This window comes from Streptomyces sp. NPDC048419, from assembly GCF_043200415.1.
Classification (GTDB): Bacteria; Actinomycetota; Actinomycetes; order Streptomycetales; family Streptomycetaceae; genus Streptomyces.
This window is the reverse complement of record NZ_JBICXT010000003.1, coordinates 289,887-345,383: the sequence shown is the minus strand read 5'-3', so window position 1 is coordinate 345,383 and position 55,497 is coordinate 289,887. Positions and strand designations below refer to the sequence as shown.

Below are 55,497 nucleotides of genomic sequence, written 5' to 3'. Positions count from 1 at the left end.
GCCGGTCGTAAACACTCCTATCCCCGCGGTTCGCGCGTCGCAACCTCCGGTGCGAGCAATCGACGCAGACATCCCAGGCATCTGGAACGTTCCGGGCCGAGACTGCCCTGTGAGATACCCAACTCCCCCGCGATTTCCCGGTATGTCGGGTCCTTCGGGGACAGCAGCGCCTCCAGCAGCCGCGGGCAGCGGCCGGGCAGCCTGCGGACCGCCTCGCGCAGGGCAAGGCGGCGGGCGGCGGCGAGGGCCAGCTGTTCGGGCTCGCGGTCGAGGTCGTCCGCGGGCTCGATGTCGTACGGCCGCTCGAAGTGGGTCGTACGACGGCTGCGGCGGGCCTCGGAGCGGACGGCGCTGCGCAGCCAGCCGTGCGGGTCGCGGGGCGGCCCGTCCACCTCGAGGTGCTCCAGGAGGCGGAGCCAGACCGCCTGTTCCAGGTCGCCCGGCTCGGCCCCCGAGGCATGTGCCTCCGCGAAGGCCTCGGCGGTGAGCAGCGGGCGCAGGGCGGCGACGAGGTCGGGTGTCATATGCGACACGACGCGGCCGCCCGGGCAGGAGGTTGCCCGGGCGGCCGCCGATCACCCCAACCGGGGTCCAGGGCTCAGCCGTTGACGAAGTCCTGGCGGGCCAGCACGCCGGTGTCCGCGTTGTCGGTGAAGACGCCGTCGATGCCGGTGGCGAAGTACGTCCTGAAGGCGCCGAAGGCGTCGCCGTACCCGTCGGCGTCCGTGCCCTTGCGGAACTCCTTGGGCAGGAAGGGGTTCTCGTTGCGCATGGTGTACGGGTGCAGGATCAGCCCGACCTTGTGCGCGTCCGCGACGAGGGTGGTCCGGTTGCCGAGGCTGCCGTCGGCGTTCTTCGTGATGACCAGGTCGAGGGTCGGGCCGATGCCCTGCGCGTAGCCCGCGATCTCCCTGAGGCCCTTGGGGGTGATCAGGTCCGCGACGGTGCGCGGGTCACCGGTCTCGACGAAGTCCCAGGGGCGGCTGTCCGCGGTGGACAGCAGGACGACGAGCGGGTTGTCCACGAGCGTGTTCAGCCGCTGGATGCTGGTCGGCTCGAAGGACTGCAGGATGACCGGGGAGTTCCGCTTGTCCTTGCCGTGCTTGCGCAGCAGCTTGGCGACCCGCTCCTCCAGGCCCAGGCCCAGCTTGCGGAAGTAGGTGGGGTGCTTGGTCTCCGGGTAGATGAAGACCTGCTTGCCGCGCTTACGGGTCTGCTCATCCTGCCATTTCAGGACTTCCTCGAAGGTGGGGATCTCCCAGCGGCCGTTGTAGAGCGTGTTGTGCGGGCGGTTGGCCGGAATGCGCTCGATCGCGCGCAGCGTCTTCAGCTCGGCCAGCGTGAAGTCCTCGGTGAACCAGCCGGTGGTGGAGACGCCGTCCAGCACCTTGGTGGTCTTGCGGCCGGCGAACTCGGGGTGGTCGGCGACGTTCGTGGTGCCGCCGATCTCCGGCTCGTGCCGGCAGACCAGATGGCCGTCCTTGGTGGGGCACAGATCGCCGGCCTCGACGATGTCGGCGCCGAGGTCCAGGGCCAGCTCGTAGGAGCCGAAGGTGTGCTCGGGACGGTAGCCGCCGACGCCGCGGTGACCGATGATCGTGGGCCTGGGCAGGCTCTTCAGCCCGCCGCTGCCCGCCCGGCCGGCGTCGGCCGCTCTCGCCGTGCCGGACAGGCCGAGTACCGCTCCGCCCGCGCCCAGCACCGCCGCGCCGAGGAGCGCACGCCGCCCGGTGCTCTGCGCCTGCTCGTCCTGCGATCCCATGAACGCCTCCCCTGAATCGTCGAGTTCGTCGATGCGGGCCGATCGTAGGGGCGTGGACATGACGCAAGGGAGACCTTGGCCGGAACACGCGGGTGACTCGGGATGTCGCACGGGAACCCGAAGGAAAGTGCCTGACCTGGGCGCACGCGATCTCCGTCACATCATGACGGGCCGGTTACCGGCGGGCACCGGGATATCACCCCAGGTAAACACGCATCAACAGTACGTAAGAACCGGGTGAACCCGATGTGCAAGACACCGCGGACCGCGAGTATCGTCCTCACCTGCAAAGACTCATACCGAATCCCCTGACACCGGAGGGCCCGTTGTCCCGCTTCGCGCTCATCAAGGCAGTGCTCGGACCGATCATGCGCCTGATGTTCCGCCCACAGGTGGAAGGCGCCGAGCACATCCCGGGTGATGGTCCGGTCATCCTGGCCGGCAACCACGTGACGTTCATCGACTCGATGATCCTGCCCCTGGTCTGCGACCGCCAGGTCTTCTTCATCGGCAAGGACGAGTACGTCACCGGCAAGGGCCTCAAGGGCCGTCTGATGGCGTGGTTCTTCACCGGGGTCGGCATGATCCCGGTCGACCGCGACGGCGGCAAGGGCGGCGTCGCGGCCCTGATGACCGGGCGCCGCGTGCTGGACGAGGGCAAGGTCTTCGGCATCTACCCCGAGGGCACGCGGTCGCCCGACGGGCGGCTGTACCGGGGGCGCACGGGTATCGCCCGGCTCACTCTCATGACGGGGGCGCCCGTGGTGCCGTTCGCCATGATCGGCACGGACCGGATTCAGCCCGGTGGTGCGGGGCTGCCCCGGCCGGCAAAGGTGACGGTTCGTTTCGGCGAGGCCATGGAGTTCTCCCGGTACGAGGGGATGGACCGGGATCGATATGTTCTGCGGGCCGTGACCGACTCCGTGATGACCGAGGTCATGCGGTTGTCCGGGCAGGAGTACGTGGACATGTATGCGACCAAGGCGAAGGCCGCCTAGGTCTCCGACGGTTTCGGCAGGACTTCGGGGGCGGGTGCGGTGCGGTTGCTCGCGCGGTTCCTCGCGCCCCCGAAAGACTTCAAGACCTAAAGGCGTTGCCCGCGGAGTAGGTACCAAGCCGCCGCCGCCGTCGCCAGCAAGACCGCTGCTCCTACGCCTGATGCCATGCTCAGGCCGTTGACGAATGCTTCCCTGGCGGAGGCCAGGAGTTCCCGGCCCGCTGCCGTCGGCATTCCCGCCGCCGCCTCCACCGCGCCGCCCAGTGACTCGTGCGCTCCCGCCGGGGTGCCCGCCGGGGCCGTGAAGCCGCGGTAGATGCCCGTGACGATCGTGCCGAGGAGCGCGATGCCGAGGGCCGCGCCGAGTTCGTAGGCCGTCTCCGACACGGCGGATGCCGCGCCCGCCTGCTCCTTCGGTACGGAGGAGAGGATGACGTCGGCCGTCACCGTGAAGGAGAAGCCGGCGCCCACTCCGACCACCAGCAGGGCCGCGCCGAGCAGGGGGTAGCCGGTCGACTCGCCGATCACTGTCAGCGAGGCCAGGGCCAGGCCCACGGCCGCCAGGCCACCGGAGACCACCGCGCGGACCGAGAAGCGGCGCGCGGTACGGCCCGCGACCAGGCCCGCCGCCACCGCGCCCACCGCTGCGGGCAGTTCGGCCAGGCCCGCCTCGAACGGGCGCCTGCCCTGGACGAGTTGCAGGTACTGGGAGAGGAAGAAGACCAGGCCGGACAGGCCGAGGATGGTCAGCAGGTCGGCCAGCACGGCAGCGCTGAAGCCGCGGTTGCGGAACAGCCTCATGTCCAGCAGGGGTGCGGGGAGCGTCAGTTGGCGGCGGACGAACCAGTACAGGGCCGCGCCGCCCAGCAGGCCCGCGCCCAGCGCGTCCCACGAGAAGCCGTGCGTCGCCGCCTCCTTGACCCCGTAGACGACGGCGATCATGCCGACCAGCGACAGCACGACGCTGATCAGGTCCCAGGGGCCGGGGTCGGGGTTCTTCGACTCGGGCAGCAGCTTGATGCCGACCAGGACCAGGACCGCCATCACCGGCAGGTTGATCAGGAAGACCGAACCCCACCAGAAGTGCTCCAGCAGGAAGCCGCCGGCGATCGGGCCGACGGCCGTGCCCGCGGAGGCCGTCGCGCCCCAGATGCCGACCGCGAGGCTGCGCTCGCGAGGGTCGTGGAAGAGGTTGCGGATCAGGGCGAGGGTGGCGGGCATGAGGGTCGCGCCCGCGACGCCGAGCAGGGCGCGGGCCAGGATCATCAACTCCGGTGTCGTCGCATAGGCGTTGAGGACCGATATCGCGCCGAACGCCGTGGCGCCGACGAGCAGGATCCGCTTGCGGCCGATGCGGTCGCCGAGGCTGCCCATCGACACCAGCAGTCCGGCGATGACGAAGGAGTAGACGTCGCCGATCCAGAGGAGCTGCGTGCCGGACGGCTTGAGGTCTTCGCTGATGTAGGGGGTCGCGAGACCGAGGACGGTCGCGTCGACGGCCACCAGCAGCACGGCGAGCACCAGGACGGAGAGCGCGAGCCAGCGGCCCGCGCCCTTCACCGCCTCGGTCTCGGTCGCCGGCTGCAGGGTGCTGGTCATGATTCCTCTCTCTGTCCTGTGTGCTGCCGCAGTGCGCCGCCGAGCAGCAGCTCGACGATCATGTGGGTGAAGTCGTTACGGGCCACGCGGCCTTCCGCCACCGCCCAGGCGCCGGAGCCCAGCAGGCCGTACAGCGCCTCGGTGAGCCAGGCCGGGCTGAGGTCGATACGGAACTCGCCGGCCGTCTGGCCACGGCGGAACAGGGCCGCGATGCGGTCGTCGATCCTCGTCCAGCCCGCGTTCTGCTGCTCGCCCTCGAACAGCTGGTTCTCGGTGTAGAGGAAGGCCAGCAGGCCGGCGGACGGCTCGATCTCGCGCACCAGCCGGTGCACGGCGTCGGCGGCAGACCCTTCCTCGATCCGGGCCGCGTCCAGCGCCGCCTCGCACTCGGCGATGCCGAGCGACTCCAGCGCCCGTACGAGTGCGTCGCGTCCGGCGAACTGGCGGTGCAGCGTGGCGCGGCTGATCCCGGCCGCCTTGGCGACCTCGTCCATGGTCGCGGTGGCTTTGCGGGTCAGCAGGGCCGCGGCGGAGCGCAGTACGTGGTCACGGTCGACAGACATGAGACAACCATAACCCATATGAGACGCCGATGTCTCATCTTGGGCACACGTGACTCAGCGGGCCGACCGTCTCGGTTCTGTTCAGTGCCAGGGCAGGCGGCTGCGCTGCTCCCAGTACGCCACCGGCTCCTCCACCAGGGTCGCGAGCCGTGACAGCTGGTCGTCGTCCAGGTCCACGACCGCCGCGTGCAGGTTGGAGGAGAGCTGGTTGACCGTCGCGGCGCCGGACAGGACGACGCCGGCCCAGGGCTGGCGCAGGATCAGGGCGAGGGCCACGGCGTCGCAGCCCAGGGACGTCTGTGCGGCCACGGCCTTCAGCGCCTCGGGCGCGTGGGCGTCCGCGAGGCGGCCGTTGGCCATGCTCTCCTTGACGATCACCGTGAGCCCGGCGTCGTGCGCCTCGGCGAGGGCGGGAGCGGCCGAGGTCTCCAGGGCGTTGTACGTCGACTGGACGGTACGGAAGAGGGGCTCGCCGTCGACCGTCACGGCGAGGGCCGCGCGGATGGCGTCCGCCTGGGCGGGGCCGCTGGTGGAGAAACCGATGGTCGTGCCCTGCGCGGCGGCCTCCGCGAGCTTCGCGTGGAGTTCCTTGTCGGTGAGGGCCGGGCTGTCGGGGGTCACCGAGTGGATCTGGTAGAGGTCCAGATGGTCGCCGAGCAGCTCGGCGGTCTCGGCGCGCTGGCGCTCGTACGCCGGAAGGGTGTGGTCCTTGACCTCGTGCCGCTCGGCGTCCGTGGTCCAGCTCGCGGTGTAGGTGTAGCCCCACTTGCTGCCGACGACGATGTCGTCGAAGCTCGGGCGGGCGTTCAGCCAGTCGGCGAGGAACTCCTCCGAGCGGCCGTAGGAGCGGGCCGCGTCGAAGTAGCGGACGCCCTGGACGTAGGCGGCGTCGAGGAGTTCATGGGTACGCGTGCGCAGCGTCTCGACGCTGCGGTCCTCTCCGAGGTCCTCGGTGCGGCCCAGGTTGATGTAACCGGGGCGGCCGATCGCGGCAAGGCCGAGGCCGATGTGGCAGGTGGGGGTCGTCGCTGTTGCCAGTCGGGCGAAGGGCATCGCGGGCTCCGTCGGGTCGGTCCGGTACGGCTTCCGACCAACGTACCCGCGATGACCTTCGGTAATAACCGGGCGCCGAAGAGCTCGGGCAGCTCGGGGAGGACGTGCCGCTAGGTGCCCGAACAGCACACCTAGGCCTTCCTGGCCGTTGCCCAGGCGTGCTGGGCCGCCACGTCCGTCCTGACCTCTGCCAGCTGGATCGCGACGGCGCTCGGGGCCGTGCCGCCGCGGCCGTTGCGGGAGGCGAGGGCGCCCGGGACGTTGAGGACCGTGCGGACCTCGGGGGTGAGGTGGGCGGAGATCTTGGCGAACTGGTCGTCCGTGAGGTCGGCCAGCTCCTTGCCCTCGGCCTCGGCGGCCTTGACGCACTCGCCCGCGACCTCGTGGGCGACCCGGAAGGGCACGCCCTGCTTGACCAGCCACTCGGCGATGTCGGTGGCGAGGGAGAAGCCGGCCGGGGCCAGTTCCTCCATACGCTCGCGGTGCACGGTGAGTGTCGCCATCATGCCGGTGAAGGCCGGGAGCAGCACCTCCAGCTGGTCGATGGAGTCGAAGACCGGCTCCTTGTCCTCCTGGAGGTCGCGGTTGTACGCGAGCGGGAGGGCCTTGAGCGTGGCCATCAGGCCGGTCAGGTTGCCGATGAGGCGGCCCGACTTGCCCCGCGCCAGCTCCGCGATGTCCGGGTTCTTCTTCTGCGGCATGATCGAGGAGCCCGTGGAGAAGGCGTCGTGCAGCGTCACGAAGGAGAACTCCTTCGTGTTCCAGATGATGACCTCCTCGGCGATCCGGGAGAGGTTCACGCCGATCATCGCGGTGACGAAGGCGAACTCGGCGGCGAAGTCGCGGGAGGCCGTGCCGTCGATGGAGTTCCCGGAGCTGCCGTGCTCGAAGCCGAGTTCCTTGGCGACCGCCTCCGGGTCCAGGCCGAGCGAGGAGCCCGCGAGGGCGCCCGAGCCGTACGGAGACACCGCGGTCCGCTCGTCCCACTGGCGCAGCCGCTCGGCGTCCCGGGAGAGGGACTGCACATGCGCGAGGACGTGATGGGCGAACAGCACCGGCTGGGCGTGCTGGAGGTGGGTGCGGCCGGGCATCGCCACGTCCGGGTGGGCCTCCGCGAGGCCGATCAGCGCGTCCTGAAGCTCGGCGATCAGGCCGCCGATGGTGCGGGCGTGGTCCCGCAGGCACATCCGGAAGAGGGTCGCCACCTGGTCGTTCCTCGACCGGCCCGCGCGCAGCTTGCCACCGAGGTCGGGGCCGAGCCGCTCCAGCAGGCCCCGCTCCAGGGCGGTGTGCACGTCCTCGTCGGCGATCGTGCCCACGAAGGAGCCGTCGGCGACATCGGCCTCGAGCTGGTCGAGGCCGGCGATCATGCGCTGGAGCTCGTCCTCGGTGAGCAGGCCCGCCTTGTGCAGCACGCGCGCGTGGGCTCGGGACCCGGCGATGTCGTACGGCGCGAGCCGCCAGTCGAAGTGGACGGACGCGGACAGCTTCGCCAGGGCCTCGGCGGGACCGTCGGCGAAACGGCCGCCCCAGAGCCGAACGTCACCGCTGTTGCTGCTCACTTGCGTTGCTCCTAGGGAGGGTTGGTCGGATTTGGCCAGACGTCACGCCAGGTCGCGTCAGGCTACGCTCGCGATTGACGCTGTGCCGCGATCCTCGACGACAGACTGTAGATGTCGATGAAGCCCTTGGCCGCGGCCTGGTCGAAGGTGTCGCCGGTGTCGTACGTGGCGAGGTTGAAGTCGTAGAGCGACGACGCGGAGCGCCGGCCGGTGACGACCGCGCGGCCGCCGTGCAGCGTCATCCGGATGTCGCCGCTGACATGCTGGTTGGCCTCCGTGATGAAGCCGTCCAGAGCCCGCTTGAGCGGGGAGAACCACTGGCCGTCGTAGACGAGTTCGCCCCAGCGCTGTTCCACCTGCCGCTTGTAGCGGGCGAGTTCGCGCTCGACCGTGACGTTCTCCAGCTCCTGGTGGGCCGTGATCAGCGCGATCGCGCCCGGCGCCTCGTACACCTCGCGGGACTTGATGCCCACGAGCCGGTCCTCGACCATGTCGATCCGGCCGACGCCCTGGGCTCCGGCACGCTCGTTGAGCTGCTGGATCGCCTGGAGGACGGTGACGGGCCTGCCGTCGATCGCGACCGGGGCACCCTGCTCGAAGGTGATGACGACCTCGTCGGCCTCTCGCTGGGCGGCCGGGTTCGAGGTGTACTCGTAGACGTCCTCGATCGGCGCGTTCCAGATGTCCTCCAGGAAGCCCGTCTCGACGGCGCGTCCGAAGACGTTCTGGTCGATGGAGTACGGGGACTTCCGGGTCGTCACGATCGGGAGCTGTTTGGCCTCGCAGAAGGCGATCGCCTTGTCGCGGGTCATCGCGTAGTCGCGGACCGGGGCGATGCAGGTGAGGCCGGGGGCGAGGGCGACGATGCCGGCCTCGAAGCGGACCTGGTCGTTGCCCTTGCCGGTGCAGCCGTGGGCGACGGTCGTGGCGCCGTGCTTCTCGGCGGCGGCGACTAGATGCTTGACGATCGTCGGCCGGGAGAGCGCGGAGACGAGCGGATAGCGGTCCATGTAGAGGGCGTTGGCCTTGATCGCCGGGAGGCAGTACTCCTCGGCGAACTCGTCCTTGGCGTCGGCCACTTCGGCCTCCACCGCGCCGCAGGCGAGGGCGCGCTTGCGGATGACGTCGAGGTCCTCGCCGCCCTGGCCGACGTCGACCGCGACAGCGATGACCTCGGCGCCCGTCTCCTCGGCGATCCAGCCGATGGCGACGGAGGTGTCCAGACCGCCTGAGTAGGCGAGTACGACGCGCTCGGTCACGGGGTTCTCCTCATACCGCATTCACTGATATGCATGAGTATGCAGAGCTCTGCATGATTCGTCAATCCGATACGTCGGCGTGATGCGCCGGTGCGATGTGTCGGTGCGATGCCGATGCGGGAGCCGATGCGGGCCGATGCAAGGGCCGCTTGAACGCGAGCAACCGCTTTCTCGTACCTCACGCAAGAACGCAGGCGCCGCGTTTGTACACCCCGGCCACAGCAGTGACACCCCCGTCACTCCAGACCCGAGTGAGGCTCCGCATGTCCAGGGCTCTTCCGAAGTACAAGAAGCGTCGCGTGGCGGTCATCGGCGGCGCCGCCGCCGTGGCACTGTCCGGCGCGGTGATCGCCGGTACCGCCCTCGCCGGTACGCCGTCCAAGGGCGACGGGCACGACGCCCGGACCCTGGCCGCGTCCCCCGGCACCATCACGTGCCCGGACGTCGCCTCGCGGCTGCCACAGATCCCGGCCTCCGCGAAGGCCGAGGTCGACCGCAACGTCGCCCTGCTCAACACCCAGATCGACGAGGCCGACAAGCGCCTCGCGGCCACAGTCGGCCAGGGCGGACCCAACTTCGTGCAGAACGCGATCCTCGGCCCGCTGGAGGACAAGCGGATCGCCACCGTCAACCGCATCGCCACCGCGATCGGCCGTACCGCCGAGAAGCCCACCGGCCTGGACGCGCTGGCGCCGTGCACGCTCGACGCCGGTGGTGGTGCCGCCGGCACCGGTGACCAGGCGGGTGGCGGCGACGCGGCCGGGACGGGCGGACAGGCGAGTGCCGCCCCGAGTGCGACGGCCTCGGACGGCGCCGGCGACGCGGCGGCGGAGACCGGGAACACCGGCGCCGGCACCATCACCTGCCCGGACGTCGCCTCGCAGCTCCCGGCGATCCCCGCCTCCGCCCAGGCCGAGGTCGACCGCAATCTCGCCCTGCTCAACACCCAGATAGACGAAGCCGACAAGCGGCTCGCGGCCACGGTCGGCCAGGGCGGGCCCAACTTCGTACAGAACGCGATCCTCGGCCCGCTCGCCGACAAGCGGAAGTCGACCGTCGACCGCATCGCGATCGCCATCGGCCGAACCGCCGAGAAGCCCACCGGCCTCGACTCCCTTGCCGCCTGCACGCTCACCAAGTGACGTGACAGGCGCTGTGGCCGCCCCGATTCAGCGCCGGCCGGGGCGGCCACGGCCGGAGGCGGCAACTGGACGACGTAATTCCTTAGACAAACGAAAGACCTACGCGCATAATCATGAAGCGTGGGAAAAACTTACGAGGGTATCGACGGCAGGCTGCGGACCTTCATCGAGGAGCAGCCCCTCTTCTTCACCGCGACCGCGCCCCTGTCCGGCGACGGCACGGTCAACCTCTCCCCCAAGGGCCTCAAGGGCTCCTTCGCGGTGCTCGACGAACACACCGTGGCCTACCTGGACTTCGCGGGGTCCAACGCGGAGACGATCGCGCACCTGCGGGAGAACGGCCGCATCACACTGATGTGGTGCGCCTTCCAGGGCCCGCCGAACATCGTGCGCGTGCACGGCCGCGGCGAGCCGGTCTTCCGTGACGACCCGCGCTTCAAGGAACTGCTCACCCACTTCCCGGACATCGACGGCTTCCGGCACGGCCTGCGCGCCGTCGTCGTCGTGACGGCGGACCTCGTCCGCGACACCTGCGGTTACGCGGTGCCCTTCATGACGTACGACGAGGACCGCGACCTGCACGCAAGGCGCTTCGCGCGCGAGGACGACGTCTCGCTCGGCGAGTACTTCACCCGGAAGGAGCACATCGCGACGAGCCTGGACGGCCTACCCGGGCTGCCGTTGCCGCTGCCCCCGTCTACGGTCTGAGCCATGCGAACCGCTCTGGCCGCGGCTGCCCTGGTGTCCGCCTCCGCCCTGATGCTCGGCGCCACGCCCGCCGCGAGCCCGCCGCTGCCCGCCCGCATGGCCGACACCGGGGGCGGCACGCAGCTGATCACCGCCGTGGCCGCCGGGACGGGCTCGACGGCCGGCACCGTCACCTGGTGGGACCGGCGGGGCGGGAAATGGGTGAAGGCCGGTTCCGCGGCCGCCCGGTTCGGGGCGAAGGGGCTGGTCGAGGGCGCGTCCCGCAGGCAGAACACCAACACCACGCCGACCGGTCTGTACGACCTGCCCTTCGCCTTCGGCATCAAGGCTGCACCCAGCGGCACGGTCTACAAGTACCGTCCGGTGCATCAGAGTTCGTGGTGGTGCGAGGACAACGCCTCGCGCTCCTACAACCGCTGGACCGAGCCGCGTCCGGCCGACTGCCGGGCATCCGAGTCGGAGCATCTGGTCGCCTACCCCTCGCAGCACGCGTACGCGCTCGTCGTCGGCTTCAACTACCACTCCAGGGTGCACGGCCGCGGGGCCGGGATCTTCCTGCACGTCAACGGGCGTGGGGCGACGGCCGGTTGTGTGTCCGTACCGGCTGACGCGATGCGGCGGATCCTCACCTGGGTGCGCCTGGGAAGGGGTCCGCACATCGCGATCGGGACGACGGGCGGGCGTACGGCGATCACGCGGTACTGAGCCGCACGGTGAACGCGGTCGAACCCGGCCGGCTCTCCAGACCCACGCTCCCGCCGTGGGCCTCCACCACGGCCGCCACGATCGACAGACCGAGGCCGGCTCCGGCCCCGGGGGCGTCGGTGCGGCGGCGGTCGGCCCGGGTGAAGCGCTCGAAGACGCCGTCCCGGATGTATTCCGCTACGCCCGGGCCGTCGTCGTGCACCGTGAGGACGGCCGTGTCGCCCTCGGTCTCCAGGGACACCGAGACCTTGGTGCCGGCGGGAGTGTGCACGCGCGCGTTGGCCAGCAGGTTGGCCAGCACCTGGTGCAGGCGGTGCTCGTCGCCGGTGACGGTGACCGGCTCCTCGGGGAGTTCCAGGGTCCAGCGGTGTCCGGGCCCCGTGGCCCGGGCGTCCGTGACGGCGTCGAGGACCAGGCGGGTCAGGTCGACGGGACGGCGTTCCAGGGGGCGTCCGGCGTCCAGGCGGGCCAGGAGCAGCAGGTCGTCGACCATCGCGCCCATACGGCCGGACTCGGCGGCGATGCGTTCCAGGGCGCGGGTGACCTGCGGCGGCACGGGACCCGGATGCAGCAGGGCGAGCTCCGCGTGCCCGCGCACCGTGGCGACCGGCGTGCGCAGCTCGTGGCTGGCGTCGGCGGCGAAGCTGCGCAGCCGCTCCTCGCTCGCATGCCGTTTGGTCAGCGCGTCCTCGACGTGGCCCAGCATCCGGTTGAAGGCCCCGGCGACCCGGCCCACCTCGCTGCGCGGGTCGGACTCCGGCGCACGCGGCGGCAGGGCCACCTCGCCGCTGGCGAGCGGGAGTTCGCTGACGCGGGTGGCGGTCGCCGCGACCCGGCTCAGCGGCCTGAGCGACCAGCGCACCCACAGCGCGCCCGCGACGCCGGTGAGGGTGAGGGCGGCGCCGAAGACGATCCCGGCGACCAGTTCGAGCCGGTGGACGGTCGCCTGCACCGGTTCCAGGGGGAGCCCGGTGAGCAGGACGTCGCCGTCGTGACCCCGGGTGGCCGTCACCCGGTAGTCGTCGATGGAGAGCTCGACGTTGTGGCCCTTGCCGTCGACCGGGACACCGGCGAGCTCCTTCCTGTCGTGCGGTGTGGGGGTGATGTAGACGATGCCTGCCGGGCGGATGACCGCCGCCGTGGTGACCGTGGAGCCGACCAGTCGGGCGCCGAAGGTGCCGGTGCCCAGCCGGCGGTCGTCCCCGCGCTCGTCGCCGTCGTGGTCGTCCGGCAGCTGGCCACCGTGCTCGAGGCTGACGGCGAAACGGTCGCCCGTCTGGCTCAGCTGCTGGTCGAGGCGGCTGGTGAGGAAGCCGTTCAGCTCGAACACCGCGGCGAGACCGACCGCGGCACAGCTGATCGCCAGCAGCACCACCAGACCGACGGTGAGCCGGGCCCGCAGCGTGCGCGGGAGGGGCAGGCGGCGCCACTGAAGCCTCATGGGCTCACCGGCTTGAGGACGTACCCGGCGCCGCGCACCGTGTGGATCATCGGCTCCCGGCCCGCGTCCACCTTCTTGCGCAGATACGAGATGTACAGCTCGACGACGTGGGCGCGGCCGCCGAAGTCGTAGGACCACACCCGGTCGAGGATCTGCGTCTTGCTGAGGACCCGGCGGGGGTTGCGCATCAGGAAGCGGAGCAGCTCGAACTCGGTCGGGGACAGCTCGATCAGCGCGCCCGCGCGGGTCACCTCGCGGGCCTCCTCGTCCATGACGAGGTCGCCCACGATCAGCCGCGGTCCCTCGTCCTGCTGCCGGGCCATGCCGGCGCGGCGCAGCAGTCCGCGGATCCGGGCGACGACCTCCTCCAGGCTGAAGGGCTTGGTGACGTAGTCGTCGCCGCCCGCGGTGATGCCCGCGATCCGGTCCTCCACCGCGTCCCGTGCGGTCAGGAAGAGCACGCAGACGTCCGGCTTCACGGCGTGCAGGGAGCGCAGCACCGAGAAGCCGTCGGTGTCGGGGAGCATCACGTCGAGGACGACCGCGTCCGGCATGAGCTCCCTCGCCTCGGTGAGGGCGGAGGCACCGTCGCCGGCCGAGTGCACCCGCCAGCCCTCGTAGCGCAGGGCGCCGGAGAGCACCTCGGCGAGGTCCGGGTCGTCGTCGACGACGAGGACGCGCAGGGGCGTGCCGTCGGGGCGGGTCAGGGCGGGGCGGCCGGAGCGGGTGGTGTTCATCGCCCTTCCAGGATCACCCCTCGCGGGGGCGTCGGGCGACGGGCGAGGCTCTGAGTTTCCTCTGAGTGCGCTCGGTGGGGTCCTGTTCAGAGGTTGCTGAGAGGTTCGACCGGCACAGTTGCGTCCGGAACAGGCGAAAGGACGCACACATGACCACGGTCTACGAGCGACGGGCGGCACCGGCCGTGGCGCCGCCCGCACGGCGCTCCCCCGCGGGTGCCGTGCTGGCGCTGCTGTGGGCCGGCGCGGCCGCCGTGGTCGCGCTGTGGTGGGCGGACACCACGTCGGTGGTCGGCTCGGCCGGCTGGCTGACCGGGGCCGGGCGGCTCGCCGGGCTGCTGTGCGGGTACGCCTGCGCGGTGCTGGTCGGCCTGATGGCGCGGGTGCCGCTGCTGGAGCGGCGCATCGGCTCCGACCGGGTCGCCCGCTGGCACGCGATGGCCGGCCGCTACACGGTCTGCCTGCTGGTGGCGCACATCGTGCTGATCCTCCTCGGGTACGCCGCCCAGGACGGCGCCTCCCTCTGGCACGAGACGGCCACCGTGGTCCTGGACTACCCGGACATGCTGAAGGCGACCTTCGGCACGCTGATCCTGTTCGCCGTCGGCATCACCTCGGCCCGGGCCGCGCGCCGCCACATCAGCCACGAGTTCTGGTACTACGTCCATCTGCTCACCTACGTCGCCGTCTTCCTCGCCTTCTTCCACCAGCTGACGCTGGGCAACGAGTTCAACGGCCACGCCGTCGCCACGGCCGCCTGGTACGCGCTCTACCTCGGTGTCGGGGCCCTGGTGCTGTGGTTCCGGATGCTGGCGCCGGTGCGACTGAACGTGCGGCACCGGCTGCGCGTCGAGTCGGTGCACAGGGAGGCGCCCGGCGTTGTCTCGGTCGTCGTGCGGGGCCGCGCCCTGGACGAACTCGACGTGCGGGCAGGGCAGTTCTTCCGCTGGCGGTTCTTCGGCGAGGGCCTGGGCTGGACGTCGACGCCGTACTCGCTGTCGGCGCCGCCGCGGCAGGACCTGATGCGGATCACGGTCAAGGCGCTCGGCGACCACAGCGCGGCCGTCTCCCTGCTGCGGCCCGGCACGCGCGTGTGGGCGGAGGGCCCCTACGGCTCGCTGACCGCGGACCGGCAGACCGCGCCGAAGTCGCTGCTGATCGCGGGCGGCGTCGGCATCACCCCGCTGCGGGCCCTGTTCGAGACGCTGCCCGGCGAGGTCACCCTCCTCTACCGGGCGCGCACGGCCGAGGACCTCGCCCTGGGCGGGGAGCTGGAGGCCATCGCGCGCTGGCGCGGCGCCAAGGTGCTCTACGCGCTGAACGGACCGGACAGGCGGCGCCCCAGCCTCACCCCCCGGTCGCTGCGCGCGACCTTCCCGGACCTGGCCGGGCACGACGTGTACCTCTGCGGGCCGCACGGCTTCGCCCGCGAGCTGTACGAGGCGCTGCGCGCCGCCGGGGTCCCGGACCGCCGTATCCACCACGAGTCGTTCGAACTCTGAGAGCTGCGAGGCCGTAGAAGTGCACGCGTTGAAGAAGAACCGCCCGCTGCGCCGCATCGTTCTGGCGAGTGCCGCGACCGTCTCCGGGATGGTGCTGCTGCTGTCGCTGAAGCCGCACTCGACGCCGAATGTGGGCCTGGCGGTGCCCGCGCCCTCCAGCAGTTCGAGCAGCTCCGGCGCCGGCGCGTCCGGGGGCTCCGTCACCGGCACGAAGTCGGTCACCGGCGACACGGTCCAGACCCGCTGGGGTCCCGTCCAGGTCCGCATCACGGTCAAGAACGGAAAGCTGGCCGACGTCACCGCCGTCAGCTATCCGACGGACAACCCCCGGGATCAGGAGATCAACAGCTTCGCGCTGCCGCGGCTGCGCAGCGAGGCTCTCCAGGCCCAGAGTGCGAGCATCGACACGGTGTCGGGCGCCACGTACACAAGTGACGGTTACCGCCAGTCACTTCAGTCCGCACTCGACTCGGCACGCAGCTGAACGCACGAGCGTCGTGGCACGTATCTCTGGGCCAAGGGACCACGCCCACCCCCCTTGCCCCCGCCCCGGAGGAACAGTGACCACCACGCTCGCAGGCGGCCGCGCCGCCCGCCGCCAGACGATGCGCCGCATCCGCCCGCGCCGCTCCCCGGCGACCGTCCTGCTGCTTGCCGTAGGCGCCGGCGCGGTCGGTGTGCTGTGGCTGTGGTGGCACAACACGCCGTCCATCGCCGACGAGAAGGGCAAGATCCTCAACGCGGGCCGGATCACCGGTCTGCTGGCCGGCTATCTGATGGCGCTCGTGGTGCTCCAGATGGCGCGCGTGCCCGCACTCGAACGGCGCGTCGGCTCCGACCGGGTGGCGCGCTGGCACGCGATGAGCGGCCGGTACACGCTCTGCCTCATCGTCGCGCACGTCTTCCTCACCATGTGGGGCTACGCGCTGCAGGCGGGCAAGTCGCTCGGCGACATCGTCCAGCAGACGATCGACTCCATCAACCAGCTGCCGGACATGGGCAAGGCGGCCATCGGCATGGGCCTGTTCGTGGTCATCGGGCTCACCTCGATCGCCCCGGTCCGCCGCCGGCTGCCCTACGACACCTGGTACCACGTCCATCTGCTGACGTACGCGGCGGTGTTCCTGACGTTCTGGCACCAGATCACCACCGGCAACGACTTCGCGGTCGAGCCGATGGCGAAGACCTTCTGGTACGCCCTCTACGGCGTCGTCACCGCGCTGGTGATCTGGTACCGCATCCTCACCCCGCTCCGGCTCAACCTGCGCCACCGCATGCGGGTCGAGGCGGTCATCGAGGAGACGCCGGGCATCGTGTCCGTGCTGATCAGCGGGCGGAAGCTGCACCGGATGGGCGCCGAGGCGGGGCAGTTCTTCCGCTGGCGGTTCATGGCGCCGGGCATGCGGTTCAGCTCCCACCCGTACTCGCTGTCGGCGGCGCCCCGCCCCGACGTGCTGCGGATCACCGTCAAGGCGATCGGTGACCACAGCGCCCGGCTGCGCGAGCTGCGGCCCGGCACCAAGGTGTGGGCCGAGGGGCCGTACGGCGCGATGACCGCCCAGCGGCGCAGCCGCGGCAAGGTGCTGCTGGTCGCGGGCGGCGTCGGCATCACGCCGATGCGGGCGCTGTTCGAGACCCTGCCGGGCGCGGCCGGTGACATCACGCTGCTCTACCGGGCCAACACCACGCAGGACCTGGCGCTCTGGGACGAGCTCGCCGCCATCGCCGACGACCGCGGCGCGCGTCTGATGTACGCGGTCAACAGCCCGGACGGCGAACGCCCCGACATCTCGGCGGAGCGGCTGCGGCAGAAACTGCCCGACATCGACGACCACGACGTGTTCATGTGCGGCCCGGCCGGGTTCGCCCAGTCCGTCTACGAAGCACTGCGCGGCGCGGGAGTGCCCGCCCGCCGCATCCATCACGAGTCGTTCGAGATGTGAGCGACGGGACTTCAGGAGCCTGAGAAGCGATGAGGAAGAGTCACCCCATCCGACGTGTCGTGCTGGCCACCGCGGCCACCGTGTCGGGCGTCGTACTGCTGCTGTCGCTGAAACCGGCGTCCGACTCGAGCGCCGAGGCGGCGGGCGCTGCCCCGCAGCAGACCGCGGCCGCGCAGGAGTCGCCGCAGGGCGGTTCCGCGGCGGCCGGGTCCGGCACCGTCGACGGCAACGTGGTCCAGACGGAGTACGGCAACGTCCAGGTGCGCCTGACCGTCGGCAACGGCAAGATCACCAAGGCCGACGCGGTCCAGGCGCCCAAGGGCGGCACCAGCGACCAGAAGACCGCCCTGTCCGTGCCCAAGCTCAACCAGGAGGCGGTCGCCGCGCAGAGCGCGCAGATCGACTCGGTGTCCGGAGCGACGTACACGAGCACCGGCTACAAGAAGTCGCTGCAGTCGGCGATCGACAAGATGAAGGCGAGCGCCGGGGCCTCCAAGAGCGGCGGGTCCTCGAGCAGCGGCGGGTCGTCCGGCGCTTCCGGCAGCGGCTCCTCGCAGGCCTCCGGCGGTGCCGCACAGGCCAGGACCGTCACGGGCAAGCTCGTCAAGACCGACTACGGGCCCGTCCAGGTCCGTGTCACCGTCAGCAACGGCAAGATCACCAAGGCCGACGCGGTGCAGGCACCCACGGGCGGCCTCAGCGACCAGAAGACCGCCCAGGCCGTGCCGAAGCTGAACCAGGAGGCGGTGGCGGCCGGCAGCGCGCAGATCGACTCGGTGTCGGGTGCCACGTACACGAGCACCGGGTACAAGCAGTCGCTGCAGTCGGCACTGGACCAGGCCGGTGGCTGAGACGGTGGCCGAACCGGCAGAAGCTCCCGCCGCGGTGCGTCATGCGGAGGAGGTCATGGGGACCGTCTTCTCCTTCGACGTCCGCGGCGGGGAACCCGGTGCGGTGCAGGCGGCGCTGGAGGAGGCGATCGCCGGACTGCACCGGGTCAACGAGGTGTTCAGCATGTACCGCGACGACAGCCAGCTCGCCCGCCTCTCACGGGGTGAACTGACCGTCGAGGGCTGCGATCCCGAGGTGGCCGAGGTGCTGGAACTGGGCGCCGAGGCGGAGCGGGTGAGCGACGGCTGGTTCAGCATGCGCTACGAGGGGCGGCTGGATCCGACCGGCATCGTCAAGGGCTGGGCCGCCGAGCAGGCGGCGCGGCTCCTCGCGGCGGCGCCCGGGGTGTGCGGAGTGAGCATGAACGGCGGCGGCGACGTCCAGCTGCTCGGCTCGCCGGAACCGCACCGGCCCTGGCGGGTCGGGGTGGCCGACCCGCTGCGCCCGGGCGGCCTCGCGGCGGTCGTGTCCGCGGCGGGCGCCGACGAGCTGGCGGTGGCCACGTCCGGCACCGCCGAGCGGGGCGCCCACATCGTGGACCCGCGCACCGGCCGCTCCGCGGTGACCGACCTGGTGGCGGTGACCGTGGTGGCCCCGGAGCTGACCTGGGCGGACTGCTGGGCCACGGCCGCGTTCGCGATGGGTTCGCGGGACGGGCTGCGCTGGCTGGAGTCCCTGCCGGACGTCGAGGCGCTGCTGATCACGGCGGGCGACGAGGTCCGCTGCACGGGAGGGCTGGCGGCCCGCCTGGGATGAAGCCGGCGGGTGGCCGCCCGCCTCGGAGAACCCCCATGCGAGTCCGGGGCGCACGGATATCCGTGCGCCCCGGACTCGTTGGGTGTCAGTGGCCGTTCTGCGCCAGCCGCAGCAGGTGCTCCGCGAGCGCCTGGCCGCCGGTCGGCTCCCGGCTGATGAGCAGCAGCGTGTCGTCGCCGGCGATGGTGCCGAGGATGTCCTGCAGCTCGGCCTGGTCGATGGCCGACGCCAGGAACTGCGCGGCGCCCGGGGGGGTCCGCAGCACCACCAGGTTCGCCGACGCCTCCGCGGAGATCAGCAGTTCCTGGGAGAGCCGCCGCATCCGCTCCTCCTTCGCCGACTCGCCGAGCGGGGCCCGCGGGGTGCGGAAGCCGCCCTCGCTGGGGACCGCGTAGATGAGGTCGCCGTCGTTGTTGCGGATCTTCACCGCGTTGAGCTCGTCCAGATCCCGGGAGAGCGTCGCCTGGGTGACGGTCAGCCCGTCGTCGGCGAGCAGCTTCGCCAACTGGCTCTGGGAGCGCACCGGTTGCCGGTTGAGGATGTCCACGATCCGGCGGTGGCGTGCGGTGCGGGTCTGCGGCACGGCAGGCCCGGCGTGCTGTGCGTCGTCCTGCGCCTGACTCATCGTCGTCTCATTCTCCGGATCCGTCCCCGTGTGCTTGGTCCAGGACGCCGGGGAGCGCCCGGAGGAACGTGTCCACCTCGTCGTCGCCGAGATTGAGCGGCGGCATCAGCCGTACGACGTCGGGCGCGGGCGCGTTCACCAGGAATCCGGCCTCCTGAGCCGCCTGGCGCACCTGGGGTGCGAGGGGCTCGGTGAGCACGATACCCAGGAGGAGGCCCGCCCCCCGGACATGCGAGATCAACGGGTTGCCCAGGGACTCGATCCCGTCCCGCAACTTCTCGCTCTGGCGCTTGACGTTCTCCAGCAGCCCCTCGTTCTCGATGGTGTCGAGCACGGCGAGTCCGGCGGCGCAGGCGACCGGGTTGCCGCCGAAGGTCGTGCCGTGGTGCCCGGGCTGCAGCAGCTCGGCGGCCCGGCCGAAGGCGACGGTCGCACCGAGCGGCAGTCCGCCGCCGAGGCCCTTGGCGAGGGTGACGACGTCCGGCAGGACGCCCTCGTGCGCCTGGTACTCGAACCAGTGCCCGGTACGGCCGACACCGGTCTGCACCTCGTCGAGGACGAGCAGCGCACCGGTCGCGGCGGTGATCGCGCGGGCGGCCTTGAGGTAGCCGGGCGGCGGGGGGACGACGCCGATCTCGCCCTGCACCGGCTCCAGGACGACCAGCGCGGTCTCCTCGGTGACGGCGGCCGCGAGGGCCTGCGCGTCGCCGAACGGCACATGCGTGACCTCGCCCGGCAGCGGCAGGAACGGCTCCCGCTTGCCCTTCTGGCCGGTCATCGCGAGGGCGCCCATGGTGCGGCCGTGAAAGGCGCCCTCGGTGGCCACGACATGCGTGCGCCCGGTGAGCCGGCCGATCTTGAAGGCGGCCTCGTTCGCCTCGGCGCCGGAGTTGCAGAAGAAGACCCGGCCCTCGCGGCCGAAGAGCTGGAGCAGCCGCTCGGCGAGCGTGAGCGTCGGGTCCGCCATGAAGAAGTTGGAGATGTGGCCGAGGGAGGCGATCTGCCCGCTCACGGCCGCCACGATCGCCGGGTGGGCGTGGCCGAGCGCGTTGACCGCGATGCCGCCGACGAAGTCGAGGTACTCCTTGCCGTCGGCGTCCCACACCTTGGTGCCCTCGCCGCGCACCAGGGGCAGCAGCGGGGTGCCGTAGTTGTTCATCAGCGCGCCCTGCCACCGCTGGGCGAACTCCTGATTGGCGGTCATACGGCATCCCCCGTCTGCTCGTCGGGCACGACCATCGTGCCGATGCCCTCGTCGGTGAAGATCTCCAGCAGGATCGAGTGCGGGACCCGGCCGTCGATGACGCGGGCGGTGTGGACACCGCCGCGCACGGCGTACAGGCAGCCCTCCATCTTCGGCACCATGCCGGAGCTCAGGTCCGGCAGGAGCTTCTCCAGCTGGGAAGCGGTGAGGCGGCTGATGACCTCGTCGCTGTTCGGCCAGTCCTCGTAGAGGCCCTCGACGTCCGTGAGGACCATGAGCGTCTCGGCGCCCAGCGCGGCGGCGAGTGCCGCGGCCGCCGTATCGGCATTGACGTTGTAGACATGTCCGTCGTCCTGACTGCGGGCGATGGAGGAGACGACCGGGATCCGGCCGTCGGCGAGCAGGGCCTCGATCGCGCCCGTGTCGATCGCGGTGATCTCGCCCACCCGCCCGATGTCGACCAACTCGCCGTCGATCTCGGGCCGGTGCTTGGTGGCGGTGATGGTGTGCGCGTCCTCGCCCGTCAACCCCACCGCCAGCGGCCCGTGTTCGTTGAGCAGGTTGACCAGCTGCCGCTGCACCTGCCCGGCCAGCACCATCCGTACGACGTCCATGGCGTCCTCGGTGGTGACGCGCAGGCCGGCCTTGAACTCGCTGACGATGCCGTGCTTGTCGAGGGCGGCGCTGATCTGCGGGCCGCCGCCGTGCACGACGACCGGCTTGAGGCCGGCGTGGTGCAGGAAGACGACGTCCTGGGCGAAGGCGGCCTTCAGGTCCTCGTCGATCATGGCGTTGCCGCCGAACTTGATGACGACCGTCCTGCCGTTGTGCTTGACCAGCCAGGGCAGCGCCTCGATGAGGATCCGGGCCTTGGGGAGCGCGGTGTGCTTTCGCGTGGTGCTCATGAGGAGTAGGCGCTGTTCTCGTGGACGTAGTCGGCGGTCAGGTCGTTGGTCCAGATCGTGGCGGTCTCGGATCCGGCGGCGAGGTCGGCGACGATGTGCACCTCGCGGTAGCGCATGTCGACCTTCTCGCGGTCCTCGCCGACGCCGCCGTTCTTGCAGACCCAGACGCCGTTGATGGCGACGTTCAGGCGGTCGGGCTCGAAGGCGGCCCTGGTCGTGCCGATCGCGGAGAGCACGCGGCCCCAGTTGGGGTCCTCGCCGTGGATCGCGCACTTGAGGAGGTTGTTGCGGGCGATGGAGCGGCCCACCTCGACGGCGTCGTCCTCGCTCGCGGCGTTGACCACCTCGACCTTGATGTCCTTGCTGGCGCCCTCGGCGTCCCGGATCAGCTGCTGGCCGAGGTCGTCGCAGACCTGCCGTACGGCCTCGGCGAACTCCGTGTACGGCGGGGTGACTTCGCAGGCGCCGGAGGCGAGCAGCAGCACGGTGTCGTTGGTGGACATGCAGCCGTCGGAGTCGACCCGGTCGAAGGTGACCTTGGTGGCGGCCCGCAGGGCCTGGTCCAGCACGTCGCTCTCGACGACCGCGTCCGTGGTGAGGACGACCAGCATGGTGGCGAGGCCGGGGGCGAGCATGCCCGCGCCCTTGGCCATGCCGCCGACGGTCCAGCCGTCCTTCGTCACGACGGACGTCTTGTGGACGGAGTCGGTGGTCTTGATGGCGATGGCGGCCTTCTCGCCGCCGTGCTCGGACAGCTGGGCCGCGGCCGTCCCGACTCCCGGGAGCAGCTTGTCCATCGGGAGCAGCACGCCGATGAGTCCGGTCGAGCAGACGGCGATCTCGATCGCGCCGCGGCCGAGCACCTCGGCCACCTTCTCGGCGGTGGCGTGCGTGTCCTGGAAGCCCTTGGGACCCGTACAGGCGTTGGCCCCGCCCGAGTTGAGGACGACCGCCGAGACCTGGCCGCTGCTGACGACCTGCTCGGACCAGAGCACCGGAGCGGCCTTCACGCGGTTGGAGGTGAAGACGCCGGCGGCGGCGCGGCGGGGTCCGGTGTTGACCACGAGGGCCAGGTCCGGGTTGCCGTTCTCCTTGATTCCGGCGGCGATGCCCGCGGCCGTGAATCCCCTTGCTGCCGTCACGCTCACGGCGCAACTCCGATCGTCGTCAGCCCCGTGGACTCGTCGAGCCCGAGGGCGAGGTTCATGCTCTGGACGGCACCGCCCGCGGTGCCCTTGGTGAGGTTGTCGATGGCGCTGATCGCGATGATGCGGCCCGCCGCCTCGTCGTACGCGACCTGCACCTGAACGGCGTTGGAACCGTAGACGGACGCCGTGGCGGGCCACCGGCCCTCGGGCAGCAGGTGGACGAAGGGCTCGTCGGCGTAGGCCTTCTCGTAGGCGGCGCGCACGGACTCGGCCGTCACGCCCGCGACGGCGGAGGCGCTGCACGTGGCGAGGATGCCGCGGGGCATCGGCGCGAGGGTCGGCGTGAAGGAGACGCTCACGCTCTCGCCCGCCACCCCGCTGAGGTTCTGGATCATCTCGGGCGTGTGCCGGTGACCGCCGCCGACGCCGTAGGGCGTCATGGACCCCATGACCTCGCTGCCCAGCAGGTGCGCCTTGGGCGCCTTGCCGGCGCCGGAGGTGCCGGACGCGGCGACGATCACGGCCTCGTTCCGCGCGAGCCCGGCGGCGTAGGCCGGGAAGAGGGCCAGGGTGGCGGCGGTCGGGTAGCAACCGGGCACCGCGATGCGCTTGGACCCCTCCAGCGCAGAGCGGGCACCCGGCAGTTCGGGGAGGCCGTACGGCCAGGTCCCCGCGTGTGCGGAGCCGTAGAACCGCTCCCAGTCGGCCGCGTCCTTGAGCCGGAAGTCGGCGCCCATGTCGACCACGAGCACGTCCGGGCCGAGCTGCTCGGCGACGGCGGCGGACTGGCCGTGGGGCAGGGCGAGGAAGACGACATCGTGCCCCGCGAGGACCTCGGGGGTGGTCTCCTGGAGCACCCGTCCGGCCAGCGGCAGCAGGTGCGGCTGGAGCGCGCCGAGCGGCTGACCCGCGTTGGAGTTGCCGGTCAGGGCCCCGATCTCGGTCTCCGGGTGCGCCAGGAGCAGACGCAGGAGCTCTCCGCCCGCATATCCGCTCGCTCCGGCCACTGCCACACGTACCGTCATGTCACCCTCCTCTAGATGGCATGACTATACGTTTCGCTGCACGTTTATGCAATCCGAGCCTGGTCGGCCTTCGGGAGCATGATCCGGCGGGACACGACGAACGTCACCGGGATCGCCCCCAGGGAGGCGAGCAGCGGGGCCCAGCGGCTGCTGAAGTGCAGCAGGTCGACCAGCACGTAGACGCCCGCCGTCGTGATGACGAAATTCGCCGCGTTGGTCAGGGGAAACAGCAGGAATTTCCGCAGCGTCGGGCGCGTGCGGTAGGTGAATCGCGCATTGAGGAAAAACGAACCGGTGAGACTGATCGCAGTCGCGAGAATATGGGCGACGAGATAAGGGATTCGGGTGAGTAGCGGAAGGTAGGCGCAGTAATACGTACCGGTGTTGACGACACCGATCACGGCGAAGGTGAACAGCTGCCTGTTCGTCTGCCCGGCCATCAGGGAACGAGGTCCTTCGCCCGGTCCACGTTGGTCGCCTTCACCAGGAAGTGCGGGCGCCGTTTGACCTCGTAGTAGATACGTCCGGTGTACTCCCCGATGACCCCGAGCATGATCATCTGAACGCCGGCGACTCCCGTGACGGCGGTGATGATCGTGACGTAGCCGGGGGTCTGCACTCCGTTGACGAGCGCGGCGCCGACGATCCACGCGGTGTACAGGCCGGCGATCGTCAGCAGGACCATGCCCAGATGCAGGGCGGCGCGCAGCGGCCTGTTGTTGAAGGAGAGCAGCCCGTCGATTCCGTAGTTGAGCAGGCCGCGCAGGCTCCAGGAGCTGCGGCCGGCCCCGCGGGCGGCGTTCTCGTACTCGAAGGTGGTGCTCGGGAAGCCGACCCAGGCGAACAGGCCCTTGGAGAAGCGGTTGTACTCGCTGAGGTCCACGATCGCGTCCACCACGCGGCGCGACAGCATCCTGAAGTCGCCCACTCCGTCGACGAGTTCGACATCGACGAGGCGGTTGACGAGCCGGTAGTAGAGACGGGCGGTGAGGGTGCGGGCCATCGGGTCGCCGGTCCTGGTGCGCCTGGCGATGACCTGGTCGTGGCCCTGCTCGCTCAACTCCACCATGCGTGCGATGAGTTCGGGCGGATGCTGCAGGTCCGAGTCCATGACGACCACGGAGTCCCCCAAGGCGTGGCGCAGTCCGGCGAGCAGCGCCGCCTCCTTGCCGAAGTTGCGGCTGAAGGAGACGTACCGCACGCGCGCGTCCCGGCCGGCGAGCCGCTCCAGAGCGGCGAGCGTACGGTCGCGGCTGCTGTCGTCGACGTACACGAACTCCATGTCGTGGCCCAGCGGCAGCAGTTGGTCCGCGACCTGCTGGACCTGGTCGTGGAAGAGCTCGATGACGTCTTCCTCGTTGTAGCAGGGTGCGACGATCGATATGAGCATGGTTGTTATCCCCCAAGGACGCGGTCAGAGAGCGCCGGTCACGGGCTCGCGCGGTCGGGTGGTCGTGGTGGGCGGCGGTGCGTCGGGGCGCCGTCTGCGGACGGCGGCGAGGATGCCGAGCAGGGCCAGGGTCAGCAGCGAGGCGGCCCCGACGGCCGTGCCGAGCCGCAGCCCGGGCGGGTGGAAGGTGCAGGTGACAGTGGTGGCGGAGCCGTCGACGGGCACGGCGATCAGGCCGTGGTACGCCCCCGCGGGCCGGGCGTCGCCGTCGCCCGCGGCACAGCGCCAGCCGGCGATGCGGGGCGCCGCCACGACGGCAACTCCCCTGCTCCCACTGGGCAGTCGGGCGCTGACGGAATCGCCGGAGACGGTCACCCGGGTGGCTCCGGTGGCCTTGAGGCGGGCTACGGCGGTGTGCAGCCGGGCGGTGTCCAGGCAGCCGACCGCGCCGTCGGGGACGGTGCCGGTGCCTTTCGGGGTCAGGTCGATGTGCACCCGGCCCGAGGCCGGGACCGTGCCCAGCCGCTGCATGGCGGCGATCTTGGTGACGCGGACGTCCGACCTGAACCGCCCGGTGGGACCCCCGTCGGCCAGCTGCGCGGTGCCCCAGAAGTGCGGCGCCCACAGGTAGACCTCGCTGCCGGCCGGGCAGCCGGCCGTGACGGTCGGCTGCCGCGCGGTTCCGGGGTCGGGCACGCCGACCAGCAGCCCGGGGTGCTTGGGGTCTGGACTCGGCGGCAGGCCCTTGCCGGTCCGCACGGTGATGCGCGGAACGGTGTAGACGCGGGCGCCCAGCAGGAGTTCCTGGTTGCGGTACGGCGACGGACCCCAGCCGGCGTCGGGCGCCCCCGCGGGGTGCAGGGTGACCAAGGGCGGCACGTCCTGCCGGGTCGCCGTGGGCCCGCTGCCGTCCTGGTCGAACCAGTTCTGGTGCGGGTCCGGCGGGGAGTGCACCCGTGCGCCGACGGAGAAGATCGCGTCGGTGACGGCGTTGTCGAGGCTCTGGATGCTGCGGCCGCGGGAGTTCCAGCCGCCGCCCAGGGCGGTGAGCGTACGGCTGAGGACGTCCGAGGTGAGGCTGCTGTAGTACTGGGCGCCCTGGCCGCCGACCGTCAACGGGTCGTTGCCGACGGTCTGTTCGCGGCCCGGGTCGGTACGGTACCGGGGCCAGCCGTCGGCCCGGGCGATCACCTTCGCCTGTGCCTCCTGGCGTGCTCCCCAGGGCGCGTAGTCGTCCATGTGCCCGAGCCGCAGCCGGGTGGCGACGGCGGAGGTGGCCATCGCCTCCCCGAACTGCCCGCCGAAGAGCAGGGCGAGGGCGAGGCCGGCGAGCACGACCCGGCGTCCGCCGTCCCCGCGGGGACGCCCTCCCGTGGCTCGGTCGCCCCCCGTGCACCGGGCGCCGTCCGTGTACCGCAGCAGCGTCAGCCCGCCGAACGCCCCGAGGACCGCGAGCAGGAACACCGCCCAGGTGACGGGGTGCACGAGGGCGCTGCGGCTCGCGACGGCGGTGATCAGCACCAGCAGCCCGCCCGCCGCGCCCAGGGCGCGCAGGTCCGGCGGTCCGTACGCCAGCGCGTGCCAGGCGCCCATCACCAGCAGCGCGCACAGCACGAAGGCCTCGCGGTAGGCGCTGCCCTGCGGGGTGGCGAAGGCGTGCCAGACCAGCTGGGTCGGACCCCACTGGAGCGACAGCGCGACCGCGACGGACAGCAGCGTCCAGCCGGCGCGCACGCGGCGGGGCACCCCGCGGTGGAAGGGCAGGGCGAGGGCGAGGACGAGCGCCGCGGTCCCGGCGTAGACGGCCGGACTGCTGAAGCTGTACGTGGTCGGCAGCAGCCGGGCCAGCAGGTCCTCCGTCGCCACCGGCCTGAACCGCACCAGCCGGCCCGGGTAGGCGTGCTTGGTGCCGAAGTACACGACGGTCAGCAGCGGGGCGGCGAGGCCCACCCCGAGCAGGACGGTGACCGCGGCGCGTCCCGCGGCCACGAGGCGCTGCCGGCGCGTGAGCCGGGCGAGCCACAGCCTGAGCAGCAGCACCAGACCGGCGGCGAGGGTGGCCATGTAGGCGGTGTAGAAATTGGCGACCCAGACCAGGGTGACCACCAGTACGCCCAGCAGGGGGCGCCGGCCCTGCCGCGTCCACTCCCCCACCAGGCACAGCAGCGGCAGCGCGATCAGGCCGTCGAGCCACATCGGGTTGTACGAGCCGACCGCGACGCTCCAGCCGCACAGCGCGTACGAGGCGCCGAGCAGCGCCGCGCCCCACCAGCGCCCGCGGCGCAGCCTCAGCAGCAGCCAGGCCGTCGCGGCACCCGCGCAGGCCGTCTTCAGCACGGTGACCACGTACACCGCGAGGTCGATCTCGTCCCGCGGGAAGACGCCGACGAGCAGTGCGAAGGGGCTGCTCAGATAGGTGCCGAAGTCCGGCAGGAAGCTGGAGCCGTAGCCGGACTGCCAGTTGACGAGGATTCCGCCGTCGGCCCGTCCGTGCAGCAGGTCCCAGAGGTGGGCGTGGAACGGCACGTACTGGTTGCCGAGGTCGTTGACGCTGCGTGTGTTCGGGCCGAACGGATAGCTGCGGGCGGCCGTGTCGGCGACGCAGAGCGCGGTGACGGTGATGAGGGCCGCGAGCAGTGCCGCGGCCTTCCTCGGTGCGAAATGGTCACTCGAAACGGCCGCGGACAGGGTCGGGCGTTTCATTGCTTGTTACTCCCCGCGGTTTATCGATTCGACCGGTCAGACGGTCCGTCATTCGGATTGGTTGTGCCGACCATGAAAAGTGGTGACGTCAATTCCGAATACGAGCGGGGATTTATAGAAGAGTGAACGACAGGGAAACAGGACTTTCCCAGTGCATAGTTTGAGCGTGAATTTCAGCGCGCCTTGTGGGCTGCCGCCGGTAGGGCGGCAGCCCACACCGGGACCTACTTCTGCTTGATCCGCAGGAAGGTGACCGAGTTCGCCGGGAAGGTGTACGTGAACGTGCCCGCGACCCCCGAGAAGGTGGACGTCGCCGGTGCGACGGGCGTGCTCGTCTCGGTGTTCACGGCGTCCGGCGCGGCGGCCAGCGTGGTCACCCGGGCCTTCGGCGCGACCTTCGCGCCACCGAGGTCGACGGCCGTGCGGGCCGCCGAGGACTGTGCGTTGACCACCTTGACGATCAGGTCACCGGTCCGCGCGTCCCTGGTGACGACCTGGCGGAACGGCTCAGCGGGCTTGTCGTCGGTGAAGCTGCCCCACTCCTGGCCGTCGAGGTACAGGGTCACCTGGCGGCCGCGCACCTTGACGTCGACGTCGTACGCACGCCCCGTCTCGACCGACCCGGCCTTGGCCAACAGCGTCGACTTGCCGCCGTCCACGGCCTGTTCGACGGCGGACTGGGTGTTGCCCCAGCCGCCCAGGTTCCACCAGTAGTAGTTGCCGGTGTCCTTGACGCCGAAGGCGACCAGGAAGCCCTCCTTGCCGGACTTCTTGGTGGCCTTCACATGCAGGTCGTAGTCGTGCCACTTGGGGTCACCGGCCGAGACCATGGTGTTCTCGGCGGCGGTGTCCGTCTGCACGTACTGCCCGTCCTGGACGCTCCAGCTGCCGGTCCCGGTGTGCGTCCACTTCGAGGCGTCACCGGAGAAGTCGTCGCTCAGCAGCGTGTTCCCGTCGCCGTCCGTCACCTTCACGTCGTCGTACGCGGCGCCGGTGTCCCACGTCGACAGGCCGACGGCGCCGGAGATGAGGGCGAGCAGCGAAGGCGTTCCGGTGGCGGTCGAGGGCACGACGCGGTCGCCGACGTTGTTCATGAACAGCTTCTGGACCTCGTAGTCGGCGGAGCTCCAAGCGGCGTGGTTGTTGAACCAGACCATGTCCGGGCGCCACTGCACATAGTCCTCGTTGGCGAACAACGGGGCGTACGAAGCCAGTTTGACGACGTCCGCGTTGCGTTCCAGGCCGGTCATGTACGCCGCCTCGGCGAGACCGTTCTTGAAGGCGTTGCCGCCGGAGGCGTACTCACCCAGGAAGACCTTGGGCCCGCCGCGGTCGTAGGAGTCGTAGCGGTCGTTGTTCTGCAGGAACCACTGCGGGCTGTTGTAGTAGTGCTCGTCGACCATGTCGACCTTGGCGTCCTTGTTGAGCTGCCAGGCCGTGTCGAAGGTCGAACCGGAGTCGTCCGGGCCCGCGTTGGAGATCACCGTCATGTACGGGTACCTGGCGTCGATGGCGGCGCGGAACTGCTTGAACCGGGCGAAGAACTCGTTCGGCAGGTTCTCCTCGTTGCCGACCTCGATGTGGGTGAGGTGGAAGGGCCTCGGGTGGCCCATCCGCGCCCGCACCTTGCCCCACTTGGACGTCACCGGCCCGTTGGCGAACTCGATGAGGTCGAGGGTGTCCTGGATGTGCCGCTTCAGCAGTGCGCCGTCGTCGACGGCCTTGTTCTGGCCGCAGCCGGTGACCAGGGCCGGGACGACCGGCAGCGGCATGGCGCCGACGTCCTCGGCGAAGCGGAAGTACTCGTAGTAGCCGAGGCCGTAACTCTGGTTGTAGCCCCAGAAGTTGGAGTTCGTCGCACGGGTCTCGACCGGGCCGACGGTGTCCTTCCACTGGTACGAGCGCTTGCGCTGGTAGCCGGAGGCCTCGCTGTAGTCCTGCATCGAGCCCGTGTTGACCAGGCAGCCGCCGGGGAAGCGGACGAAGCCCGGGTGCAGGGCGGCGATCTTCTCGGCGAGATCCTTGCGCAGGCCGTTCGGCTCGTGCTTGTAGGTGTCACGCGGGAAGAGGGAGACCATGTCGAGCGCGGCGGCGGCCGAGGAGCCCACGGTGAGGCGGCCGTTCGAGCTGGTGCGGGCGGCGGTGAAGGTCGCCTTGTACTGCGCCCAGCCGCCCTTGCGCACGGCCACCTGGCGCGCGCCGGCCAGCGTGCCGTCGGCGTCCCGCAGGGAGACGGCGAGCGTGGTGCCGCTCGCGGCGCGGACCCACACCGAGAAGTCGTACCTCTTGCCCTGCTCGACCCTCACGCCGGTGTTGTAGCCGGCGTTCGTGACGGCCGAACCGGCGCCCAGGGACAGGTAGTTGCGGTTGCGGGCGTTCAGCCGGCCGTCGTCGTCCACGACCTGCGCCGTACCGTCGACCGTCCACGCCGTCAGCGGCGTGTACGACGTGTTGTCGGCGGTGGAGTACTCGAAGGACCGGTTCTGCACGAGCTCGGCGTAGAGACCGCCGTCGGCGGCTCGGTTGATGTCCTCGAAGAAGACGCCGTACATGGTGTCGTCGATCTTCGCGCCCTTGGCGCCGGGGTCGACGTTGATCGCGTAGTCGGTGGTGTCGGCGGCGTCGGCTGCGCCGGCTGCGTCGGCTGCGCCGGCTGCGTGGGCGGGGCCCGGGAGGAGACCGGCGGCGAGGAGGCAAGTGCTTGCTCCGAGGCCGAGTCTCAGCCGGGTGCGACGAGTGGAATGCGACATGGTACTCCGCGGCTCTGGGAATGGATCATGGCGATCGTTCGAAATATCAGACAGCGGTCAGCACTTCGAACGGAAAGATAGGTAAGGGGTGTGAGCACGTCAATGGGGCGGGCGGCGCCGGGCGTAAGGTCGACGGCATGCATGTGCTGGTGCCGTACCTCTTGCTGATCGTGTTCCTGGCCGCCGTCATGCTGGCGTTCACGGGGCTGGCGCGCCGGATCCGCAGGCGCGGAACGGCGGGTGGCGGTCTGAGCGGGGCGCTGGCCGCGTACGAGGAGGCCTTCCGCACCACGAGCCATTCGGCACACCAGGAGATCCGGGCCCAGGCCGACCGCAAGGCCCCGACCGGCTCCCCGGACGGCCTGCGCCGTCGCCGCAGGAAGGGCTGAGGATGGGCGAGTTGTGGCCCGTGCCGGACCTGCTCGCCCACCTCGCCGGACCCTGGCGCGTCGAGCGGGCGGTACGGGATCTGGCGAGCGGGGCCGAGGGGCGCTTCGAGGGGGCGACGGTCTTCATCCCGCTCGCGGACGGCGGGCTGCTGCACGAGGAGTCGGGGACGTTCACCTGGCAGGGCGTCGCCCGGCCCGCCGAGCGCACTCTCCGCTTCCTGCCGGGGAGTTCACCGGGCGCGGTGGAGGTCCGCTTCGCCGACGGCCGGCCTTTTCACGACCTGGACCTGACGTCCGGCCGGTACGTCGCGGACCATCCCTGTGCGGCGGACTTCTACCGCGGCGAGTTCACGGTCCGGGACGCGGATCACTGGCGGACGGTGTGGCGGGTGGGCGGCCCGGCCAAGGATCTTGTGCTGGCCACCGAGTACGTGCGGGGCACTTGAGGGGTTGGGCGGAGGGGACGCCTGACGGCGGCCGACCGGCCGGGGGCCGGCTGCACGCGCGGAACGACACCGGGCAGGGCACCCGCGCGGACAACCGAGCTGCCGAGGAACCCGCACGGGCCGACCGGCCCGAGAGGGAGGCCTGACGGCAGGGCCGACCGGCCGGGGGCCGGCTGCACGGGCGGGAGACGCCGGGCAGGGCACCCGCGCGGACAACCGAGCTGCCGAGGAACCTGCAGGGACCGACCGGCTCGAGCGGGATGCCTGACGGCAGGGCCGACCGGCCGGGGGCCGGCTGCACGCGCGGAACGACAGCGGGCAGGCCGTCGGCGCGCGGACAATTGAGCTGCCGAGGAACCCGTGCGGGCCGACCGGCCGTCCGCACGCGTGACAGCGGAACTCCCGAAAAGCCCGAACCGTCCGACCAGCGGCCGCAGGTGGGACAACCGACCGGCAAAGGACCCCGAACGGACCGACCAACCGGCCGCACGCGGGGCAACCCACCTGCCGAAGAGCACAAGCGGCCCCACCGGCCGTCCGCACGCGTGGCAACCGACCTGCAGAAGAGCCCCCAGGCCGCACGCGGGAGATGTGCTCCCTAGGCGCGGGACGCCTGGGGCGAGGTTGCGTCGAGGCGGAGGTTCCAGCGGCCGGCCCGGCCCGTGACCGTGGTGGCCGACAGCGGCCGGACGTCGAGGTTCCAGTAGGTGGACGGCGGGGCCTTGAGGACGTAGACGAGGGCCGCGCGGACGACCGACGGCTCCGCCACGGCGACGATGCGGCCGCCGTCCTCGACGGGGCGGGTGTCGAGCCAGTTGCCGACCCGGGTGATGAAGGTCAGCAGCGACTCGCCGCCGTGCGGGGTGGCTCTCGGGTTGGCGAGCCAGGTGTCGACGGCCTCGGGCTCACGGGCCATCGCCTCGCCGAGGGTGAGCCCGCGCCAGCGGCCCATGTCGCAGTCGCGCAGGGCGAGTTGCACCAGGGGCGCGTAGCCGAGGACGTCGCCGGTCGCGCGGCTGCGCGGCGTGGGCGAGCAGTAGCGCAGCTCGGCCGCCGCGAGCGGCAGCAGGTCGTGGGCGGCACGCTGCACCTCGTCCCAGCCGGCCTGGTCCAGCGGACGGTCGTCCTGGAAGTGCTCGGCGAGCAGCGGGGAGCTGCGCGCGGCGGCGACGAACGTGACCCTGAGTTGCATGGGGCGATGGTGTGTCGCGGAAGTGCGCAGGTCAAGGGAAGATACCTTCGGGTCACCCACGGTGGCCGGAGCCTTACTTCAAGGTCAGGACCTGGCGGACAACTGGCGCAATCCACCTGCTCAGAACGCCAGCGCCATCCACTGGTCGGGCCTCGCCAGCGCCCGGAACCCGAGCTTCTCGTACACGCCGTGGGCGTCGTGCGTCGCGAGCAGGACGCGCCGCAGGCCGTACGGCTCCAGATGATCGCGTACGGCGCCCACCAGAGCCGTCCCGAGGTTCTTGCCCCGCACGGAACGGTCGACGTAGACGTCGCACAGCCACGCGAAGGTCGCCCGGTCGGTGATGACCCGGGCATACGCCACCTGATCCCCCGAAACCGTGTCGTACACCCCGAAGTTGAGCGACCCGGCGATCGCGCGCTCCTGCTTCTCCCGCGGCCGCCCCATCGCCCAGTACGCGTCGGTGGACAGCCACGTGTGGACCCGGTCGACGTCGATCCGGCCGGCGTCGGTCGAGATCTCGTACCCCTCAGGAAGGCTCACCGTGTCGCTCATGGCGGGAGGTTCGCAGGTCGGGAGGTTGCACGTCGAACGGTTTTCCCCCATGGCCACGGGGCCGCTTCACCGCGCCGGTCACCCCGCAGACGGCCGCTCCGGCAAGTAGCCACCCCCAGGGCGGCCCGTCCGGCCGATGCGAGACCGCCACGTACGCGAAGAAGCCGAGACCGCCGCCCGCCAGGAAGAACACGAAGGCGCGAAGCCCGTACCACCATCTGGGACGATCCGTCGCTGGACTCACGCGCGGCATTGTGCACGAACCTCCTCGAAGGCCGTCCGCAACCGCCGTACCCCCTCCGTGGTCTCCCCCGCCCCCGCGACCGCGGCGAAGCTCAACCGTGCGTGTGCGGCCGGGGGTTCGGCGCTGAAGTAGGGGCGGCCGGGCGTGATGGCGACCCCCGCGCGCAGGGCGGCGGAGGTGAGGGCGAGTTCGTCGGTGCCCTCGGGGAGGCGGAGCCAGAGGTGGTAGCCGCCCGAGGGGATGTGCGGAAGGGCCAGTTCGGGGAGCCGCAGCCGCAGAGCCGCCGACATGGTGTCGCGGCGGGTCTTCAACTCCGCTGAAATGGAACGGAGATGGCGGGGCCACGCCGGAGAGCCGACGAGTTCGACGGCTGCTTCCTGCAACGGCCGGGGGACGAAGAAGGTGTCGACGATCTGGATGGCGCGCAGCCGCTCCAGCACCGGGCCGCGGGCGGCGAGCGCGCTCACGCGGAAGCTGGGCGAGGTCGCCTTGGTCAGGGAGCCGACGTGGACCACGACGCCGTCGGGGTCGTCGGCCACGAGCGGACTCGGCAGCGGGCCCGCGTCCTCGTGCACGAGCCGCCGTACGAAGTCGTCCTCGACGACGAACGCCCCGGCCTCGCGGGCGATGCGCAGCACCTCGGCGCGGCGGTCCGCGGCGAGGACCGCGCCCGTGGGGTTCTGGAACAGGGGCTGGCAGACGAAGACCCGCGCGCCCGTGGCACGGAACGCGTCGGCGAGGAGGGACGGCCGGACACCGTCCGGGTCCACCGGGACGGGCACGGGGCGCAGGCCCGCCGAGCGCGCGATCGCCAGCATGCCGGGATAGGTCGGGGACTCGACGAGTACCGGGGCGCCCGGAGGTGCCAGGGCGCGCAGAGCCGTGGTCAGGGCCGACTGGCCGCCCGCGGTGATCAGCACCTCGGCCGCGGTGACCCCGCCGCCGATGCCGCGCGCGAACCACTCCCGCAGCTCCGGCAGACCCTCCATCGGCGGCCGTCCCCAGGCACCGGGACGGCGCCCGGCCCGGGCCAGCGCGGCCGCCATCGCCCGCTCCGGCTGCAGGGACGGGTGCAGATAGCCGCCGTTGAACTCGACGACCCCGGGCGGCGGGGCGGCGAGCGAGACGACCACGCCGGACGCGTCGACCGTGCGCGGTACGAGGTCGGCGGCCCCGTCCGCGCTCAGCGCGACCTCCTGCCAGGAGGTGTCACCGGCCGCGGCGCTCTCGGCGCGCGGTTCGGCGCGGAAGGCTCCCGCGCCCGGCCGGGTCACCACCAGCCCCTCGGCGGCCAGTTGGGCCAAGGCCCGCGAGACGGTCACCGGACTGACCCGGAACCGCTCGACGAGAGAACGACTGGACGGGAGCTTTCCACCAGGAGAGTAGCGGTCCAACTCCTGTCGGAGCAGACCCGCCAGCTCACCCACGCTGCTACGCTGATGCATGACAGCACAGAATAGCGCTACTGCTTCGGAGCGGATAGCGGTCGCCACCCCGCCGGAGACGCCGGCCGTCGGCGGCACGCTCCAGGCCGTCCTCGGCGTCACCGCCTTCTCCCTCACCTTCCCCGCCACCGCCTGGGGGCTCGAAGGCTTCGGGCCCTGGTCGCTGGTGGCCGTCCGCAGTGTGCTGGCCGCGCTCATCGCGGGCGCCTGTCTGCTCGTCACGAGGGTGCGGCTGCCGGACCGCGGCCACTGGGCCGGACTGGCGGTCGTCGCCGCCGGGGTCGTGGTCGGCTTCCCGCTGCTGACCACCCTCGCGCTCCAGACGTCCACCACCGCGCACGCGGCCGTCGTGGTCGGCCTGCTCCCGCTCACGACCGCCCTGTTCTCCGCCCTGCGCACGGGCCACCGCCCCTCCCGCACCTTCTGGACGGCGGCCCTCGCGGGCGCGGCGGCGGTCGTCGCCTTCACGGTGCAGCAGAGCGGCGGCGCGCTGAGCACCGCCGACCTCTATCTGTTCGCCGCGCTGCTGGTGTGCGCCGCCGGCTACACCGAGGGCGGCCGGCTGGCCCGCGTCATGCCGGGCTGGCAGGTCATCGGATGGGCGCTGGTGCTGTGCCTGCCGCTGAGCGTGCCGGCCGCGGCGCTCGCGTTGTCGCACGAGCCCCTGCAGTTGACCGCGCACAGCGTGACCGGAGTGCTCTGGGTCGCGGCGGGCTCGCAGTTCCTCGGCCTGGTCGTCTGGTACCGGGGCATGGCCGCGATCGGCATCCCCAAGGCCAGCCAGTTGCAGTTGGCGCAGCCGCTGCTCACACTGGTGTGGTCCGTGCTGCTGCTGGGTGAGCACCTCACGGCCGCCGCACCGCTGACGGCCGCGGCGGTCCTCGTATGCATCGCCGTCACCCAGCGGGCGCGGGGCTGAGCGGCACGCACGGGCCGGTCCCAACCCGGGCCCCGCGCCGTAGACTCGGCCACGGACCGCTGCTCCCGCACATCGGTGAGGAGGCCCTACACATGCAGGCAACCGTGGGCGACCAGCTTGTCCAGCACGGCAGGGTGGTCGGACAGCACGACAAGGTCGGTGAGATCGTCGAAGTCCTGGGACCGGAGGGCAGCCCGCCGTTCCGCGTCCGCTTCGAGGACGGGCACGTGGGCGTGTGTTCCCCCGGCCCCGACACCGAGATCCGGCACAAGGAAACGCAGATGTAGATCAGCGCGGGGGCCTCGCCGGCCGGCTGTAGTGGTCGGCGACGACCCGTGCCATCGCCCCGATACGGTCCGCCGCCACGTCCTGGGCGGCGAAGTAGACGTGCCCGCGCACCTGCGGGTAACTCTCGGCCAGGGTGAGATGCCCGGAGAGCTCCGCGGGGTCCTGCCACGCCGCGCCCTGCGCCGGGTCACCCGCCCGGTACAGGGCCTCCCCCACGTACAGACGGGTGCCCGTGCCGCGCGCGACCTCCGCCCACCAGGGCACGAGCGAGGCGTAGTCGGCGGCGGCGAACCCGATGTTCCAGTAGACCTGCGGGCAGATGTAGTCGATCCAGTGCTCGCGCACCCATCTGCGGGTGTCCGCGTGCAGGTCGTCGTAGGTCTGCACGCCCGCCCGGGTGTCCGAGCCGAGCGGGTCGGTCGCGGCGTTGCGCCACACCGCGAACGGGCTGATGCCGAACTGTGTGCCGGGCCGGGTCCGCCTGACGCGTGCGGCCATCTCGAGCACCAGCTTGTCGATGTTGTCGCGGCGCCAGTCGGCCTTGCTCGAGAAGCCGCCGCCGTAGAGGTCGTAGGCCTCGTCGTCGTCGAAGGTCTGGCCGGCCACCGGATACGGATAGAAGTAGTCGTCGAAGTGCACGGCGTCGACGGGGTACTTGCGGACCGCGTCGAGCATCGCGTCCTGGACGAAGGCGCGGACCTCGGGCAGCCCGGGGTTGTAGTAGAGCTTCCCGCCGTACGGCACCACCCAGTCGGGGTGCCTGCGCGCCGGGTGGGAGGCGGCGAGCCTCGTCAGGTCCGTGTGGGTGGCGACGCGGTACGGGTTGAACCACGCGTGCAGCTCCAGACCGCGGGCGTGGGCCTCGTGGACGGCCGTCTCCAGGGGGTTCCAGCCGGGGTCCCGGCCCTGGGTGCCGGTGAGGAACTCCGACCAGGGCTCGTACGGCGAGGGCCACAGCGCGTCCGCCGTCGGACGTACCTGGAACATCACGGCGTTGAGGCGGTTGCGCACCGCCAGGTCGAGGAGCCCGGTCAGCTCCGCACGCTGCTCGGCCGCCGTCAGGCCCGGCCTGGAGGGCCAGTCCCGGTTGGCCACGGTGGCAACCCACACCCCCCGCATCTCCGTGACCGCGCGCCGGCGCCGCGGTGCGGCACCCGCGTCCGGCGCCGCCGCCAGCGTCGCGAGCGCGGCCAGCGTGAACGCCCTGCGTGAGACTCGACCCATCCTCGAGGCACCCCCATACAGTACGGATCCGTACGGTTACGGATCGTTTCCGTCGCCCAGGATGCCCGTACCCGCACGATCGATCATCGATACTTGGGAGTAACGTGCACGATCGGAGCAGGGGCCGAACCAGCGGAGACCTGCCGCCCACCCGTAGACCAGCGAAGGGGACGATGTGACTGACATCCCGGCGGGAGACATTGCGCGCGTCGGAGTTGTGGGCTGCGGCCAGATGGGAGCCGGCATCGCCGAGGTGTGCGCCCGTTCCGGACTGGAGGTCAAGGTCGCCGAGACCACCGGCGAGGCCCTGGAGATCGGCCGCACCCGGCTGTTCAACTCCCTGACCAAGGCGGCCGAGCGCGGCAAGATCACCGAGGAGGAGCTCGACGCCACGCAGGCGCTGCTCAGCTTCACCACCGATCTCGGCGAGTTCGCCGACCGCGACCTGGTGATCGAGGCCGTCGTCGAGAACGAGCAGGTCAAGACGGAGATCTTCCAGGTCCTCGATCAGGTCGTGACCCGGCCGGACGCGATCCTGGCCTCCAACACCTCCTCGATCCCGCTGGTCAAGCTCGCGGTCGCCACCTCTCGCCCCGACCAGGTCGTCGGCGTCCACTTCTTCAACCCGGCGCCCGTGCAGAAGCTGGTGGAGCTGATCCCGGCGCTCACCACCTCCGAGGGCACCCTCGGCCGCGCCCAGCTGTTCACCGAGAAGGTGCTCGGCAAGCACGCCATCCGGGCCCAGGACCGCTCCGGCTTCGTGGTGAACGCCCTGCTGATCCCCTACCTCCTCTCCGCGATCCGGATGTTCGAGTCGGGCATCGCCAGCCGCGAGGACATCGACAACGGCATGGAGCTCGGCTGCGCCCACCCGATGGGCCCGCTGAAGCTGTCCGACCTGATCGGCCTGGACACGGTCGCGTCCGTCGCGTACTCGATGTACGAGGAGTACAAGGAGCCGCTGTACGCCGCTCCCCCGCTGCTCCAGCGCATGGTCGACGCGGGCCGGCTCGGCCGGAAGTCCGGTTCGGGCTTCTACAGCTACCGCTGACCCCCCTGCGGCCTCGGGCCGGTTGCACAGTGCCCGTTCCAGGGTGCCGACTACACAGTGCGACGAACACGGGCCCGGCACCTTTCCAGGTGCCGGGCCCGCGCCATTCACACACCGTGTGCGCGGCGGGCCCGCATATGCCGTTCGCACACGCTCCCCACGCGTCCACCAGGCGAGTTGACTCCTCATGCGCATGCAAGGGATGTGTCGACTACGGAAAGGAGCGGACTCGTGACCGCCGACCCCGAGCATCCCGTGGTCCAAGGAGAACTCGCAGAGTTACGTCGCCGCCTCGACGTCGCGTACGCACGCGTCGAGGGAGGGCTCAATCTGCTCAACCATCGGACCGAGGAGACCGACAAGGAGATGGACGACCTGAGCGCACGCATCATCGCGCTGGAGCACGCCCGCTGGCCGCTGCCCGCGATCGCGGCACTGACCGCGGTGGGCGCGCTCGTGGCGACGATATGGCAGGCCCTGGGCCACTGACACCGGACCAGGACGCGGGGGGTGGGATCAGGGCCGGGCGTCCTGCCCGAGCCTGAGGTGGTGCAAGTACAGTAACGCGGCCGCCATGTTGGCGGCCGGGACCTCCCCGCGGGCGATCATGTCGGGGACGAGCTTGAGGGGGACCCATTCCCGGCGGTCCGACTCGAAGTCGTCCACGGGATGCCCGACGTAATTGCCCTCGTCGGCCCAGTAGATGTGGTGCCGGGCGTCGGTGAGGCCGTTGGACGGCTCCACGCTCATGAGGTGCTGCAGAGGTCCCGGCCGCCAGCCGGTCTCCTCCTCGAGTTCCCTGGCGGCCGCGACGGCGATGTCCTCGCCGTCCTCGACCACACCGGCCGCGAGTTCCCACCCCCAGCTGTCGGTGATGAAACGGTGGCGCCACAGGAGGAGGACCTCGTTGGCCTCGTTCACCACCGTCGCCACGGCCACCGGCCGCATGCGTATCAGAAAGTGATCGAGATGCCGGCCGTCCGGCAACTCGACATCCGCGAGGTTCACGTCGAACCAGCGGTTCGCGTACACAGTTTGTTCGTTCTGTTTCGTCCACTGCACGGTTCTGCCACCTTCCGTCGAGTAAGTGGCAATATCGCAGCAGGGACTGTGGTTCAGCGGTGCTGAGGAACCGGTCTACAGCGGTACGCGCAGTGCGCCGTCGATGAGTTCGGCAGCCTCCGCGGTGCCCGCGCAGCCGTTACGCACCAGGTGGTCGCGTACCGCCCGGAGTCTGTCGCGCAGTCGCTGGGACTCCATTCCGCGCGCCTGTTCGGCCATCTGCACCGCGGTGGCCACGGCCTTGTCGGCGTTGCCCCGGCGCAGTTCGATCGTGCTGAGCATGGCGAGCCGGTGCACCCGGCCGCGGTCGTGCGCCGGGTTGTCGACGGCCGCCGCCGCGTGCTCCCCCGCGGCCACGAGTTCACCGAGGCTGAGCAGTGCCTCCGCCACCTGGACGTTGACCAACCCCGGTTGCACATAGCCGGTTTCGTCGGGCTCGTATCCGCGCCGGATACGTTCGGCGGCCTGTTCGGCCCGCCGGATGCAGGACAGCGCGGTCGTGCCGTCGCCGAGGTGCGCGTACGCCTTGGCCTGCATCGCGTAGAGGTCGCAGGCGAGTGCCGGGGTGATGTGCTTGCCGGCGGCGCGCAGCGCGGCCTCCGCGAAGGCGACGGCCTGCCGGTGCTCCCGCATGAACAGGGACTGGTTGACCAGCAGCGCGATCACATACGCTCCGAGCCCCCGGTCGCCGCTGGCCTTGGCCAGCCGCAGCGCCTGGTGGAAGTAGCGCTGGGCGAGACCGTGCGCGTCGGAGTCGTAGGCGCAGATGCCCGCGATCGCCACCAACCCGCCCGTCGCCCGGTGCAGCTGACGCCCCGTGGCGTCGGTGTAGCTGCCGCGCAGCAGCGGGGCGGCCTCGGCGTTGAGGAAGCCGACGATCCTGGTACGGGTCGCTATGCCGCCGGCCTTGCGGTACATCTGCTCGTAGTGGGTGCGGGCGGCGCGCAGCATCTCCAGGTCGGCGGGGGTGACCCGGTGCCGGCCGCCGCGCGAGACGTCGACGTCCTCGGGCGGGTTCTCCCACTCCCACACGGGCATGACCGCCGGTGTGCCGGTCACCGCGGGCGCGCCCAGGATGTGCGGGCGCTGCTGCTCGTCGGAGCGCCACAGCGCGGTCGCCCGCTCGACGAAGCCGGAGAGCGAGGTGCCGTGCGGCGTCGACGGTTCGCCGGGCACGCCGAGGCCGATGTCGTCGAGCGTGACGGGACGGTGCAGCCGGCCCGCGAGCACCTCGCAGATCAGATCGGGCACCTGACCGCGCGGCCGCTGCCCCTTCAACCACCTTGCCACGGCGGTGTGTTCGTAGCGGAGTGCGAGACCGCGCGCCCGCCCCGCCTGATTGACGTGTGCTGCCAGGCCCGCATGCGAGATCCCCGCCTCGTCCAGGATCGCGTCCAGCAGAGTGTTGGGCTGCATATATGCCCCCCGGATGGCTCGGTGCCCGTCAGACTAGTGCGAACGGCTTCACACGGGGTGTGAACGGAGTGCCCGAATCCGCAGCGTACGCGCGCTGTCGCGGAGAGTTTCCAACCGGTTGACTGAAATGCCTCGCAAAGAGGCCGGCCGGGCCGCCGGCTCCCCCTCGTACAGTGCGGCGGCCCGTTCTCGCGCCGTCCGCCCAGCTGCCTGCCCGACACTCCGTGGCGGGGCGGACGGCCTGCCGGCGGCTTGGCCGGGCGACTGAGCACCGTTGCGTCACAGGTGCGTTGTCGGCTGCGGATGTGCCGTGGCTGGTCGCGCAGTTCTCCGCGCCCCTGTGGCGCGTTGCAGGCAGCGGTCGTTTCTCAGTGCCAGCAAGGCCATGTCGTCGGCCGGAGTTCCGGCCGTGTGGCGGAGCAGTGCGGTGAAGACCGATCCGAGGACCGCCTGGGGGACGGCCACGGAGGTGTCGCGCACATATCGGGCCAAGACCTCGCCCAAGGGAAAGAACCGGCCACGGCCGTCTCTGGCGTCCTCCACGCCGTCCGTGTGGAGGAGCAGGGTCTCGCCGGGCCGCAGACGGCCGCAGTGCTGCAGGTCCAATTCGGGCGGGAGCGGGAACGGTCCGAGCGGAGGGAGGGGATCCGCTCGGACCACGGGCTTTGCCCTTCCCTCGCCGAGCAGATGGGGCCAGGGGTGCCCGCAGTTGAGGAAGTGCATCTCCGAGTCGGGCCCGATCTCCAGCAGCAGTACGGTGACGAACTCCTCGGCGACCGGGTTGTCCGGCTCCGCTCCGGCCGAGGGGTGTTCGCCGCGTGCCCGCTCACGCAGATGCCGGGCCAGGGCGCGCTCCAGCCGCCGTAGCAGAGACCCGAGTTCGGGCTCGTCGTGCACCGCCTCGCGGAAGCTGCCGAGCAGGGCGGCGGCCGTGCTGACGGCGGCGAGACCGTGCCCGCGCACATCGCCCATCACGACCCGCACGCCGTGCTCGGTGGCGATGGCCTCGTACAGGTCGCCACCGATGGCCGCACCGCTGTCGGCGGAGACCTGGGCGGCGGCGACGTTCAGCCCCGCGATCCGCGGTGGCAGGGGTCGCAGCAGCGCACTCTGGGCGACGCCCGCGACCCGGCGGGCCTCCTTCAACTCGCGCAGCAGCGCGTGCCGGACGTGCAGGATCAGTCCTGTTCCCACGGCGAGGAAGACGGCGCTGGTGACGACGCGCGCGCCCAGGCCGTTCTGCTGGGCCAAAGGACAGGCCAGTTTGTACGAGACCGCCATGGCGCCCCAGGCGGCGGGCAGCCCCAGCGCGAGCACCCGGCGCAGCGGCCGCCTCCCCGCGCCGCGGCGAACCCCGGGCTTGATGCGGATCATGCCGATCGGCCCCCCATTTAGACCCCGAGAGCACAGACGGACCGGCCCCTAGAGACCGGTCCGATTCTGTCGATCGCATGGCCTGACGGAGCCAGATCATCCGAGATTGTCACCCGAATGAGTGAGCACCCACAGGCCACCCGCATTTATGCAGGTGGGGGGCATATTCACGGGGTAACTGCGGCCCTTTTCAGGGGCGCGGGGAACTGCGCGACAAGCCACGGCGAACCCGCAGCCGCCGGCGAACCGCAGTCCCCCACCCGCTGGGCTACCCCCGAAGAACAGCTCCCGTACGCTCGCCCGCCAGGGCAACCGCCGCATCCCGGGCTGCCGAAGCCTCGTCAACCGTCAGCGTCCGGTCACCCGCGCGGAAGCGCAACGCGTACGCCAGCGACTTCCGGCCCTCACCGAGCTGGTCGTCGTTCTCGTAGACGTCGAACAGCCGGATACCTTCGAGGAGTTCACCCGCGCCTTCGCGCAGCGCGGCCTCGACGTCGGTGTGCGGCACGAACTTGTCGACGACCAGGGCGACGTCCTGCGTGGCCACCGGGAACGTGGAGATGCTGGGCGCCTGCGGGGTGTCGTTGCCGACCGCCTCCAGCACGTCCAGGTCGATCTCCATCGCGCAGGCCCGCTCGGGCAGGCCGAGCGCCTTGATCACGCGCGGGTGCAGCTCGCCGGCGTGACCGACGACCTTCTCCGCGCCGTCCACGACGACCACCAGCTCGGCTGTGCGGCCCGGGTGCCACGGCCCGTACTGCCCGCCGCGGACGGTCAGTTCGGCACCGGCCTCACGGGCGACGGCCCGGGCGGCCTCGATGGCGTCGGCCCAGTCCGCCGGACGGCCCTTGCCCCACCAGCCGGCCTGCTCGCGGGCGCCCGCGAGGACGACGGCGGCGTGGCGCGGCTGCTCGGGCAGCGCGGCGTCCAGTTCGGCGATCTCCTCGTCGGTGGGCCGCCGGTCGACCGGCAGGGCCGCGGCGATCCGCTGCTCCTCGCGCGGCAGGAAGACCAGGCCGGTCTCGAACAGCGCCAGGTCGTGCGAGCCGCGGCCGTTGTTGCGGCGCAGCGCGCCGAACAGGCCCGGCAGCAGCGACGTACGGAGCGCGGGCTCCTCGTCGTTGAGCGGATTGGTCAGCTTCACGACGCGGCGCGCCGGGTCGTCGGCCTCCAGCAGCAGCTGGTCGAAGACCTGCTCGCCGATGAACGGGTAGTTCGGCGCCTCGACGTAGCCCGCCCCGGCCAGCGCGCGGCCGATGCGGCGATGCAGCCGCTGCCGGTGCGTCAGACCGCGGCCCGACGGCGGCCTGGGCAGGGTGGAGGGCAGGTTCTCGTAGCCCTCCAGGCGGATGACCTCCTCCGCGAGGTCGTTGATCTCCAGGAGGTCGGGCCGCCAGGACGGCACGGTGACGATCAGCTCGTCCTGCCCGTACACGTCGCAGCCGATCTCCTGCAGCCGCCGTACGACGGTCTCGCGGCCGTAGTCGACGCCCGCCACCTTGTCCGGGTGGTCGGCCGCGACCGTGATGGTGTGCGGCGCGGAGGGCGCGATGACCTCGGTGACACCCGCCTCGGCGCTGCCGCCGGCGAGCAGCACCAGCAGGTCGACCGTGCGCTGCGCGGCGGCCGCCGCGGCCTGCGGGTCGACACCGCGCTCGAAGCGGCGGGACGCCTCGGAGGAGAGCTTGTGACGGCGGGCCGTGCGTGCGATGGACACCGCGTTGAAGTGCGCGGCCTCGATCACCACGTCGCTGGTGGCGTTCGCCTCGTCGTCGTGGTCGGCGATCTCGGTGTTGGCGCCGCCCATGACACCGGCGAGGCCGATGGGGCCGCGCTCGTCGGTGATCACCAGGTCCTCGGCGTCGAGCTGGCGCTCCGTGCCGTCGAGGGTGACGAGCTTCTCGCCCTGCTCGGCGCGGCGGACGCCGATGGTGCCCTGGACCAGGTTGCGGTCGTAGGCGTGCAGCGGCTGGCCGAGCTCCATCATCACGTAGTTGGTGACGTCGACGGCGAGCGAGATCGGGCGCATGCCGACCTTCTGCAGCCTGCGCCGAAGCCAGATCGGGGAGCGCGCCTCGGGGCTGAGACCGGTCACCGTGCGGGCGGTGAAGCGGTCGCAGCCGACGGGGTCGGCGACCTGGACCGGGTAGCCGAAGGCGTTCGGGCCGGGTACGTCGATCAGCGCCGGGTCGCGCAGCGGCAGGCCGTAGGCGATGGCGGTCTCGCGGGCGACGCCGCGGATGGACAGGCAGTCGCCGCGGTTGGCGGTGACGGCGATGTCCAGGACCTCGTCGACGAGCTCCAGGAGCTCGATGGCGTCCTTGCCGACCTCGATCTCCGGCGGCAGCACGATGATGCCCTTGGTGCCGTCGTCGCCCATGCCCAGCTCGTCGCTGGAGCAGATCATGCCGTGGGACGTCCTGCCGTACGTCTTGCGCGCGGAGATGGAGAAGCCACCGGGCAGGGTGGCGCCGGGCAGGACCACGACGACCTTGTCGCCGACGGCGAAGTTCCGGGCGCCGCAGACGATCTCCTGCGGCTCACCGGTGCCGTTGGCCTGGCCGACGTTCACCGTGCAGAAGCGGATCGGCTTCTTGAAGCCCTCCAGCTCCTCGATCGTGAGCACCTGGCCGACGACGAGGGGGCCCTTGAGGTCGGCGCCGAGGTGTTCGACGGACTCGACCTCGAGACCGGCCGAAATGAGCTTGGCCTGGACGTCACGGCCGGTTTCGGTCGCCGGCAGGCCGACGTACTCCCGCAGCCAAGAAAGCGGGACCCGCATCAGATCTCCATCCCGAACGGCCGGGTGAACCGGACGTCGCCCTCGACCATGTCTCGCATGTCCTCGACGTTGTGGCGGAACATCAGCATCCGCTCGATGCCGAACCCGAAGGCGAATCCGCTGTACTTCTCCGGGTCGACGCCGCACGCGGTGAGCACCCGCGGGTTGACCATGCCGCAGCCGCCGAGCTCGATCCAGCCCTCGCTGGAGCAGGTGCGGCAGGGCCGGTCGGGGTTGCCGACGGACTCGCCACGGCAGACGTAGCAGACCATGTCCATCTCGGCGGACGGCTCGGTGAAGGGGAAGAAGTTCGGCCGCAGCCGGGTCTTCATGCCCTCGCCGAACAGCGACTGGACCATGTGGTCGAGGGTGCCCTTGAGGTCGGCCATGGTCAGGCCCTCGTCCACGGCGAGCAGCTCGACCTGGTGGAAGACGGGCGTGTGCGTGGCGTCGAGCTCGTCGGTGCGGTACACGCGGCCCGGGCAGATCACGTAGACCGGCAGCTCACGGTCGAGCAGCGAGCGGATCTGGACCGGTGAGGTGTGGGTGCGCAGTACGACACCGGACTCGGTGCCGCCCTCGGGACCCTGCACGAAGAACGTGTCGTGCTCGCCGCGGGCCGGGTGGTCCGGGCCGATGTTCAGGGCGTCGAAGTTGAACCACTCGGCCTCGATCTCGGGGCCTTCGGCGACCTCGTAGCCCATGGCCACGAAGACGTCCTCGATGCGCTCCGAGAGCGTGGTCAGGGGGTGGCGGGCGCCGGCCGGCACGCGGTCGTGGGGCAGCGTGACGTCCACGGCCTCCTCGACCAGCACGCGCGCGTCGCGCTCGGCCTCCAGCTCGGCCTGGCGGGCCGCGAGCGCCTTGTTCACGGCGCCGCGGGCCTGGCCGACCAGCTTGCCGGCGGCCGCCTTCGCGTGCGGGGGCAGGGCGCCGATCTCGCGGTTGGCGAGGGCCAGCGGCGAGGCGCCGCCGGTGTGGGCGACCTTGGCCTCCTGGAGCGCGTCGAGGGAGTCCGCGGCGGCGAAGGCGGCGAGCGCCTCGTCCCGCATGCGCTCGATCTCTTCCGGTTTCAACGCCTCGACCTCGACAGGGTCGTACGACTTATTCGGTGCCGACATCTCTTCCCGTGCTTCCGATTGGCTGGCTGACGTGCCCCGTCTCGACCTGGAGACGCCTCGTCTCCGGTTGTGGACGCAAAGGTGCCAATGGCCGAGTCTAACGGGGTCGGAGTATGCGAATGCGCCCGTGGGCCGCTAGGCGAGATACGCCGGGGCTGCCACGGGCAACGTAAATCGGAACTCGGCTCCGCCCCCGGGGGCGCGGCCGACCGTGATGGTGCCGCCATGGGCCTCGACGATGCCCTTGACGATGTAGAGCCCGAGGCCCGTGCCGCCGCGCTTGCTGCCCCGCCAGAAGCGGGTGAAGACGCGGTTCATGGATTCCTCCGGGATGCCGGGCCCCTCGTCGCTCACCGTGACCGACGTCCCGGCGTCCTCCCCCTCGCGCGGGGACGCCGTGGCCGTGATGTCAATCGTGACGGTTCCCTCGCCGTGCCGCACGGCATTTTCCAGCAGGTTGCTGAGCACCTGGTCGACCTTGTCCGGGTCGGCCCACAGCGCGGGCAGGGGCTGCTCCAGGCGCAGCAGGAACCGGTCGGCGGGCTGGCCGGCGGCGACGTAGGCCTGGATGTGCCGCCCGACGGCCGCGCCGATGTCGACCGGCTGGCGCCTGACCTCCAGCCGCCCCGAGTCGATCCGCGAGATGTCCAGCAGCTCCGCTATCAGCCGGGTGACCCGGTCGGCGTCGGCGTCGACGGTCTCCAGCATCAGCCGCTTCTGGTCGTCGGTGAAGCGTTCCCACTTGGCGAGGAGCGTGGCGGTGAAACCCTTCACGGAGGTGAGGGGCGAGCGGAGTTCGTGGGCCACCGTCGCTATCAGCTCGGCATGACTGCGCTCGGTGCGGCGCCGGGCCTCGGTGTCGCGCAGGGAGACCACGACGCGGCGGACCGGGCCGGTGGGCTCGCCGCGGACGTACCGGGCCGAGACGAGGACCTCCCGGCCGCCGGGCAGCAGCAGGTTCCGCTCGGGCTGGCGGACCCGGATGGCGAGACCGCCGTAGGGGTCCGTCAGCTGCCACCAGCGGCGCCCCTCGAGGTCCTCCAGCGGCAGCGCCTTCTCCAGCTGCTGCCCGAGGACGTCCGCGGCGGGGGCCGCGGTGATGCGCTCCGCCGCGGCGTTGAAGCAGATGACGCGGCCGTGCTCGTCGGCGACGACGAGGCCGTCGGGCAGCTCGTCGGGGTCGATGCCGAGCTCGGCGAGGTCGCCGTGCCGGGGCGCGGGCGCGCTATGCGCGTCACGTGCCCTGCTCGTGCCGACACTCATCCCCGTACCCCACCTCTCAGACGGCGCAGGTGGCCCCCGAGCTGGTCACCCTACTAGCTCTCGGTGACGGAGCGGCACCCTCCGGAGGCGCGCTGTGCACGGGCCGACGCATACAGACATACGGCGGCCGCGGTGGCGAGGTTCAGACTCTCGGCCTTCCCGTGGATCGGAACGCGCACCACGGCGTCCGCGAGTGCGCGGGTCTCCTCCGGGAGCCCCCACGCCTCGTTCCCGAACACCCAGGCGGTCGGGCCGCCCATGGTGCCCTTGTCGAGCTCGTCGTCGAGGTCGTCGCTCCCGGCGCCGTCCGCGGCGAGGATCCGGACGCCGGCGCCCTTGAGACCGGCGACCGCCTCCTCCACGGGGACTCCGACCGCCACCGGCAGGTGGAACAACGAGCCCACGGAGGCCCGTACGGCCTTGGGGTTGTAGAGGTCGACGGAGGCGTCGGTCAGCACGACGGCCTCGGCCCCGGCGGCGTCGGCGCACCTGAGCACGGTCCCGGCGTTCCCGGGGTCGCGCACATGCGCCAGTACGGCCACCAGCTTGGGCCGGGCGGCGAGGATGCGCGCGAACGGAGTGTCCAGGAACCGGCAGATCCCGACCAGGCCCTGCGGGGTGACGGTCGTCGAGATCTCGGCGATGACCTCCTCGGCGGCGAGGTGGACGCGGGCCCCGGCGAAACGGGCCTCGCCGATGATGTCGGCGTAGCGCTCCGCGGCCTCGACGGTGGCGAACAGCTCCACGAGCGTGTCCTGGTGCCCGGCCGCCTCCCGCACCGCCTGCGGCCCCTCCGCCAGGAACAGCCGCTCCTTGCCCCGGAAGTTCCGCCTGGCCAGCCGCCGGGCGGCGGAGACACGGGGGGAACGGGGGGAGATCAGCTCGGGGGTGGCGGAGGGCATGGGGTTCACCTTTGGCAGCTCAGGAAACAGCGGACCCGCAGGCCTTGTCAGCCTGCGGGTCCCTCATGTCACGTCGGCTCTGGGCCGGCGTCGGCGTCAGGCCGCCTTGGGGGCGTTGACGTCGGCGGGCAGCGCCTTCTGGGCGACCTCGACCAGCGCGGCGAACGCGGTGGCGTCGTTGACGGCCAGCTCGGCGAGGATCTTGCGGTCGACCTCGACGTTGGCGGCCTTCAGGCCCTGGATGAAGCGGTTGTACGTGATGCCGTTGGCGCGGGCAGCGGCGTTGATGCGCTGGATCCACAGCTGGCGGAAGTCACCCTTGCGCTTCTTGCGGTCGTTGTAGTTGTAGACCAGCGAGTGGGTGACCTGCTCCTTGGCCTTGCGGTACAGGCGCGAACGCTGACCGCGGTAGCCGGAGGCCTGCTCGAGGATCGCCCGGCGCTTCTTGTGGGCGTTGACTGCCCGCTTGACGCGTGCCACTTGTTAACTCCTTGTAGCGGGGCCGCGGTTGGACTCACACGGCCCGGAAACGATTGGGTCCCGGTCCAGACGTACGGCGCACCGTGCGGGCGCCGTTCACGTCACTTGCCGAGAAGCTTCTTGATCTTCTTGGCGTCGCCCGGGGCCATCTCGGCGTTGCCGGTGAGGCGACGCGTCAGGCGCGACGACTTGTGCTCGAGCAGGTGGCGCTTGCCGGCGCGCTCACGGAGCACCTTGCCGGAGCCGGTGACCTTGAAGCGCTTGCTGGCACCGCTGTGCGACTTGTTCTTCGGCATGGCGCCGTATCTCCTCGTCGGTGGCGTTCCGGTGCCCGGTCACAGAAACCGGGCACGGTGGAACGTCGCTCTGTATCGGTTGGGTCCTGGGGACTCGCGTCCCCCGGGGTCACGCTTCGGCGGAAGCCTCGGCAGGAGCCTCGACCGCGTCCTCGGCGGTCTCGACGCTGTCGGCGCTGTCGGCGCCGTCGGCGCCGTCGGTGTCCGCAGCGTTCTGCGACTTGCCGGGGTTGGCCTTCGCGTCGGCCTTACGGGCTTCCTGCGCCTGGCGGGCCTCGGCCATCGCCTCGGTCTTCTTCTTGTGCGGACCGAGAACCATGATCATGTTGCGGCCGTCCTGCTTCGGGTTCGACTCCACGAAACCGAGGTCCTGGACGTCCTCAGCGAGACGCTGCAGCAGTCGGTAGCCCAGCTCGGGCCGGGACTGCTCGCGACCACGGAACATGATCGTGATCTTGACCTTGTCGCCCTGCTTGAGGAACCGGACGACGTGACCCTTCTTGGTGTCATAGTCGTGCGGGTCGATCTTCGGCCGGAGCTTCATCTCCTTGATGACCGTGTGCGCCTGGTTCTTGCGCGCCTCACGGGCCTTCATGGCCGACTCGTACTTGAACTTCCCGTAGTCCATGAGCTTGCACACGGGCGGACGGGCGTTCGCCGCCACCTCGACGAGGTCGAGGTCGTACTCCTGGGCAAGCTCCAGTGCCTTCGCCAGCGGGACGATGCCCACCTGCTCGCCACTGGGACCGACAAGTCGCACCTCGGGAACGCGAATCCGGTCGTTGATGCGGGGCTCGGCGCTGATGGATCCTCCTCGGTTAGCACCACACGGCGGTCTGGCGGACAGCCGCGTTTGTCTCTTTTCGACAGACCTAACCGCGCCGAGGCACAAAAAATGCCCCGGACGATCACATGCGGGGCTCCAAGCACTACCGGAGCACCGCCGCGATGTCGCGGGGCGCGCTTTCGGACGACTCCATCGTCCGTACGGAACGATGGTCGTCGCCTGACCGGGGTGACCCGCCGTCCCGGGGGACGGTCAGGTGGGAGATCGGAGCCTCCACTTGTGGGCCGGGCCGCTCGCTGACGCGTGCGTCCGGCCGGTCGTCACACAAGGTTAGCAGCTACCCGGGGGTGGTGCGAACCGGTGTGCGCCGGGCCCTATCGTGTGGGACATGAGTGACACCCCTCCTGAGTCCCCCGCCGACTTCGACGCCATGACCCGCGACATCGCCGAGGTCCCTGCCGTCGAGGTGATCGTGACGGTCGCCGTCAACCTGATGAGCGCCGCCGCGGTGAAGCTCGGCCTGACCGAGGAGGGCGACAAGTACAAGGACCTGGACGAGGCGCGCAAGCTGATCACCGCCCTGGCCGGTCTGCTGGACGCGTCCACGACCGAGATCAGCTCCTTCCACGCGGCCCCGCTGCGCGACGGCCTGAAGTCGCTCCAGCTGGCCTTCCGCGAGGCGTCCCTCGTGGCGGACGAGCCGGGTCAGGGACCGGGCGAGAAGTACACCGGCCCGATCTACGGCTAGTCGATCAGCGTACGTACAAGGGCTCGCCCGGCGGCGTCGCCCCGGCCGGCAGCAGTGCCAGGTCGAGGCCGCGCACCAGGCGGGCCCTCAGTGTCTCGTCGGCGGCGAGGCGCTCGGCGACCGCGCGGGCGGCCCCGGCCGGTTCCGCGGACGCGTCGAGCACGAGGGCGAGGGTGCCGTCGGCGCGGCCGGGCCCGAGGTGGGCGCGCAGGACGGCGGGCTCGCCCTCGACGGCGGCGCGGACCGCCCGGCGCACCGCGGGGTCGGTGAGCGGGTCGGCCGTCGTACGGCCCTCGGCGAGGGCGAGCAGCGCGGGTCCGGTCAGTTCGAACGCCACCGGCCCGGCCAGGTCCAGGACCACCGTGTCCGCCTTCTCGTGCGCCGCGGCCTGCAGCGCCTGGTGCAGGGGTACGGCGACGGGGCGGGCCGCCGGGTCCCAGCGGGCCAGCGAGTCGGTGGAGGTGAAGGCCGGCAGGGCGGTCCGGGACCCGGCCTTCAGGGTCGGCACGGCCATGTCGCTGGTCTTCTCCCGGCGCAGCCCGTTCTCGTCCTCCTCGACCTCGCCCAGGACGGCCACCACGGGGACGAGGAGCCGGGCGCCCTTCAGCGCCTCCAGGACGGGGCCCACGGCCGTCCGGTCCTCGGCCCAGGCGGTGAGCGCCGCGCTCAGCCGGGGGTCGGCGGAGCCGTCGTCGTCGGAGAAGCCGGAGTCGGGAATGTTCTTGTTCGCCACGGTCACCGACCCTATAGGGGGGACGCCGCAGGCCTTGTGCGGCCCCGGAAACCGGTCGTTCACCGCCTTCACGGCTTTCTCAGAATCCCCTGACGCACATCTAACGTCCGTCTAACGGCACGCACAGTCGCCGCCCCGAGCATCGCGGGAATGGAGACTCCCAGAGCCCGCAGGGGCCGCCGCCGCTCGCGCCCGCACAGGACGCGGTCCCTGCTCCACGTCGCCCTCGCCGCCGTGACCGTCGTGGGCGGCACGGCCGCCGGGACGGTGTACGTGAAGGCTCAGGCGCACTCGGACGCGGGCGCCGTATCGTCGTCGGCGACGGCGTCGGCCTCCACCTCGGCCACGACGGACGGGGAGGAATCCGTGGAATCCGTGACACAGGCGGCGGCCGACCACGGCGCGCTGCTGACCACGGCCATGAAGGCGGTGTCCGTCGAGGACGGCGCGGACGTTTCGGTGGCGGTGCTGGACGTGGATTCGGGCGTGAGCGCCTCCTACGGGGACGGCGCCTTCGACACCGCGAGCATCGTCAAGGTCGACATCCTGGCGACGCTGCTGCTGCAGGCGCAGGACGCGAACCGGCGGCTCACGGCGAGCGAGAAGACGTACGCCACCGCGATGATCGAGAACAGCGACAACGACTCGGCGTCGGCGCTGTGGCGGATCATCGGCCGGGCCGGCGGTCTCGACGCCGCCAACGAGCGTCTCGGGCTCACCGGCACCGAGGGCGGCGACGGCATGCTGTGGGGGCTGACCCAGACCACGGCCGCCGATCAACTCACGCTGCTGCGCCAGGTGTTCGGGGACGACTCGAAACTGAGCGAGGCCTCGCGGACGTATCTGCAGGGGCTGATGGGACAGATCGCCGCCGACCAGCACTGGGGGGTCTCGGCCGCGGCCGACGGCTCGCGGTGGGCGCTGAAGAACGGCTGGCTGGCCCGCAGCACGACGGGGCTGTGGGACATCAACAGCATCGGGCGCGTGACGGTGGACGGCCGCGCCTGCCTGGTGGCCGTGCTGTCGAACGGCAACTCGACGAAGGCGAAGGGGATCTCGCTGGTCGAGGCGGCGGCGAAGGCGGCGGTCGGGGCGCTGTCCGGCAGCGGCTGACTACGGGCCCTCGTGGCGGCTGCGGCGGCCGCGCCACATGACCACGGCCATCACGAGCAGGACCCCGCCGAGGCTGCCCGCGAGCGGTGCGGCCCAACCGCTGGTGTCGTCGCCGGACTTGGCGGCGTCCGGGCCCGGGCCGAAGTACTTGTCGCCGTACGACGCCACCTGCAGGCCCTCCGGCTTGAGGCGGCCGGCGGCCTTGATGGCGGCCGCCGGGTCGATCATGCCGAAGCCGCGGGAGTCGTCGCGGCCGCCGGAGGGGGCGTTGCGGGCGGTGTCCTCGAGCAGCTGCTTGATCTGGGCGGGGGTGAGCCCGGGGTGGGCGGCCTTGATCAGGGCGACCGCGCCGGAGACGAACGCGGAGGCCGCGCTGGTGCCCCACCCCTCGTAGTACTTGTGGTCGGGGTCGGCGATCACGATGTCGACGCCGGGGGCACTGACCGTCGCGTACCAGCGGCGGGTGGAGAACGAGGCGCGGGTGCCGAAGCGGTCGACGGCGGTCGCGGCGATGACGCCCGGATAGGCCGCCGGGTAGGAGACGTGGTCGCCCTTCTCGCCGCCGTTGCCGGCCGAGGCGACGACGGCGACGCCCTTCTTCAGGGCGTACTGGACGGCCTCGTCCTCGGCGGGCTCGGGGTGGGCGGAGGCGGAGTCGTCGCCGAGCGAGAGGTTGATGACGTCGGCGCCGTGGTCGGCGGCCCAGCGGATGCCTTCGGCGAGGGCGTTGCCGCGGGTGCTGCGGGCCTTGGTGCGGGCGGGGTCGCCGTCCTCGAGGATCACGCGGACGGGGAGGATCTTCGCCTCGGGGGCGACACCCACGACACCGTCGCCGTCGCCGGGGCCGTGGCCGTGACCGGCGATGATCCCGGCCATGGCGGTGCCGTGCCGGGCCCAGGCCCGGTCACCCTGCTTCGCCCCGAAGCCGATCATGTCCTTCGCCGGCAGGACGTTGCCCGCGAGGTCGGGGTGGCCGGCCTCGACGCCGGTGTCGAGGACGGCGACCGTGATGCCCTTGCCCTTGGTGGTCTGCCAGGCCTGCTGGGTGTGCATGGCGTCGAGGGCCCACTGCTGGGCGCGGATGCCGTCGGCGTGCGCGACCGTGGGCGGGACGAGGGCGACGGAGGCGGCGAGCAGGACGCTCAGCGCTCCGAGGCGGTGTTTCGCCCCTGCCCCGTCCTTCGCTCCGATATGGCGCTTCACGAGGGCTTCTCCGTGGGCGAGATGACGTCTTTGCGCAGGGACCGTTCGACGCGGTCGGCGAGTCCCTGGGCCTCGTTGCCGAGGCCGGCCTGGGCAGCTGCGGAGGTCGCGCCGGACTGCGTGGCCTGCTCGGGCGGGACCGGGGTGTCGACGCTGCGGCCGTCGGCCCAGCCGGAGACGGCGTAGACGACGACGGGGGCGTCGGTGAGCACGGAGACGGTCCACGAGGCGCGCTGTGCGGGGCCGAAGTGGGCGGCGGGGGTGCCCTTCTCGGCGTAGGGGCGGGGCATGAGGTCGGTGCGGGTGCCGAGCCCCTCGTTCTGGAAGCGCCGGGCGAGGGCGTCCATGGAGGCGGCGTCGGCCTTGGTGAACATCAGGCCGACGGTGGTGACGAAGCTCTGGGTGGCGTCGGTGTAGGTGGCGCGCAGCAGCCGCCGGCAGCCGGCCGGGGCGAGGGCCTTGTCCAGGAGCGGGTCGAAGGCGTTCTTGCAGCCGGTGTCCGGTGCGACGGCGACGCGTGTCCAGGTGCGGTCGGCGCCGCCGGGTCCCGCGCCGGTGCCCTGCACGGTCGGCGGGAAGAGCTTGTCCACGGGCACGCTGTGCCAGAGCGTCCCGGCCACGGCGTAGGTGTCCTGCACGCCGCCTTCGCCACCGCCGCCGACCAGCCAACTGCCGGTCACGGCACCGCCGATGAGGCCGAGCCCGAGCACCAGGCAGACGCCGACGGCGGCCGTGCGCGGCCGCACCCGCACGCCGAGCGGCCGCGGCCGGGCCTGCTCGTCGTACCCCTCGGGCTCCCCGAACGACACGACCGGCCGCCCGGACCCCGGCGTCCGGGCGGATGCGCCGGGAGCGCTCCAGGAGAGCGCGGGGTCGGGGCCGGCGCTCTCCCGCACGGGGGGTGGCACGGGCGCGGGCTCCGCCGGGACCGGGCGCAGGCGCCTGGTGGTCTCCTGGGTGGTCTCCGCGGGGGCGTTCGTGCGGTGCGGGGGCACGGTGGGGCGGTGGGCCGGGCGCGGCGGCACGGCTCCGGCCGGCGCGTCCGGGACGGCGCCGACGCGTCGTTCCTCGCGTCCTTCCTCGTGCGCGGCCGACGGCGCGGCGTCCGGGAAGCGGGCCGAGGCCTGCGGCGGGGGCGGGCCGGACGGCGCCCGCAGGTTCGGGAAGCGGGTGCGGGCGTCCGGGGAGCGCTCCGCATCGTGGTCGGCACCTGCTCCGGCGCCCTGCCCGCTGGGCGGCCCAGCGGCGGCGCGGTCCTGGCGCTCGGACGACGTGTCCTCGCGGGCCTCGCCACCGCGCCGGGCCGCCGGGGCTTCCTCGGCGTCCTGGGCCGGCTCGCGGCGGGCGAACGCGTCGAACGGTTCGGAGGCGCGCCACGGGGACCAGACGCCGCCGGACGCGGTGGTGTCGTCCGGGGTGCGCGTGGATTCGGGGGCCGCCTGGTCCGGGCCGGCCGCCGGGGGCTCGGACGGGCGTGGCGGGGTGGAGGCATGCTGCGCTTCCGTGCTCATGCACCCCCCGTTTCCTCGCGCCCGGGCCGACTACCTGTACGCGGGCCGTCGTCCGTGCGCTCAACCGGTCGACGCCGGGTTTCGGTCCGTCCCGGGGCACGCATACCCGTACGAACCGAGAGACATCCCCGTGCGCGGTCGCCGGCCGACGTCGTTCCGCCGTACGTGCGCGTCACTCTACGGGTTGCCCCTGTCCGAACGGGAACCAGTCCACGAGCCCGGGGCATCTGCCCGGAACGTCCCCCTACCCTGCGGTAATCCTGTCTGGCAGGCTTCGTTCATGACTGCGCGCGCCGCCGACCGGGCCCGTTACGACCGGGCCACCGCCCACCTGGACGCACCGCTCGCCATCGTGGACCTGGACGCCTTCGACGCCAACGCGGACGATCTCGTCCGCCGCGCCGGCGGCAAGCCGATCCGCGTCGCGAGCAAGTCCGTACGCTGCCGGGCCCTGCTGGAGCGGGTCCTGGACAAGGACGGGTTCACGGGCGTCATGTCCTTCACGCTCGCCGAGTCCCTGTGGCTGGCGCGCAGCGGGTTCGACGACATCCTGCTCGCCTACCCCTCGGCGGACCGCGCCTCC

Annotated in this window: 52 protein-coding genes and 1 pseudogene (1 of these 53 cut by a window edge); 18 read left to right on the top strand and 35 right to left on the bottom strand. The window is 71.5% G+C overall.

The genetic code is table 11. The annotated features are described in order from the left end of the window. Positions 1 to 17: 17 nt before the first annotated feature. Both ACGFYN_RS09265 and ACGFYN_RS09260 read right to left on the bottom strand, forming a co-directional pair. A complete protein-coding gene (locus ACGFYN_RS09265) occupies positions 18 to 524 on the bottom strand; it encodes a sigma-70 family RNA polymerase sigma factor (protein WP_393865157.1) in 507 nt (168 codons plus the stop codon). A 74-nt stretch (positions 525 to 598) separates the two neighbouring features. Then, positions 599 to 1,762: a glycerophosphodiester phosphodiesterase gene (locus tag ACGFYN_RS09260; protein ID WP_393865327.1), complete on the bottom strand. Its 1,164-nt coding sequence runs from the start codon at positions 1,760 to 1,762 to the stop codon at positions 599 to 601. Positions 1,763 to 2,088: 326 nt separating this feature from the next. Here ACGFYN_RS09260 and ACGFYN_RS09255 point away from each other — a divergent pair, with 326 nt between their 5' ends. Next, complete coding sequence (locus ACGFYN_RS09255) at positions 2,089 to 2,760, top strand: lysophospholipid acyltransferase family protein (protein ID WP_393865156.1); 672 nt, start codon at positions 2,089 to 2,091, stop codon at positions 2,758 to 2,760. Positions 2,761 to 2,846: 86 nt separating this feature from the next. Here ACGFYN_RS09255 and ACGFYN_RS09250 read toward each other — a convergent pair whose 3' ends face one another. The 5 genes from ACGFYN_RS09250 to ACGFYN_RS09230 all read right to left on the bottom strand — a co-directional run bounded on the left by ACGFYN_RS09250 (position 2,847) and on the right by ACGFYN_RS09230 (position 8,795). Then, positions 2,847 to 4,358 (bottom strand): MFS transporter, encoded by a 1,512-nt coding sequence (locus ACGFYN_RS09250; RefSeq protein ID WP_393865155.1) that lies wholly within the window; start codon positions 4,356 to 4,358, stop codon positions 2,847 to 2,849. Next, on the bottom strand, positions 4,355 to 4,921 hold the full coding sequence (locus tag ACGFYN_RS09245) for a TetR/AcrR family transcriptional regulator (RefSeq protein WP_393865154.1): 567 nt from the start codon (positions 4,919 to 4,921) through the stop codon (positions 4,355 to 4,357). The genes ACGFYN_RS09250 and ACGFYN_RS09245 overlap by 4 nt, the downstream gene beginning before the upstream one ends. 81 nt (positions 4,922 to 5,002) lie before the next feature. Further along, complete coding sequence (locus tag ACGFYN_RS09240) at positions 5,003 to 5,974, bottom strand: aldo/keto reductase (protein ID WP_393865153.1); 972 nt, start codon at positions 5,972 to 5,974, stop codon at positions 5,003 to 5,005. A 131-nt stretch (positions 5,975 to 6,105) separates the two neighbouring features. Further along, positions 6,106 to 7,536 (bottom strand): argininosuccinate lyase, encoded by a 1,431-nt coding sequence (gene argH / locus ACGFYN_RS09235; protein WP_393865152.1) that lies wholly within the window; start codon positions 7,534 to 7,536, stop codon positions 6,106 to 6,108. A gap of 62 nt (positions 7,537 to 7,598) precedes the next feature. After that, positions 7,599 to 8,795, bottom strand: coding sequence for an argininosuccinate synthase (locus ACGFYN_RS09230; RefSeq protein ID WP_393865151.1), 1,197 nt, complete (start codon positions 8,793 to 8,795; stop codon positions 7,599 to 7,601). Positions 8,796 to 9,058: 263 nt separating this feature from the next. Here ACGFYN_RS09230 and ACGFYN_RS09225 point away from each other — a divergent pair, with 263 nt between their 5' ends. The 3 genes from ACGFYN_RS09225 (at position 9,059) to ACGFYN_RS09215 (ending at position 11,350) form a co-directional block, all read left to right on the top strand. Then, positions 9,059 to 9,937: a hypothetical protein gene (locus tag ACGFYN_RS09225; RefSeq protein ID WP_393865150.1), complete on the top strand. Its 879-nt coding sequence runs from the start codon at positions 9,059 to 9,061 to the stop codon at positions 9,935 to 9,937. 120 nt (positions 9,938 to 10,057) lie between these two features. Then, positions 10,058 to 10,645, top strand: a complete 588-nt coding sequence (locus ACGFYN_RS09220) for a pyridoxamine 5'-phosphate oxidase family protein (protein WP_393865149.1) — start codon at positions 10,058 to 10,060, stop codon at positions 10,643 to 10,645. 3 nt (positions 10,646 to 10,648) lie between these two features. Further along, positions 10,649 to 11,350 carry a L,D-transpeptidase family protein gene (locus ACGFYN_RS09215; RefSeq protein ID WP_393865148.1) on the top strand — a complete coding sequence of 234 codons (702 nt, stop codon included), beginning with the start codon at positions 10,649 to 10,651 and terminating at the stop codon, positions 11,348 to 11,350. Here ACGFYN_RS09215 and ACGFYN_RS09210 read toward each other — a convergent pair. Next, positions 11,337 to 12,791: a sensor histidine kinase gene (locus tag ACGFYN_RS09210; protein WP_393865147.1), complete on the bottom strand. Its 1,455-nt coding sequence runs from the start codon at positions 12,789 to 12,791 to the stop codon at positions 11,337 to 11,339. The two genes, ACGFYN_RS09215 and ACGFYN_RS09210, sit on opposite strands and share 14 nt — an antisense overlap. Then, positions 12,788 to 13,528 carry a response regulator transcription factor gene (locus ACGFYN_RS09205; RefSeq protein WP_393865146.1) on the bottom strand — a complete coding sequence of 247 codons (741 nt, stop codon included), beginning with the start codon at positions 13,526 to 13,528 and terminating at the stop codon, positions 12,788 to 12,790. Before ACGFYN_RS09205 ends, ACGFYN_RS09210 begins: the two co-directional genes overlap by 4 nt. A gap of 149 nt (positions 13,529 to 13,677) precedes the next feature. Between ACGFYN_RS09205 and ACGFYN_RS09200 the strand changes: the two genes are divergently transcribed. From ACGFYN_RS09200 to ACGFYN_RS09180, 5 genes are all read left to right on the top strand, one after another. Beyond that, a complete protein-coding gene (locus tag ACGFYN_RS09200; RefSeq protein WP_393865145.1) occupies positions 13,678 to 15,030 on the top strand; it encodes a ferric reductase-like transmembrane domain-containing protein in 1,353 nt (450 codons plus the stop codon). Positions 15,031 to 15,049: 19 nt separating this feature from the next. Next, complete coding sequence (locus ACGFYN_RS09195) at positions 15,050 to 15,514, top strand: FMN-binding protein (RefSeq protein WP_393865144.1); 465 nt, start codon at positions 15,050 to 15,052, stop codon at positions 15,512 to 15,514. 76 nt (positions 15,515 to 15,590) lie between these two features. Next, a complete protein-coding gene (locus ACGFYN_RS09190; RefSeq protein WP_393865143.1) occupies positions 15,591 to 16,973 on the top strand; it encodes a ferric reductase-like transmembrane domain-containing protein in 1,383 nt (460 codons plus the stop codon). A 29-nt stretch (positions 16,974 to 17,002) separates the two neighbouring features. Beyond that, the gene (locus ACGFYN_RS09185) at positions 17,003 to 17,824 is read left to right on the top strand and encodes an FMN-binding protein (protein ID WP_393865142.1); all 822 of its coding nucleotides are present in this window, start codon (positions 17,003 to 17,005) and stop codon (positions 17,822 to 17,824) included. 4 nt (positions 17,825 to 17,828) lie between these two features. After that, positions 17,829 to 18,620: an FAD:protein FMN transferase gene (locus ACGFYN_RS09180; protein WP_393865326.1), complete on the top strand. Its 792-nt coding sequence runs from the start codon at positions 17,829 to 17,831 to the stop codon at positions 18,618 to 18,620. 85 nt (positions 18,621 to 18,705) lie between these two features. Here ACGFYN_RS09180 and ACGFYN_RS09175 read toward each other — a convergent pair whose 3' ends face one another. From ACGFYN_RS09175 to ACGFYN_RS09135, 9 genes are all read right to left on the bottom strand, one after another. Beyond that, positions 18,706 to 19,245, bottom strand: coding sequence for an arginine repressor (locus ACGFYN_RS09175; protein WP_393865141.1), 540 nt, complete (start codon positions 19,243 to 19,245; stop codon positions 18,706 to 18,708). 7 nt (positions 19,246 to 19,252) lie between these two features. Beyond that, a complete protein-coding gene (locus tag ACGFYN_RS09170) occupies positions 19,253 to 20,449 on the bottom strand; it encodes an acetylornithine transaminase (protein WP_393865140.1) in 1,197 nt (398 codons plus the stop codon). Next, positions 20,446 to 21,354, bottom strand: a complete 909-nt coding sequence (argB, locus tag ACGFYN_RS09165) for an acetylglutamate kinase (protein WP_393865139.1) — start codon at positions 21,352 to 21,354, stop codon at positions 20,446 to 20,448. The genes ACGFYN_RS09170 and argB overlap by 4 nt, the downstream gene beginning before the upstream one ends. Beyond that, positions 21,351 to 22,502: a bifunctional glutamate N-acetyltransferase/amino-acid acetyltransferase ArgJ gene (gene argJ / locus ACGFYN_RS09160; RefSeq protein WP_393865138.1), complete on the bottom strand. Its 1,152-nt coding sequence runs from the start codon at positions 22,500 to 22,502 to the stop codon at positions 21,351 to 21,353. Before argJ ends, argB begins: the two co-directional genes overlap by 4 nt. Next, positions 22,499 to 23,527 carry an N-acetyl-gamma-glutamyl-phosphate reductase gene (gene argC / locus ACGFYN_RS09155; RefSeq protein WP_393865137.1) on the bottom strand — a complete coding sequence of 343 codons (1,029 nt, stop codon included), beginning with the start codon at positions 23,525 to 23,527 and terminating at the stop codon, positions 22,499 to 22,501. Before argC ends, argJ begins: the two co-directional genes overlap by 4 nt. A gap of 44 nt (positions 23,528 to 23,571) precedes the next feature. Next, on the bottom strand, positions 23,572 to 23,967 hold the full coding sequence (locus tag ACGFYN_RS09150; protein WP_393865136.1) for a GtrA family protein: 396 nt from the start codon (positions 23,965 to 23,967) through the stop codon (positions 23,572 to 23,574). Continuing rightward, a complete protein-coding gene (locus tag ACGFYN_RS09145) occupies positions 23,967 to 24,917 on the bottom strand; it encodes a glycosyltransferase family 2 protein (protein ID WP_393865135.1) in 951 nt (316 codons plus the stop codon). Before ACGFYN_RS09145 ends, ACGFYN_RS09150 begins: the two co-directional genes overlap by 1 nt. A gap of 24 nt (positions 24,918 to 24,941) precedes the next feature. Further along, positions 24,942 to 27,620, bottom strand: a complete 2,679-nt coding sequence (locus tag ACGFYN_RS09140; protein ID WP_393865134.1) for a YfhO family protein — start codon at positions 27,618 to 27,620, stop codon at positions 24,942 to 24,944. A 224-nt stretch (positions 27,621 to 27,844) separates the two neighbouring features. Next, on the bottom strand, positions 27,845 to 30,370 hold the full coding sequence (locus tag ACGFYN_RS09135) for an alpha-L-arabinofuranosidase C-terminal domain-containing protein (RefSeq protein ID WP_393865133.1): 2,526 nt from the start codon (positions 30,368 to 30,370) through the stop codon (positions 27,845 to 27,847). A gap of 137 nt (positions 30,371 to 30,507) precedes the next feature. On the opposite strand from ACGFYN_RS09135, the gene ACGFYN_RS09130 reads away from it, so the two are divergent. After that, entirely contained in the window at positions 30,508 to 30,759 is a 252-nt protein-coding gene (locus tag ACGFYN_RS09130; RefSeq protein ID WP_393865132.1) for a hypothetical protein, read from the top strand. A gap of 2 nt (positions 30,760 to 30,761) precedes the next feature. Continuing rightward, positions 30,762 to 31,205 (top strand): DUF6314 family protein, encoded by a 444-nt coding sequence (locus ACGFYN_RS09125; RefSeq protein WP_393865131.1) that lies wholly within the window; start codon positions 30,762 to 30,764, stop codon positions 31,203 to 31,205. Positions 31,206 to 31,803: 598 nt separating this feature from the next. On the opposite strand, the gene ACGFYN_RS09120 is transcribed toward ACGFYN_RS09125, so the two are convergent. The 3 genes from ACGFYN_RS09120 to ACGFYN_RS09110 form a co-directional block, all read right to left on the bottom strand. Continuing rightward, positions 31,804 to 32,397: a histidine phosphatase family protein gene (locus ACGFYN_RS09120; protein ID WP_393865130.1), complete on the bottom strand. Its 594-nt coding sequence runs from the start codon at positions 32,395 to 32,397 to the stop codon at positions 31,804 to 31,806. 120 nt (positions 32,398 to 32,517) lie between these two features. Next, a complete protein-coding gene (locus tag ACGFYN_RS09115) occupies positions 32,518 to 32,952 on the bottom strand; it encodes a GNAT family N-acetyltransferase (RefSeq protein WP_393865129.1) in 435 nt (144 codons plus the stop codon). A 240-nt stretch (positions 32,953 to 33,192) separates the two neighbouring features. After that, positions 33,193 to 34,641 carry a PLP-dependent aminotransferase family protein gene (locus tag ACGFYN_RS09110; protein WP_393865128.1) on the bottom strand — a complete coding sequence of 483 codons (1,449 nt, stop codon included), beginning with the start codon at positions 34,639 to 34,641 and terminating at the stop codon, positions 33,193 to 33,195. Between ACGFYN_RS09110 and ACGFYN_RS09105 the strand changes: the two genes are divergently transcribed. Together ACGFYN_RS09105 and ACGFYN_RS09100 are read left to right on the top strand one after the other, a co-directional pair. Beyond that, positions 34,640 to 35,560 (top strand): DMT family transporter, encoded by a 921-nt coding sequence (locus ACGFYN_RS09105; RefSeq protein ID WP_393865127.1) that lies wholly within the window; start codon positions 34,640 to 34,642, stop codon positions 35,558 to 35,560. The genes ACGFYN_RS09110 and ACGFYN_RS09105 overlap by 2 nt on opposite strands. A 92-nt stretch (positions 35,561 to 35,652) precedes the next feature. Continuing rightward, complete coding sequence (locus ACGFYN_RS09100; RefSeq protein ID WP_393865126.1) at positions 35,653 to 35,847, top strand: DUF1918 domain-containing protein; 195 nt, start codon at positions 35,653 to 35,655, stop codon at positions 35,845 to 35,847. A 1-nt stretch (position 35,848) separates the two neighbouring features. On the opposite strand, the gene ACGFYN_RS09095 is transcribed toward ACGFYN_RS09100, so the two are convergent. Beyond that, positions 35,849 to 37,072, bottom strand: a complete 1,224-nt coding sequence (locus tag ACGFYN_RS09095) for a glycoside hydrolase family 10 protein (RefSeq protein WP_393865125.1) — start codon at positions 37,070 to 37,072, stop codon at positions 35,849 to 35,851. A 175-nt stretch (positions 37,073 to 37,247) separates the two neighbouring features. On the opposite strand from ACGFYN_RS09095, the gene ACGFYN_RS09090 reads away from it, so the two are divergent. Together ACGFYN_RS09090 and ACGFYN_RS09085 are read left to right on the top strand one after the other, a co-directional pair. Continuing rightward, positions 37,248 to 38,123: a 3-hydroxybutyryl-CoA dehydrogenase gene (locus tag ACGFYN_RS09090; protein WP_393865124.1), complete on the top strand. Its 876-nt coding sequence runs from the start codon at positions 37,248 to 37,250 to the stop codon at positions 38,121 to 38,123. A gap of 231 nt (positions 38,124 to 38,354) precedes the next feature. Then, positions 38,355 to 38,612 carry a hypothetical protein gene (locus tag ACGFYN_RS09085; RefSeq protein ID WP_393865123.1) on the top strand — a complete coding sequence of 86 codons (258 nt, stop codon included), beginning with the start codon at positions 38,355 to 38,357 and terminating at the stop codon, positions 38,610 to 38,612. A gap of 27 nt (positions 38,613 to 38,639) precedes the next feature. Here the strand turns inward: ACGFYN_RS09085 and ACGFYN_RS09080 are convergent, their stop codons facing one another. The 10 genes and pseudogenes from ACGFYN_RS09080 to infC form a co-directional block, all read right to left on the bottom strand. After that, positions 38,640 to 39,185, bottom strand: coding sequence for an NUDIX hydrolase (locus tag ACGFYN_RS09080; RefSeq protein ID WP_393865122.1), 546 nt, complete (start codon positions 39,183 to 39,185; stop codon positions 38,640 to 38,642). Between the two features lie 75 nt (positions 39,186 to 39,260). Then, positions 39,261 to 40,601, bottom strand: coding sequence for a transcriptional regulator (locus tag ACGFYN_RS09075; protein ID WP_393865121.1), 1,341 nt, complete (start codon positions 40,599 to 40,601; stop codon positions 39,261 to 39,263). A 279-nt stretch (positions 40,602 to 40,880) separates the two neighbouring features. Next, complete coding sequence (locus ACGFYN_RS09070; RefSeq protein ID WP_393865120.1) at positions 40,881 to 41,975, bottom strand: PP2C family protein-serine/threonine phosphatase; 1,095 nt, start codon at positions 41,973 to 41,975, stop codon at positions 40,881 to 40,883. 268 nt (positions 41,976 to 42,243) lie between these two features. Further along, positions 42,244 to 44,757, bottom strand: coding sequence for a phenylalanine--tRNA ligase subunit beta (pheT, locus tag ACGFYN_RS09065; RefSeq protein WP_393865119.1), 2,514 nt, complete (start codon positions 44,755 to 44,757; stop codon positions 42,244 to 42,246). After that, positions 44,757 to 45,878 (bottom strand): phenylalanine--tRNA ligase subunit alpha, encoded by a 1,122-nt coding sequence (gene pheS / locus ACGFYN_RS09060; RefSeq protein ID WP_393865118.1) that lies wholly within the window; start codon positions 45,876 to 45,878, stop codon positions 44,757 to 44,759. The genes pheT and pheS overlap by 1 nt, the downstream gene beginning before the upstream one ends. Positions 45,879 to 46,013: 135 nt before the next feature. Next, positions 46,014 to 47,141: an ATP-binding protein gene (locus ACGFYN_RS09055; protein WP_393865117.1), complete on the bottom strand. Its 1,128-nt coding sequence runs from the start codon at positions 47,139 to 47,141 to the stop codon at positions 46,014 to 46,016. A 53-nt stretch (positions 47,142 to 47,194) separates the two neighbouring features. Then, positions 47,195 to 48,043, bottom strand: coding sequence for a TrmH family RNA methyltransferase (locus tag ACGFYN_RS09050; protein ID WP_393865116.1), 849 nt, complete (start codon positions 48,041 to 48,043; stop codon positions 47,195 to 47,197). A gap of 96 nt (positions 48,044 to 48,139) precedes the next feature. Continuing rightward, on the bottom strand, positions 48,140 to 48,523 hold the full coding sequence (rplT, locus tag ACGFYN_RS09045) for a 50S ribosomal protein L20 (protein ID WP_004933571.1): 384 nt from the start codon (positions 48,521 to 48,523) through the stop codon (positions 48,140 to 48,142). Between the two features lie 101 nt (positions 48,524 to 48,624). Continuing rightward, entirely contained in the window at positions 48,625 to 48,819 is a 195-nt protein-coding gene (gene rpmI, locus ACGFYN_RS09040) for a 50S ribosomal protein L35 (RefSeq protein WP_007829094.1), read from the bottom strand. A 109-nt stretch (positions 48,820 to 48,928) separates the two neighbouring features. After that, positions 48,929 to 49,649 (bottom strand): annotated as a pseudogene (gene infC, locus ACGFYN_RS09035) (translation initiation factor IF-3). A 345-nt stretch (positions 49,650 to 49,994) separates the two neighbouring features. On the opposite strand from infC, the gene ACGFYN_RS09030 reads away from it, so the two are divergent. Then, the gene (locus tag ACGFYN_RS09030) at positions 49,995 to 50,354 is read left to right on the top strand and encodes a DUF1844 domain-containing protein (RefSeq protein ID WP_393865115.1); all 360 of its coding nucleotides are present in this window, start codon (positions 49,995 to 49,997) and stop codon (positions 50,352 to 50,354) included. Between the two features lie 4 nt (positions 50,355 to 50,358). On the opposite strand, the gene ACGFYN_RS09025 is transcribed toward ACGFYN_RS09030, so the two are convergent. Beyond that, a complete protein-coding gene (locus ACGFYN_RS09025; RefSeq protein ID WP_393865114.1) occupies positions 50,359 to 51,087 on the bottom strand; it encodes an SseB family protein in 729 nt (242 codons plus the stop codon). A 150-nt stretch (positions 51,088 to 51,237) separates the two neighbouring features. On the opposite strand from ACGFYN_RS09025, the gene ACGFYN_RS09020 reads away from it, so the two are divergent. After that, a complete protein-coding gene (locus tag ACGFYN_RS09020) occupies positions 51,238 to 52,200 on the top strand; it encodes a serine hydrolase (RefSeq protein ID WP_393865113.1) in 963 nt (320 codons plus the stop codon). Here the strand turns inward: ACGFYN_RS09020 and mycP are convergent, their stop codons facing one another. Continuing rightward, positions 52,201 to 53,403 carry a type VII secretion-associated serine protease mycosin gene (mycP, locus tag ACGFYN_RS09015; protein ID WP_393865112.1) on the bottom strand — a complete coding sequence of 401 codons (1,203 nt, stop codon included), beginning with the start codon at positions 53,401 to 53,403 and terminating at the stop codon, positions 52,201 to 52,203. Then, positions 53,400 to 54,914, bottom strand: a complete 1,515-nt coding sequence (locus tag ACGFYN_RS09010; RefSeq protein WP_393865111.1) for a hypothetical protein — start codon at positions 54,912 to 54,914, stop codon at positions 53,400 to 53,402. The genes mycP and ACGFYN_RS09010 overlap by 4 nt, the downstream gene beginning before the upstream one ends. Positions 54,915 to 55,194: 280 nt before the next feature. Here ACGFYN_RS09010 and ACGFYN_RS09005 point away from each other — a divergent pair, with 280 nt between their 5' ends. After that, positions 55,195 to 55,497, top strand: partial view of an amino acid deaminase/aldolase gene (locus ACGFYN_RS09005; protein ID WP_393865110.1) — the 5' end (the start) only. Its footprint extends 900 nt past the window's final position; only the first 303 of its 1,203 coding nucleotides appear in the window; it begins with the start codon at positions 55,195 to 55,197; its stop codon lies beyond the right edge, outside the window.

Bases quoted from the DNA above. Each gene is read 5' to 3' on its own strand.
- ACGFYN_RS09075 (WP_393865121.1), bottom strand. From the start codon at position 40,601: ATGCAGCCCAACACTCTGCTGGACGCGATCCTGGACGAGGCGGGGATC.
- ACGFYN_RS09125 (WP_393865131.1), top strand. From the start codon at position 30,762: ATGGGCGAGTTGTGGCCCGTGCCGGACCTGCTCGCCCACCTCGCCGGA.
- ACGFYN_RS09260 (WP_393865327.1), bottom strand. From the start codon at position 1,762: ATGGGATCGCAGGACGAGCAGGCGCAGAGCACCGGGCGGCGTGCGCTC.
- ACGFYN_RS09265 (WP_393865157.1), bottom strand. From the start codon at position 524: ATGACACCCGACCTCGTCGCCGCCCTGCGCCCGCTGCTCACCGCCGAG.
- ACGFYN_RS09110 (WP_393865128.1), bottom strand. From the start codon at position 34,641: ATGCATCAGCGTAGCAGCGTGGGTGAGCTGGCGGGTCTGCTCCGACAG.
- ACGFYN_RS09020 (WP_393865113.1), top strand. From the start codon at position 51,238: ATGGAGACTCCCAGAGCCCGCAGGGGCCGCCGCCGCTCGCGCCCGCAC.
- ACGFYN_RS09240 (WP_393865153.1), bottom strand. From the start codon at position 5,974: ATGCCCTTCGCCCGACTGGCAACAGCGACGACCCCCACCTGCCACATC.
- ACGFYN_RS09010 (WP_393865111.1), bottom strand. From the start codon at position 54,914: ATGAGCACGGAAGCGCAGCATGCCTCCACCCCGCCACGCCCGTCCGAG.
- argB (WP_393865139.1), bottom strand. From the start codon at position 21,354: ATGAGCACCACGCGAAAGCACACCGCGCTCCCCAAGGCCCGGATCCTC.
- ACGFYN_RS09105 (WP_393865127.1), top strand. From the start codon at position 34,640: ATGACAGCACAGAATAGCGCTACTGCTTCGGAGCGGATAGCGGTCGCC.
- ACGFYN_RS09055 (WP_393865117.1), bottom strand. From the start codon at position 47,141: ATGAGTGTCGGCACGAGCAGGGCACGTGACGCGCATAGCGCGCCCGCG.
- ACGFYN_RS09210 (WP_393865147.1), bottom strand. From the start codon at position 12,791: ATGAGGCTTCAGTGGCGCCGCCTGCCCCTCCCGCGCACGCTGCGGGCC.
- ACGFYN_RS09050 (WP_393865116.1), bottom strand. From the start codon at position 48,043: ATGCCCTCCGCCACCCCCGAGCTGATCTCCCCCCGTTCCCCCCGTGTC.
- ACGFYN_RS09205 (WP_393865146.1), bottom strand. From the start codon at position 13,528: ATGAACACCACCCGCTCCGGCCGCCCCGCCCTGACCCGCCCCGACGGC.
- ACGFYN_RS09200 (WP_393865145.1), top strand. From the start codon at position 13,678: ATGACCACGGTCTACGAGCGACGGGCGGCACCGGCCGTGGCGCCGCCC.
- pheS (WP_393865118.1), bottom strand. From the start codon at position 45,878: ATGTCGGCACCGAATAAGTCGTACGACCCTGTCGAGGTCGAGGCGTTG.
- ACGFYN_RS09185 (WP_393865142.1), top strand. From the start codon at position 17,003: ATGAGGAAGAGTCACCCCATCCGACGTGTCGTGCTGGCCACCGCGGCC.
- ACGFYN_RS09030 (WP_393865115.1), top strand. From the start codon at position 49,995: ATGAGTGACACCCCTCCTGAGTCCCCCGCCGACTTCGACGCCATGACC.
- pheT (WP_393865119.1), bottom strand. From the start codon at position 44,757: ATGCGGGTCCCGCTTTCTTGGCTGCGGGAGTACGTCGGCCTGCCGGCG.
- ACGFYN_RS09145 (WP_393865135.1), bottom strand. From the start codon at position 24,917: ATGCTCATATCGATCGTCGCACCCTGCTACAACGAGGAAGACGTCATC.
- ACGFYN_RS09115 (WP_393865129.1), bottom strand. From the start codon at position 32,952: ATGAGCGACACGGTGAGCCTTCCTGAGGGGTACGAGATCTCGACCGAC.
- ACGFYN_RS09170 (WP_393865140.1), bottom strand. From the start codon at position 20,449: ATGACCGCCAATCAGGAGTTCGCCCAGCGGTGGCAGGGCGCGCTGATG.
- argC (WP_393865137.1), bottom strand. From the start codon at position 23,527: ATGACGGTACGTGTGGCAGTGGCCGGAGCGAGCGGATATGCGGGCGGA.
- ACGFYN_RS09150 (WP_393865136.1), bottom strand. From the start codon at position 23,967: ATGGCCGGGCAGACGAACAGGCAGCTGTTCACCTTCGCCGTGATCGGT.
- ACGFYN_RS09175 (WP_393865141.1), bottom strand. From the start codon at position 19,245: ATGAGTCAGGCGCAGGACGACGCACAGCACGCCGGGCCTGCCGTGCCG.
- ACGFYN_RS09070 (WP_393865120.1), bottom strand. From the start codon at position 41,975: ATGATCCGCATCAAGCCCGGGGTTCGCCGCGGCGCGGGGAGGCGGCCG.
- ACGFYN_RS09100 (WP_393865126.1), top strand. From the start codon at position 35,653: ATGCAGGCAACCGTGGGCGACCAGCTTGTCCAGCACGGCAGGGTGGTC.
- ACGFYN_RS09225 (WP_393865150.1), top strand. From the start codon at position 9,059: ATGTCCAGGGCTCTTCCGAAGTACAAGAAGCGTCGCGTGGCGGTCATC.
- ACGFYN_RS09135 (WP_393865133.1), bottom strand. From the start codon at position 30,370: ATGTCGCATTCCACTCGTCGCACCCGGCTGAGACTCGGCCTCGGAGCA.
- rpmI (WP_007829094.1), bottom strand. From the start codon at position 48,819: ATGCCGAAGAACAAGTCGCACAGCGGTGCCAGCAAGCGCTTCAAGGTC.
- ACGFYN_RS09120 (WP_393865130.1), bottom strand. From the start codon at position 32,397: ATGCAACTCAGGGTCACGTTCGTCGCCGCCGCGCGCAGCTCCCCGCTG.
- ACGFYN_RS09130 (WP_393865132.1), top strand. From the start codon at position 30,508: ATGCATGTGCTGGTGCCGTACCTCTTGCTGATCGTGTTCCTGGCCGCC.
- ACGFYN_RS09095 (WP_393865125.1), bottom strand. From the start codon at position 37,072: ATGGGTCGAGTCTCACGCAGGGCGTTCACGCTGGCCGCGCTCGCGACG.
- ACGFYN_RS09245 (WP_393865154.1), bottom strand. From the start codon at position 4,921: ATGTCTGTCGACCGTGACCACGTACTGCGCTCCGCCGCGGCCCTGCTG.
- ACGFYN_RS09215 (WP_393865148.1), top strand. From the start codon at position 10,649: ATGCGAACCGCTCTGGCCGCGGCTGCCCTGGTGTCCGCCTCCGCCCTG.
- ACGFYN_RS09250 (WP_393865155.1), bottom strand. From the start codon at position 4,358: ATGACCAGCACCCTGCAGCCGGCGACCGAGACCGAGGCGGTGAAGGGC.
- ACGFYN_RS09140 (WP_393865134.1), bottom strand. From the start codon at position 27,620: ATGAAACGCCCGACCCTGTCCGCGGCCGTTTCGAGTGACCATTTCGCA.